At 71.1% G+C, this 51701-nt stretch carries 62 protein-coding genes, 1 tRNA gene and 2 pseudogenes (1 of these 65 cut by a window edge); 43 read left to right on the top strand and 22 right to left on the bottom strand.

Annotated features, from left to right (window positions below; genetic code table 11):
• The 9 genes from ACIBP6_RS39075 to ACIBP6_RS39035 form a co-directional block, all read left to right on the top strand.
• On the top strand, positions 1-123 hold the final stretch of the coding sequence (locus ACIBP6_RS39075) for a MoaD/ThiS family protein (protein WP_397059233.1). 129 nt of this gene lie to the left of the window's left edge; 123 of the gene's 252 nt are visible here — the last part of the coding sequence; the start codon falls outside the window, past its left edge; the stop codon is at positions 121-123.
• A gap of 104 nt (positions 124-227) precedes the next feature.
• Positions 228-893 carry a DUF2993 domain-containing protein gene (locus ACIBP6_RS39070; RefSeq protein WP_397059231.1) on the top strand — a complete coding sequence of 222 codons (666 nt, stop codon included), beginning with the start codon at positions 228-230 and terminating at the stop codon, positions 891-893.
• A 37-nt stretch (positions 894-930) separates the two neighbouring features.
• On the top strand, positions 931-1443 hold the full coding sequence (locus ACIBP6_RS39065; protein ID WP_111183095.1) for a sigma-70 family RNA polymerase sigma factor: 513 nt from the start codon (positions 931-933) through the stop codon (positions 1441-1443).
• Positions 1440-2300, top strand: a complete 861-nt coding sequence (locus ACIBP6_RS39060; protein WP_397059229.1) for an anti-sigma factor family protein — start codon at positions 1440-1442, stop codon at positions 2298-2300. The genes ACIBP6_RS39065 and ACIBP6_RS39060 overlap by 4 nt, the downstream gene beginning before the upstream one ends.
• Before the next feature lie 28 nt (positions 2301-2328).
• Complete coding sequence (locus tag ACIBP6_RS39055; RefSeq protein WP_397059227.1) at positions 2329-2745, top strand: thioredoxin family protein; 417 nt, start codon at positions 2329-2331, stop codon at positions 2743-2745.
• Complete coding sequence (locus tag ACIBP6_RS39050) at positions 2702-2902, top strand: putative leader peptide (protein WP_397059225.1); 201 nt, start codon at positions 2702-2704, stop codon at positions 2900-2902. Before ACIBP6_RS39055 ends, ACIBP6_RS39050 begins: the two co-directional genes overlap by 44 nt.
• 55 nt (positions 2903-2957) lie before the next feature.
• Entirely contained in the window at positions 2958-3371 is a 414-nt protein-coding gene (locus tag ACIBP6_RS39045; RefSeq protein WP_132619917.1) for a DUF4395 domain-containing protein, read from the top strand.
• Positions 3368-4207 (top strand): sulfurtransferase, encoded by an 840-nt coding sequence (locus ACIBP6_RS39040; protein WP_132619919.1) that lies wholly within the window; start codon positions 3368-3370, stop codon positions 4205-4207. The genes ACIBP6_RS39045 and ACIBP6_RS39040 overlap by 4 nt, the downstream gene beginning before the upstream one ends.
• Entirely contained in the window at positions 4204-4506 is a 303-nt protein-coding gene (locus ACIBP6_RS39035; RefSeq protein WP_397059223.1) for a DUF1416 domain-containing protein, read from the top strand. The genes ACIBP6_RS39040 and ACIBP6_RS39035 overlap by 4 nt, the downstream gene beginning before the upstream one ends.
• Positions 4507-4552: 46 nt before the next feature.
• Here ACIBP6_RS39035 and ACIBP6_RS39030 read toward each other — a convergent pair whose 3' ends face one another.
• The gene (locus ACIBP6_RS39030) at positions 4553-5101 is read right to left on the bottom strand and encodes a helix-turn-helix domain-containing protein (RefSeq protein WP_397059221.1); all 549 of its coding nucleotides are present in this window, start codon (positions 5099-5101) and stop codon (positions 4553-4555) included.
• 124 nt (positions 5102-5225) lie between these two features.
• Between ACIBP6_RS39030 and ACIBP6_RS39025 the strand changes: the two genes are divergently transcribed.
• On the top strand, positions 5226-6527 hold the full coding sequence (locus tag ACIBP6_RS39025) for a hypothetical protein (protein ID WP_397059219.1): 1302 nt from the start codon (positions 5226-5228) through the stop codon (positions 6525-6527).
• On the opposite strand, the gene ACIBP6_RS39020 is transcribed toward ACIBP6_RS39025, so the two are convergent.
• The 3 genes from ACIBP6_RS39020 to ACIBP6_RS39010 are packed head-to-tail and all read right to left on the bottom strand — an operon-like array spanning position 6514 to position 9156.
• Complete coding sequence (locus ACIBP6_RS39020) at positions 6514-7848, bottom strand: hypothetical protein (protein WP_397059218.1); 1335 nt, start codon at positions 7846-7848, stop codon at positions 6514-6516. The genes ACIBP6_RS39025 and ACIBP6_RS39020 overlap by 14 nt on opposite strands.
• 7 nt (positions 7849-7855) lie before the next feature.
• On the bottom strand, positions 7856-8497 hold the full coding sequence (locus tag ACIBP6_RS39015) for a hypothetical protein (RefSeq protein WP_397059216.1): 642 nt from the start codon (positions 8495-8497) through the stop codon (positions 7856-7858).
• Positions 8494-9156 carry a hypothetical protein gene (locus ACIBP6_RS39010; protein ID WP_397059214.1) on the bottom strand — a complete coding sequence of 221 codons (663 nt, stop codon included), beginning with the start codon at positions 9154-9156 and terminating at the stop codon, positions 8494-8496. The genes ACIBP6_RS39015 and ACIBP6_RS39010 overlap by 4 nt, the downstream gene beginning before the upstream one ends.
• Before the next feature lie 170 nt (positions 9157-9326).
• On the opposite strand from ACIBP6_RS39010, the gene ACIBP6_RS39005 reads away from it, so the two are divergent.
• From ACIBP6_RS39005 to ACIBP6_RS38990, 4 genes are all read left to right on the top strand, one after another.
• On the top strand, positions 9327-11267 hold the full coding sequence (locus ACIBP6_RS39005; protein WP_397059213.1) for a hypothetical protein: 1941 nt from the start codon (positions 9327-9329) through the stop codon (positions 11265-11267).
• A gap of 155 nt (positions 11268-11422) precedes the next feature.
• Positions 11423-14308 carry an ATP-binding protein gene (locus ACIBP6_RS39000; protein WP_397059211.1) on the top strand — a complete coding sequence of 962 codons (2886 nt, stop codon included), beginning with the start codon at positions 11423-11425 and terminating at the stop codon, positions 14306-14308.
• Positions 14309-14385: 77 nt separating this feature from the next.
• Positions 14386-15615, top strand: a complete 1230-nt coding sequence (locus ACIBP6_RS38995; RefSeq protein ID WP_397059209.1) for a MurT ligase domain-containing protein — start codon at positions 14386-14388, stop codon at positions 15613-15615.
• Positions 15605-16318, top strand: a complete 714-nt coding sequence (locus ACIBP6_RS38990; RefSeq protein ID WP_397059207.1) for a type 1 glutamine amidotransferase — start codon at positions 15605-15607, stop codon at positions 16316-16318. The genes ACIBP6_RS38995 and ACIBP6_RS38990 overlap by 11 nt, the downstream gene beginning before the upstream one ends.
• On the opposite strand, the gene ACIBP6_RS38985 is transcribed toward ACIBP6_RS38990, so the two are convergent.
• A complete protein-coding gene (locus tag ACIBP6_RS38985) occupies positions 16315-17073 on the bottom strand; it encodes an SDR family NAD(P)-dependent oxidoreductase (RefSeq protein WP_397059205.1) in 759 nt (252 codons plus the stop codon). The two genes, ACIBP6_RS38990 and ACIBP6_RS38985, sit on opposite strands and share 4 nt — an antisense overlap.
• A gap of 107 nt (positions 17074-17180) precedes the next feature.
• The gene (locus ACIBP6_RS38980; RefSeq protein WP_397059203.1) at positions 17181-18074 is read right to left on the bottom strand and encodes an AraC family transcriptional regulator; all 894 of its coding nucleotides are present in this window, start codon (positions 18072-18074) and stop codon (positions 17181-17183) included.
• A gap of 94 nt (positions 18075-18168) precedes the next feature.
• Here ACIBP6_RS38980 and ACIBP6_RS38975 point away from each other — a divergent pair, with 94 nt between their 5' ends.
• On the top strand, positions 18169-18948 hold the full coding sequence (locus tag ACIBP6_RS38975; protein WP_397059201.1) for an ArsR/SmtB family transcription factor: 780 nt from the start codon (positions 18169-18171) through the stop codon (positions 18946-18948).
• A 21-nt stretch (positions 18949-18969) separates the two neighbouring features.
• Here ACIBP6_RS38975 and ACIBP6_RS38970 read toward each other — a convergent pair whose 3' ends face one another.
• A complete protein-coding gene (locus tag ACIBP6_RS38970) occupies positions 18970-19332 on the bottom strand; it encodes a DsrE family protein (RefSeq protein ID WP_132622693.1) in 363 nt (120 codons plus the stop codon).
• Positions 19333-19394: 62 nt separating this feature from the next.
• Here ACIBP6_RS38970 and ACIBP6_RS38965 point away from each other — a divergent pair, with 62 nt between their 5' ends.
• From ACIBP6_RS38965 to ygfZ, 4 genes are all read left to right on the top strand, one after another.
• Positions 19395-19883, top strand: a complete 489-nt coding sequence (locus ACIBP6_RS38965; RefSeq protein ID WP_397059199.1) for an FABP family protein — start codon at positions 19395-19397, stop codon at positions 19881-19883.
• Positions 19880-20176: a DUF2470 domain-containing protein gene (locus ACIBP6_RS38960; protein ID WP_397059197.1), complete on the top strand. Its 297-nt coding sequence runs from the start codon at positions 19880-19882 to the stop codon at positions 20174-20176. The genes ACIBP6_RS38965 and ACIBP6_RS38960 overlap by 4 nt, the downstream gene beginning before the upstream one ends.
• Before the next feature lie 279 nt (positions 20177-20455).
• Complete coding sequence (locus tag ACIBP6_RS38955) at positions 20456-20881, top strand: Fur family transcriptional regulator (RefSeq protein ID WP_132622687.1); 426 nt, start codon at positions 20456-20458, stop codon at positions 20879-20881.
• Between the two features lie 68 nt (positions 20882-20949).
• Positions 20950-21888: a CAF17-like 4Fe-4S cluster assembly/insertion protein YgfZ gene (ygfZ, locus tag ACIBP6_RS38950; RefSeq protein WP_397059195.1), complete on the top strand. Its 939-nt coding sequence runs from the start codon at positions 20950-20952 to the stop codon at positions 21886-21888.
• An 84-nt stretch (positions 21889-21972) separates the two neighbouring features.
• Here ygfZ and ACIBP6_RS38945 read toward each other — a convergent pair whose 3' ends face one another.
• Positions 21973-22350 (bottom strand): MerR family transcriptional regulator, encoded by a 378-nt coding sequence (locus ACIBP6_RS38945; protein ID WP_397059193.1) that lies wholly within the window; start codon positions 22348-22350, stop codon positions 21973-21975.
• A gap of 134 nt (positions 22351-22484) precedes the next feature.
• Between ACIBP6_RS38945 and ACIBP6_RS38940 the strand changes: the two genes are divergently transcribed.
• Complete coding sequence (locus tag ACIBP6_RS38940; RefSeq protein WP_397059191.1) at positions 22485-23558, top strand: alkene reductase; 1074 nt, start codon at positions 22485-22487, stop codon at positions 23556-23558.
• Positions 23559-23609: 51 nt separating this feature from the next.
• Here the strand turns inward: ACIBP6_RS38940 and dtd are convergent, their stop codons facing one another.
• On the bottom strand, positions 23610-24035 hold the full coding sequence (gene dtd / locus ACIBP6_RS38935) for a D-aminoacyl-tRNA deacylase (protein ID WP_397059189.1): 426 nt from the start codon (positions 24033-24035) through the stop codon (positions 23610-23612).
• A 71-nt stretch (positions 24036-24106) separates the two neighbouring features.
• Here dtd and ACIBP6_RS38930 point away from each other — a divergent pair, with 71 nt between their 5' ends.
• The gene (locus tag ACIBP6_RS38930; protein WP_397059187.1) at positions 24107-25030 is read left to right on the top strand and encodes an asparaginase; all 924 of its coding nucleotides are present in this window, start codon (positions 24107-24109) and stop codon (positions 25028-25030) included.
• On the opposite strand, the gene ACIBP6_RS38925 is transcribed toward ACIBP6_RS38930, so the two are convergent.
• Both ACIBP6_RS38925 and ACIBP6_RS38920 read right to left on the bottom strand, forming a co-directional pair.
• The gene (locus tag ACIBP6_RS38925; protein ID WP_397059185.1) at positions 25027-26634 is read right to left on the bottom strand and encodes a DUF2207 domain-containing protein; all 1608 of its coding nucleotides are present in this window, start codon (positions 26632-26634) and stop codon (positions 25027-25029) included. The two genes, ACIBP6_RS38930 and ACIBP6_RS38925, sit on opposite strands and share 4 nt — an antisense overlap.
• A 27-nt stretch (positions 26635-26661) precedes the next feature.
• Complete coding sequence (locus ACIBP6_RS38920; protein ID WP_397059183.1) at positions 26662-27738, bottom strand: FAD-dependent monooxygenase; 1077 nt, start codon at positions 27736-27738, stop codon at positions 26662-26664.
• A gap of 109 nt (positions 27739-27847) precedes the next feature.
• Here ACIBP6_RS38920 and ACIBP6_RS38915 point away from each other — a divergent pair, with 109 nt between their 5' ends.
• Both ACIBP6_RS38915 and ACIBP6_RS38910 read left to right on the top strand, forming a co-directional pair.
• Positions 27848-28777 carry a TetR/AcrR family transcriptional regulator C-terminal domain-containing protein gene (locus ACIBP6_RS38915; RefSeq protein WP_397059181.1) on the top strand — a complete coding sequence of 310 codons (930 nt, stop codon included), beginning with the start codon at positions 27848-27850 and terminating at the stop codon, positions 28775-28777.
• A gap of 83 nt (positions 28778-28860) precedes the next feature.
• Positions 28861-29064: a hypothetical protein gene (locus tag ACIBP6_RS38910; RefSeq protein WP_397059179.1), complete on the top strand. Its 204-nt coding sequence runs from the start codon at positions 28861-28863 to the stop codon at positions 29062-29064.
• 550 nt (positions 29065-29614) lie between these two features.
• Here the strand turns inward: ACIBP6_RS38910 and ACIBP6_RS38905 are convergent.
• Entirely contained in the window at positions 29615-30349 is a 735-nt protein-coding gene (locus tag ACIBP6_RS38905; RefSeq protein ID WP_132618848.1) for an alanyl-tRNA editing protein, read from the bottom strand.
• Positions 30350-30454: 105 nt separating this feature from the next.
• On the opposite strand from ACIBP6_RS38905, the gene ACIBP6_RS38900 reads away from it, so the two are divergent.
• Positions 30455-31039 (top strand): SGNH/GDSL hydrolase family protein, encoded by a 585-nt coding sequence (locus ACIBP6_RS38900; RefSeq protein ID WP_397059177.1) that lies wholly within the window; start codon positions 30455-30457, stop codon positions 31037-31039.
• 4 nt (positions 31040-31043) lie between these two features.
• On the opposite strand, the gene ACIBP6_RS38895 is transcribed toward ACIBP6_RS38900, so the two are convergent.
• From ACIBP6_RS38895 to ACIBP6_RS38875, 5 genes are all read right to left on the bottom strand, one after another.
• Positions 31044-31409 carry a DUF2516 family protein gene (locus ACIBP6_RS38895; protein ID WP_111185025.1) on the bottom strand — a complete coding sequence of 122 codons (366 nt, stop codon included), beginning with the start codon at positions 31407-31409 and terminating at the stop codon, positions 31044-31046.
• A gap of 121 nt (positions 31410-31530) precedes the next feature.
• Positions 31531-31953, bottom strand: coding sequence for a hypothetical protein (locus ACIBP6_RS38890; protein ID WP_397059175.1), 423 nt, complete (start codon positions 31951-31953; stop codon positions 31531-31533).
• A 3-nt stretch (positions 31954-31956) separates the two neighbouring features.
• Complete coding sequence (locus tag ACIBP6_RS38885) at positions 31957-32448, bottom strand: helix-turn-helix transcriptional regulator (protein ID WP_132618854.1); 492 nt, start codon at positions 32446-32448, stop codon at positions 31957-31959.
• A 60-nt stretch (positions 32449-32508) separates the two neighbouring features.
• Positions 32509-33414 (bottom strand): M56 family metallopeptidase, encoded by a 906-nt coding sequence (locus ACIBP6_RS38880; protein WP_397059173.1) that lies wholly within the window; start codon positions 33412-33414, stop codon positions 32509-32511.
• Positions 33411-33767 (bottom strand): BlaI/MecI/CopY family transcriptional regulator, encoded by a 357-nt coding sequence (locus tag ACIBP6_RS38875; RefSeq protein ID WP_397059171.1) that lies wholly within the window; start codon positions 33765-33767, stop codon positions 33411-33413. Before ACIBP6_RS38875 ends, ACIBP6_RS38880 begins: the two co-directional genes overlap by 4 nt.
• 69 nt (positions 33768-33836) lie before the next feature.
• On the opposite strand from ACIBP6_RS38875, the gene ACIBP6_RS38870 reads away from it, so the two are divergent.
• The 3 genes and pseudogenes from ACIBP6_RS38870 (at position 33837) to ACIBP6_RS38860 (ending at position 35894) form a co-directional block, all read left to right on the top strand.
• Positions 33837-34346 carry a hypothetical protein gene (locus ACIBP6_RS38870; protein WP_397059170.1) on the top strand — a complete coding sequence of 170 codons (510 nt, stop codon included), beginning with the start codon at positions 33837-33839 and terminating at the stop codon, positions 34344-34346.
• Positions 34339-35376 (top strand): methyltransferase, encoded by a 1038-nt coding sequence (locus ACIBP6_RS38865; protein ID WP_397059168.1) that lies wholly within the window; start codon positions 34339-34341, stop codon positions 35374-35376. The genes ACIBP6_RS38870 and ACIBP6_RS38865 overlap by 8 nt, the downstream gene beginning before the upstream one ends.
• A 13-nt stretch (positions 35377-35389) precedes the next feature.
• Positions 35390-35894, top strand: a pseudogene (locus ACIBP6_RS38860) (O-acetyl-ADP-ribose deacetylase).
• Here ACIBP6_RS38860 and ACIBP6_RS38855 read toward each other — a convergent pair.
• Positions 35891-36682, bottom strand: coding sequence for a class I SAM-dependent methyltransferase (locus ACIBP6_RS38855; protein WP_397059166.1), 792 nt, complete (start codon positions 36680-36682; stop codon positions 35891-35893). The pseudogene ACIBP6_RS38860 and the gene ACIBP6_RS38855 overlap by 4 nt on opposite strands.
• Positions 36675-37418, bottom strand: a complete 744-nt coding sequence (locus ACIBP6_RS38850) for an SDR family NAD(P)-dependent oxidoreductase (RefSeq protein ID WP_397059164.1) — start codon at positions 37416-37418, stop codon at positions 36675-36677. Before ACIBP6_RS38850 ends, ACIBP6_RS38855 begins: the two co-directional genes overlap by 8 nt.
• Positions 37419-37591: 173 nt before the next feature.
• Here ACIBP6_RS38850 and mshA point away from each other — a divergent pair, with 173 nt between their 5' ends.
• Genes mshA through ACIBP6_RS38830 form a run of 4 tightly spaced genes read left to right on the top strand, consistent with a single transcriptional unit; the run spans position 37592 to position 40379 of the window.
• Positions 37592-38830 carry a D-inositol-3-phosphate glycosyltransferase gene (gene mshA, locus ACIBP6_RS38845; RefSeq protein ID WP_397060262.1) on the top strand — a complete coding sequence of 413 codons (1239 nt, stop codon included), beginning with the start codon at positions 37592-37594 and terminating at the stop codon, positions 38828-38830.
• Positions 38831-38847: 17 nt separating this feature from the next.
• Positions 38848-39327 carry a YbjN domain-containing protein gene (locus ACIBP6_RS38840; protein WP_397059163.1) on the top strand — a complete coding sequence of 160 codons (480 nt, stop codon included), beginning with the start codon at positions 38848-38850 and terminating at the stop codon, positions 39325-39327.
• A 29-nt stretch (positions 39328-39356) separates the two neighbouring features.
• The gene (locus ACIBP6_RS38835; RefSeq protein ID WP_397059161.1) at positions 39357-40100 is read left to right on the top strand and encodes a phosphoglyceromutase; all 744 of its coding nucleotides are present in this window, start codon (positions 39357-39359) and stop codon (positions 40098-40100) included.
• A gap of 3 nt (positions 40101-40103) precedes the next feature.
• Positions 40104-40379 carry a hypothetical protein gene (locus tag ACIBP6_RS38830; RefSeq protein ID WP_132618874.1) on the top strand — a complete coding sequence of 92 codons (276 nt, stop codon included), beginning with the start codon at positions 40104-40106 and terminating at the stop codon, positions 40377-40379.
• A 14-nt stretch (positions 40380-40393) separates the two neighbouring features.
• Here ACIBP6_RS38830 and phoU read toward each other — a convergent pair whose 3' ends face one another.
• Positions 40394-41038 carry a phosphate signaling complex protein PhoU gene (gene phoU, locus ACIBP6_RS38825; protein ID WP_397059159.1) on the bottom strand — a complete coding sequence of 215 codons (645 nt, stop codon included), beginning with the start codon at positions 41036-41038 and terminating at the stop codon, positions 40394-40396.
• 133 nt (positions 41039-41171) lie between these two features.
• Here phoU and ACIBP6_RS38820 point away from each other — a divergent pair, with 133 nt between their 5' ends.
• Complete coding sequence (locus tag ACIBP6_RS38820) at positions 41172-42344, top strand: sensor histidine kinase (protein ID WP_397060261.1); 1173 nt, start codon at positions 41172-41174, stop codon at positions 42342-42344.
• Positions 42345-42390: 46 nt separating this feature from the next.
• Complete coding sequence (locus ACIBP6_RS38815) at positions 42391-43083, top strand: response regulator transcription factor (RefSeq protein WP_111184628.1); 693 nt, start codon at positions 42391-42393, stop codon at positions 43081-43083.
• A 55-nt stretch (positions 43084-43138) separates the two neighbouring features.
• On the opposite strand, the gene ACIBP6_RS38810 is transcribed toward ACIBP6_RS38815, so the two are convergent.
• A complete protein-coding gene (locus ACIBP6_RS38810) occupies positions 43139-43717 on the bottom strand; it encodes a copper chaperone PCu(A)C (RefSeq protein ID WP_246075426.1) in 579 nt (192 codons plus the stop codon).
• A gap of 251 nt (positions 43718-43968) precedes the next feature.
• Between ACIBP6_RS38810 and ACIBP6_RS38805 the strand changes: the two genes are divergently transcribed.
• From ACIBP6_RS38805 to ACIBP6_RS38790, 4 genes are all read left to right on the top strand, one after another.
• Entirely contained in the window at positions 43969-44451 is a 483-nt protein-coding gene (locus tag ACIBP6_RS38805; RefSeq protein WP_043624891.1) for a CarD family transcriptional regulator, read from the top strand.
• Between the two features lie 17 nt (positions 44452-44468).
• Positions 44469-44939 carry a 2-C-methyl-D-erythritol 2,4-cyclodiphosphate synthase gene (ispF, locus tag ACIBP6_RS38800; protein ID WP_397059156.1) on the top strand — a complete coding sequence of 157 codons (471 nt, stop codon included), beginning with the start codon at positions 44469-44471 and terminating at the stop codon, positions 44937-44939.
• 185 nt (positions 44940-45124) lie between these two features.
• Entirely contained in the window at positions 45125-45409 is a 285-nt protein-coding gene (locus ACIBP6_RS38795) for a GlsB/YeaQ/YmgE family stress response membrane protein (RefSeq protein ID WP_397059154.1), read from the top strand.
• A 107-nt stretch (positions 45410-45516) separates the two neighbouring features.
• Positions 45517-45786, top strand: coding sequence for a GlsB/YeaQ/YmgE family stress response membrane protein (locus ACIBP6_RS38790; protein WP_397059152.1), 270 nt, complete (start codon positions 45517-45519; stop codon positions 45784-45786).
• 183 nt (positions 45787-45969) lie between these two features.
• Here the strand turns inward: ACIBP6_RS38790 and ACIBP6_RS38785 are convergent, their stop codons facing one another.
• Complete coding sequence (locus ACIBP6_RS38785) at positions 45970-47325, bottom strand: DUF2637 domain-containing protein (RefSeq protein WP_397059151.1); 1356 nt, start codon at positions 47323-47325, stop codon at positions 45970-45972.
• 54 nt (positions 47326-47379) lie between these two features.
• Between ACIBP6_RS38785 and ACIBP6_RS38780 the strand changes: the two genes are divergently transcribed.
• The 6 genes and pseudogenes from ACIBP6_RS38780 to ACIBP6_RS38755 all read left to right on the top strand — a co-directional run.
• Positions 47380-47766, top strand: coding sequence for a PPOX class F420-dependent oxidoreductase (locus ACIBP6_RS38780; RefSeq protein WP_397059149.1), 387 nt, complete (start codon positions 47380-47382; stop codon positions 47764-47766).
• Between the two features lie 42 nt (positions 47767-47808).
• Positions 47809-49200, top strand: a complete 1392-nt coding sequence (gene cysS, locus ACIBP6_RS38775) for a cysteine--tRNA ligase (RefSeq protein ID WP_397059147.1) — start codon at positions 47809-47811, stop codon at positions 49198-49200.
• Positions 49201-49250: 50 nt separating this feature from the next.
• The gene (gene rlmB / locus ACIBP6_RS38770; protein ID WP_132623098.1) at positions 49251-50216 is read left to right on the top strand and encodes a 23S rRNA (guanosine(2251)-2'-O)-methyltransferase RlmB; all 966 of its coding nucleotides are present in this window, start codon (positions 49251-49253) and stop codon (positions 50214-50216) included.
• A gap of 20 nt (positions 50217-50236) precedes the next feature.
• Positions 50237-50309: transfer RNA gene (locus tag ACIBP6_RS38765), tRNA-Thr, on the top strand.
• A gap of 425 nt (positions 50310-50734) precedes the next feature.
• The gene (locus tag ACIBP6_RS38760) at positions 50735-51508 is read left to right on the top strand and encodes a transposase family protein (RefSeq protein WP_397059145.1); all 774 of its coding nucleotides are present in this window, start codon (positions 50735-50737) and stop codon (positions 51506-51508) included.
• Between the two features lie 25 nt (positions 51509-51533).
• Positions 51534-51626: pseudogene (locus tag ACIBP6_RS38755) on the top strand (IS5/IS1182 family transposase); the annotation flags it as partial.
• Positions 51627-51701: the final 75 nt, after the last annotated feature.

The raw sequence follows: 51701 nt of genomic DNA, 5'->3' as shown, positions 1-51701 counted from the left end.
AGGGTCGTCCGGCGCTGCTCGTTCCTCGTGGACGGCACCCCGGTGGGCAAACGGCCCCATGACGAGGTGGTTCTCGCCGACGGCGTGACGGTCGAGGTGCTGCCGCCTTTCGCGGGAGGATGAGCGGGCGCGTACGCGACCCGTCAGACACCCGCGAACGGGGGTGAACGCGCGGCAGGCAGGGGAATGAGTGATCCAGCCACCCCCGGTTCGAGGCAGGGAGCCCCATGCGGAAGCTGATCGTTTTCCTGATCGTTCTCGTCGGACTTCTTGTCGTGGTCGACAGGGTCGCCGTGGCGGGGGTGGAGCGCGATCTGGCGAACAGGATCGCCGCGAGCGCCGATCTCGACGGCACTCCCACGGTGACCATCGAGGGCATACCCTTTCTCACCCAGGCGCTCTCCGGCCACTATCCGGAGGTGCGCTTCGATCTCGGCACGCTGACCTACGGCGGCGTGCCGGTGCGCGACCTGCGGGGCGCGGCCTACGACGTGACGGCGCCCCTGGCCGACATCCTGCAGAACCGCCCCGACATCCGCGCCCGGCGCGTGAGCGTCAGCGGCACGCTCACCCGGGAGACGATCGACGGGTTCGCCCCGGACGGCGTGAAGATCGGCGGCAACGGGCAGCGGATGACGGCGTCGGGCGAGCTCACGGTGGGGGGCAACAAGGTGCGGTTCAACGCGGAGATGCGCGTCGAGGTGGCCGACGGCGGCATCAGGGTGCAGGCGGAGCGGATCGAGGGCGTGCCCAGCGAGTTCGCGCGGCTGGTCTCCTACACGATCCCGTTCGGCGGCGACCTGCCCTTCGACGTGCGGATCACCCGGGTCCAGAACGTTCCCCAGGGCCTGAGGTTCACGGCCGAAGCGTCTGACGTGCCGATCCGTGGATGAGATTGAACCGCTTCGCCCCGCCGTACGTGATGGGGACGTGAGCGCAGCGGGCACCGCCGACGAGGAACTCGTGAGGACCCTCTTCGACGAGCACGCCGGGCCGCTCTACGGCTACGTCCTGCGACTGACCGGCGACTCCGGCCGGGCCGAGGACGTCGTCCAGGAGACGCTGTTGCGGGCCTGGCGGCATCCCGACGCCCTGGCCGGCCGGCCGATCCGGGCATGGCTGTTCACGGTGGCCCGTAACCTCGTCGTCGACCAGCATCGCGCCAGGAAGTCCCGGCCGCCCGAGACCGGGGACGAGGCGCTGGCCGTCGTCCCGGCCGAGGACGAGCTGGAGCGGGCCGTCGAGTCGTGGGCGGTGGCCGAGGCACTGGCCGCCCTGCGGCCTGAGCACCGCGACGTGCTGCTGGAGGTCTACTACCGGGGGCGATCGGTGAAGGAGGCGTCGGCGACGCTCGGCATTCCGCCGGGAACGGTCAAGTCGCGCACCTACTACGCGCTGCGCGCGCTCAAACTGGCGCTCGAGGAACGGGGGCTGGCGCCATGATGACGTGTGAGGAGGTCAGGATCGCGCTGGGCGCGCACGCGCTGGGCGCGCTCGACCCGGACGAGGCGGAGGAGATCGACCTCCACCTGGCCACCTGCGAGGCGTGCGGCGCCGAGCTGCTCGACCTCGAAGGCGTGGCAGGGTTCCTCGGCAAGGTGTCGGAGCGCGACGTCGAGCTGGTGGCCAGGCCGCCGCGGCGGGTGCTGGAGCGGCTGCTGAGCGACCGCGCCAGGCGCACCCGGCGGGGCCGCGTGCTGCTGGCCGCGGCGGCCTCGGCGGCCGTCCTGGTGGTGGGCGGCACGGTGTGGACGGCCGTCCACACCTCGCAGCAGGCCGGCACCACGGCGGCGGCCCCGGCGATGGCCGACTCCGCGCGGCCCGAGTCGGCCGCGGACGCGCAGCGGTACCAGACGGGGAATGACGCCGCGGAGTCGGCGAGCAAGGCCGTGCCGACCGTCCCCACTGAGGCGTCCCGGAGCCCCGAGAGGTCGGCGAGCGCCGCGCCGCGCGTGGACGCCCAGCCTGACCAGGAGTTGCGGGCGGTCGCCGGTCAGGCGTTCCAAGGCACGAACGACGCCAGGGGCTACACCGCCACGGTGACGGCCTTCCCCGCGTCGGCCGGCACGGAGGTGAGCGTCGAGGTCGCCGGCATGCCGTCCGGCACGAGCTGCAACCTCGTCGTCGTCGGCCGCGACGGCACGCGCGACACCACCGACAGCTGGGTCATCGACCCCGCGCGGTACCCGGACAAAGCCGTCTACCGGCTGGAGACGACCCTCGGCATGCGGGACATCGACAGGTTCGAGATCGTGGACAGTGCGGGCGCCCTGCTCGTCGAAGTCCCGGTGCGGAAGTAATCGTGCGTCCGCGCGGTTGCAACCGACGATGACGGGTTTGTGGGTGGCGCTGGCGACGCTGGCGCTCGCGACGACGATCGGGGTGATCCGCCTGCGCCGCGACGGACGCGTACGCGACGGTGACGGTGACCGGCTGTCGGCCGCCGACCTCGGCTCAGGGCTGGGGGAGCGGGCGACGCTGGTGCAGTTCTCGACCGCCTTCTGCCAGCCGTGCCGGGCGACCCGGCGCGTGCTGGCCGACGTGAGCGCCCTCGTGCCGGGCGTGGCCCACGTCGAGATCGACGCCGAGTCCCGGCTCGACCTCGTGCGCCGGCTCGGCATCATGCGCACGCCGACCGTCCTCGTCCTCGACCCCGCCGGGGCCGTGGTGAAGAAGGCCGCGGGCCAGCCGCGCAAGGCCGATGTCCTGGTGGCCCTGGCCGCCGCGATGCCGGAGGAACGATGACCGCCTCGCCCGCTTCATCTCATCAACCGGACGAGATGTGACAGAAGACGAGACGCCGAGTAATGTCGTGCCCGTGGACCCATCGACAGAGCTGCTGACGAAGCGGCGCGCGGTTGATTTCTGCCGCGTCGCCACGGCACTCTGTCGCGCTGCCTGAGGACGATCTTGCGGACATCCGTTCCGCTCCCGTCGAGCCTTCAGGAGCATCCGCGATGCGTGCCGACCCCAGAGCGCTGCGCTTCGGCGCGGCCATTACGTCCCTGATCCTCGCCGCCACGCTGGTGACGGGGAGCGTCTGGCTGCTCGCCTTCCAGGCGGTGGCCTTCGCGCTCGGAGTCGTATGGCGATCGCCGTACACGATGCTCTTCAAGGCATTTGTCAGGAGCGCCCCGAAACACACCGAGGACGCCCGTCCGCCCCGCTTCGCTCAGGGGGTGGGGCTGGTCTTCGCGGTCGCGGGCCTGGCCGGATACCTCGCCGGGATCACGCCGCTGGCCCTCGCGGCCACGGCCGCGGCTCTCCTCGCCGCCTTCCTCAACGCAGCCTTCGGATTCTGCCTCGGCTGCGAGACGTACCTGCTTATTCGCCGACTACTACCCGCTGCCACAACGGAGGTTTCCCAATGAGCCGCTCTGCCGCCCTGGTGGACGCCGAATGGGTCGAGGCCAACCTCGACAACCCGAAAGTCGTGCTCGTCGAGGTCGACGAGGACGTCAGCGCCTATGACAAGGGCCACATCCGTGGTGCCGTGAAGGTCGACTGGAGGACGGACCTCCAGGACCCGGTCCGCCGCGACTTCGTCGACAAGACCGGCTTCGAGGCCCTGCTCTCCGACCGGGGCATCGCCAACGACGACACCGTGGTGCTCTACGGCGGCAACAACAACTGGTTCGCCGCCTACGCCTACTGGTACTTCAAGCTCTACGGCCACGAGGACGTCAAGCTGCTCGACGGCGGGCGCAAGAAGTGGGAGCTCGACTCCCGCGAGCTGGTGCGCGACGTGCCCCAGCGCGCCAAGACGCAGTACGTCGCCAAGGAGCAGGACTCCGCCATCCGCGCCTTCCGCGACGACGTGGTCTCCGCGATCGGCAAGCTCAACCTGGTCGACGTGCGCTCGCCCGACGAGTTCACCGGCAAGCTGCTGGCCCCCGCCCACCTCCCGCAGGAGCAGGCCCAGCGCGGCGGCCACGTGCCGACGGCCCGCAACATCCCGTGGTCGAAGGCGGCCAACGACGACGGCACGTTCAAGTCCGACGACGACCTGCGCACCCTCTACCAGGAGGCCGGCGTCGACTTCGGCAAGGACACCATCGCCTACTGCCGCATCGGCGAGCGCTCGGCGCACACCTGGTTCGTCCTGCACGAGCTGCTCGGCCAGGACAACGTGAAGAACTACGACGGTTCGTGGACCGAATACGGCTCGCTCGTGGGCGTGCCGATCGAGCTCGGGGAGGCCCGATGACGATGGACGGATGCGGCGCGCCGGAGCAGACCGTGGCGCTGCCCGCCGGTATCGACCTGTCCAACCAGGCGGTCATCCAGGGCGTGGTGACCGGCGGCGCCGGCCCCGCCTACGCGCGGCTGCTCGACCACTCCGGTGAGTTCACCGGCGAGGTCGTGGTGTCCGACGAGGGCGTCTTCCGCTTCTTCGCGGCGCCCGGCGACTGGACCGTCCGCATCATCGCGGGCGGCGGTGTGAGCCGCGACGTCAAGGTCGAGGCCAAGCTCGGCGAGGTCGCCCAGCTCGCGGTCGCCGTCTGACGATCGCCCAGCCCGCAGAGGCCCGTGTCCTTCCCGGACGCGGGCCTCACTGCTTGGCCGGGTAACGCATCAGGAGCGTGGCGCGTACGGCGTCGGGGCCGTGCGCGCGGTAGCCGTGCGGCACGTCGGAGCGCCACGAGATGTGCTCGCCGGGGCCGGCCGTGAGCGGCTCGCCGAGCGGGCCCGCGCTGAGGGTGCCGGTGAAGACGGTGACGTGCTCGCTGACGCCCGCGTGGTGCGCGGGCGAGGTCTGGGTGGCGCCGGGCCTGATGCGTACGCGGTAGAGCTCGTAGGTGACGTGGTCGTCCTCGAACACCTCGAGCAGCTCCGACTCCATCGCGGTGCCGCGCATGGTCTGCGGCTCGGGCGGCGCGTCCAGCAGCGCCCCGATCGGCACCCCGAGCTGGGCGGTGATCGCCCACAGCGTCTCCAGCGTCGCGTGACAGGCGCCGCTCTCCAGCCCCGACAGTGCGTCCTTGCCGATGCCGGCGCGCCTGGCCAGCTCGGAGAGCGAGACGCCGCGCGCCTGGCGCAGCCGCCGGAGGCGGTCTCCGACCATCCGCGGATCGGCGTCGATTGCGGGCTGCGACTTCATATCGTCATAGTGACGCGATCCGCCCCGCCGGGGAACCGGCGACGATCGCTTTGTCACCGCCCGGCGAGAGGGCATTCCTCTGCTCCGGGTGCGCCAGAAGTGACAGACCGCTACGATTCCACAGATGTCCGGTTCGACAGGTGTGATGGCACCCCCAGAACCTGGGCCTACGCCGGCTCAGCGGCTGCCGTCGCCGTACTCACTGCCCCTCCACGCGTTGCGGCTGGCGGGCAGGTGCGCCCTGCCGTTGATCCTCTGGTTCGCCGCCGGGGAGCTCGTCCGCTTCGTGCTGCTCTACGGCGCCACCGAGGTCGCCTACGGCGACCATCGCCAGGTGCGGCTGGTGGCGGTCATGACGCTGCTGACGCTCATCGTGCTGGCCGCGATGACGGTCGTCACCGGCATGCTGCACAGCCTGCGCGGCGCCCTGTGGGAGATGCGCGCGCGGGCCGGCGAGGGCGTCGCGGAAGAGCCCTTCTTCCGTACGCTCGACCGGGTGGCCCCGGCCTTCGCCGTGCTCTACCTGGCGTGGGGCTTCCAGGTCGAGGATGCCCGCGACGTCTTCCAGATGGACCTGTTCCATCACTTCTTCGACCTGACGGACGCCGCCTGGTTCGGCGAGGAGAGCGTCGTCGGCCGGGGGCTCGTGGACCTCGACTGGCGGGTCTCGCTGGGCACCATGGTCGTGATGTTCGGGCTGAAGACGCTCTTCGCGAAGTTCGTCCAGAAGGGCAAGGGCAGCTTCTACGGCTTCCTCGCCGCCTTCTCCGAGTTCGCGTTCGTCTTCTACGGTCTGAACGCCACCGTCGCCTTCGCCGACGCCCGTGCGGAGTGGGTCGAGCACCGCAGGGTCGTCGCCGGGGCCGAGGGCGCCCTGGCCGAGGCGCAGAAGAGCGTGCCCGGCTGGGAGGCCGTCACCGGGTGGCTCGGCGAGTACTGGCCGCTGTTCCTCGACGCCGTCGCGGTCCCCTTGGCCTGGCTGGCCGTGGCGATGCTGGTCTTCGGCGCGTTCTCCGACGAGACCCGCGCCCTGGTCAAGGGCACCCGGCTGGAGAAGGGCGTGGACCGCCTCGAATCCAGCCACGACCTCACGCGGCGCTCGTTCGACGAGCTCACCGGCGGGTTCCGCGACCGCTGGGTGCCGCTGTTCAACGCGCTGCGGACGGTCGTCAGGGGTGGCGCGCCGCTGTTCGGGATGATGTGCCTGTGCTTCGTGGGCCTCAGCGTGGCCCTCGCGCACGCCGACCGCGGGATGCGGCTGCTCGTCGGCGCGCGCGACGAGTGGGTGTGGGTCTACCAGGGGCCGGCGCTGACGTTCGTCTGCCAACTGGTGCTGAACGTGCTCACGATGGCGCTGCTCGCGGCCACGTACGACATCGCCGCCACCAGGTCGCGGCTGCGGGGCGAGCCGCTCAGCGACGCCTGAACCGCAGCACGTCGACGTCCTCCTCCAGCTTGGCCACGCCTTCCCTGCTGAACAGGTCCTCCGTCGGGGTGTCGGAGCGATAGTTGCTCGGCCGGAACGTCAGCTCCACCTCGTCCTTCACCGGGGTCGGCACCACGGCCAGGCCCTGGATCCGGTACGGCCGGCCGACGACGAGCCGGTCGGTCGGGGTGTCGCCGACCTCCTGGGTCTCCACCGTCCACGTACGGCCCGCGCGGTCCTCCAGCCGGACATCGTTGGGGCCGGCGGTCTTGGTGGCGCTGCCCTCGTCGACGACCTTCTTCGTGATGTCCACCGTGAGCCAGGTGACCCCGGGGCGGGGCTTGCTGCCCTCGGGCGGATCGGTGGGGGTGACCTTGGCCGTCCACTCGATGCCCCTGACCCGGCCGGCCTGGCCGGCGGCGACGACCGTCTCCTTGGTCGCCTTCGTGGTCATCTTGTCGTAGAAGAGGTAGCCGTCGTACGTCTGCGCGGCGGTGGTCAGCAGCGACACGACGACAGCCCCGACGGCGACCAGCGCCGTACGCCGCTTCCCGGGCCGCGGCCGCTCCCCGGCAGGCTGGGGAGCTTCCACCACGTGCTCCTGCGTACCCGGCCGGCCGCCGGGCGGCAGCGCCCCCGAAGCGTGGACGGCGCCGGGCGGGGTGGCCGGCGGGGCTCCGGCGCCGGGTGCCACGGGCAGCGGGCCGCCGACGCCGGGCGGGGCGGGCTGCGGGCCTGCGGCACCGGGCGGGGCAGGCTGAGGCCCTGCGGCGGCGGGCCGTGGGCCGGGGGCGGGCGGGCCGCCGGCGGAGTGGCGGCCGCTGGGGGTGGTGGGCAGCATGCCCGCGGAAGGGTTGACGGCGGGCATGGGCTGGGTCTCGCCGCCGGCCGGCTCGCGCGGGGCGGGCGGCCAGACCTGCTGGTCGGGCCGGTTGTGCTGGGGCCGCGTCAACGGGATGTCCCGGCGCCGGGGCATCGGCTGCCCCCGGAAAGCCTGCCGCTGTTCGTGAGCCACCCGCCACTGCTCGTGCGTCATCGGCCGGCCGGGACCCTCAGGGCCGTCAGGGGGCTCGGGCGTCATGGGCCGCCCGGCGTGCTCCGGCGGCCTGGACCCGACGGGCCCGCGGGTCTCTGGTGGCATGGGCTGCCCGGCGTGCTCCGGCGGGTTGGGGCCGCTGGGGTGCTGCGGTGGCCGGGAGGCGTGGCGGGGGGAGGCGCCGAGGCCAGGGGGCGGGGTCGGGCTCGGGGGCGGCGGCGGGTAGTCCTCGGGACGCCGCTCGTGCTTCGGCGCGAACCAGTCACGCTCCTCGTTCGGGCTCATCGTGCGCTCACTTCTTCACCGAGTAGACGTCCTGCGCCGAGGCGGCCAGCTTGCGCGCGCCCTCCTCGTCGAGCCCGAGGTCGATCTCCGCCTCGGGCTGGTTCGGCTCCACCACGAGCGACGGCGGCAGCCCGATCACCACGCTCGCGCCCGGCAGCGCCGACGCCGGCACCTCGAACACGAACCGCCCGCTGACCCAGATGTCCGGCTGCACCCAGGTGTTGGGCAGTGTGACGGCGTTGTCCACCCGGTCGGTGGCGTCGAACTTCTTGCCGTCGGCCGTCAGCAGCACCGCCTGCGCCAGCTTGTACGGCTTGCGGCTCGACGTGGCCGAGGCGTTGACGACGAGGAAGAGGTGGTCCGTCCCGATGGTCGTGGAGTAGTTCTCGATCGACTTGGCGGCCACGACCGAGTCCACCCGCACGGTGAAGCGCCGGGCGTCCACGTCTTCGCCCTTGTCCCCGGTGTAGGTCAGCGGCAGGCTCAGCTCGCTCGCGTTCAGGTGCATGGTCTGCAGCCCCATCGCGCCTGCGACCAGCAGCAGCCCGGCGGCGAGGCCGAGCACCCGCGACTCGCCGGCCCGGCGCCGTCCCGACCCCCTGCCGCGCCGTTCGGGGACGGCCGCGGGGCGCTGCTCGGTGGTGGTCACGCGGCACCTCCCTTCTTGACCGGCAGCGTCACGCGCGCCTTGACCTCGGGCAGGTAGGAGTCGCCCGCCTCGGTGGCGATCATCTTCCAGCGCGGCAGCTCGTTGTTGAAGTCGGGTGCGAACTCGAAGGAGGCCATTTCGAACGAGATCTTCTCCGGCGGCCGCCGGCCCTCCTGCAGCCGGTAGCGCACGATCACCTGGCTGGTCACTCCCGGGTGGAGCTGCTGGGTGTCGCCGCCCTTGGCCCGTACGAACGTGAAGGGCCCCGCCTCCTTGCCGAAGGCCGGGTTGATCCTGAGCAGGGAACTGGCGAAGTTGTCCGACAGGTACGCCTGTTCCGGCTGCTGCGCGGGGATGCCGACCGATCGGGTCTCGTCGCCCTTGTTGGTGACGTCGAAGACCAGCTCCACGAAGTGCTTGTCCTCGTCGAACCGGGTCGCCGCCCGCTCGACCGTCGCTCGTGACTCGACGAGCCTGGTGGAGTACAGCCCTTGGTCGAGCACCGCGCCCTGGCCCAGCGGCTCCGGCTCCTCGGGAGCCTCGTTCAGACCGCCGAGGAGGGCGGTGACGCCGAAGGCCGTGAACGCCACGAGGGCGACTGCGGGCACCGCTACCGGGCGTCTGCGCTTTTCAGGGCTCTCGCCGGACGGTTCCGTCATGGGTAAGGATGGTAATAGGTAACGCTTATCCCATCTGCCGCATTGCTCCCATCGGAATGGTCGAATTGCCGAGAACCCTGCCGCTACCGGGGTAGTAACTCATACGCTGTCACGGAGCGGAATGGGTCTGACCCCTACCACTAATGACATATCGGCAGCCGGAGGGTCACGTGACGGACGTGCATCCCGAGCATGCCCAGCTCCAGGCGGACCGGATCTACCTGGGCTGGCAGTACATCCTGCTGCACCCCGACCCGGGCCCGCCACCGAAACGCCCCTCGCCCGCCGAGGAGCCGCCGCCGGAGCCCGACGCCGCCGAGCTGGAGCTGCTGCGCCGCGAACGCCTCCAGGAGGACATGCTCAACCGGCCCGTCCGCCTGGTCCGCCTGGCCATGCTCGTCCTGGCCGTGCTGATCCTGGCGGTGGCGCTGGCCGGCTACCTCGGCTGGCAGTTCGCCGCGGTCGCGCTGGTCGCCGCCGGCGGCGTCGCGGGGATCTGCAGCTACGCCCTGCTCCAGGGCGACCGGGCCGTCCGCTACAGAGTCCAGGAGCAACAGGCCAGGGACGAGCGCCAGCGCCGGGAACGTGACAAGGAGCTGTTCCGCGCCCAGGAGGAGCACGCCAGGCGCTACCGGGAGTGGCAGGAGGCCAAGGACCGCCACGACAGGCAGCTCACCTGGTACGCCGTGGCGGTCCCCGACGAGATCGACCGCGTCGACGTCGCGGGCGGCACGCTGCCCGGCTGGTCGGCGCTCGTCACCCTGATCGGCGCGACCCGCCTCTACAGCGGCGGCCACCTCACCGTGCTCGACCTGTCGGAGGGCGCGATCGCCAAGGACCTCATCGAGCTGGCCCGCAAGGGCGGCGACGACCCGCTGGTCTGGGTGTTACCCGTCGACCTGCCCAAGCTCGACCTCGGCGCCACGCTGAAGCCCGAGGCGTTCGCCGACGTGCTCGCCCACGTGGTCAGCGTCAGCGAGGAGCACCGCACCACCCGCGACCTCAGCTTCGACAACGCCATCCTGGAACGGGTGCTGGAGGTGCTCGGCGAGAACGCCACGATCAGGCAGGTGACCGCCGCCCTGCGGGCCCTGGCCCAGGTCGGCGACCCCCGCGACGACCTGCGGTACGGCCTGATCACGGCGACCCAGCTGGAGCGCATCGGCACGCTCTTCGGCCGCGGCGTCAGCGACCGGGTGGTGATCGAGCGCGCCTGGGCGCTGGAGTCGCAGCTGCGCAAGCTGGAGACCCTGGGCACCCAGGCCGTACGGCTGCCGCCCGCCCGGCTGCGCGTGGTGAGCATGGACCGCCAGGCCGGGGTGTTCGGCAACCGGGTGCTCGGCACGTACGTCGCCACCGCGCTGACCCACATCCTGCGCCAGTCGCCCGCCTCCGACCGGCCCTGGTACCACACGATCATCGTGGCGGGCGCCGACAAGCTCAGGGGCGACGTGCTCGACCGGCTGATGGACGCCTGCGAGACCTCGCGTACGGGGCTCGTGCTGACGTACCGGTCGCTGACCCCCACGGTGCGCGAGCGGCTCGGCAGGGGGCACGCGGCGGTGGCGTTCATGCGGCTCGGCAACGCCGAGGACGCCCGGGTCGCCAGCGAGCACGTCGGCACCGAGCACCGGCTGGAGCTGGCCCAGCTCACCGAGACGATCAGTGAGTCGCTGCCGGGCCTCGACGGCGGCTACACCTCCACGATCGCCCAGGTCGAGGACGGCACGGAGGACCGCGACGGCGACCACGCCGACCTGGCCGGCGACATCACCGAATCCACCGAGTGGGGCAGGACGGCCGACAAGATCTCGGAGAAGGAGCGGGTGCTGCAGCGCTCGCGCGAGTTCCTCGTCGAGCCGCACCAGCTCCAGCAGCTGCCCACGACGTCGGTGATCGTCACCGACGCCACCGCCCAGGGCCGGCGCGTCCGCCTCGCCGACGCGAACCCGGCCATCCTGACCTTCCCCAAGACCACCCTCGGCGAGCTGGAGGACGTCCGCGAGGCCGTGCTGGCGCTCGACCCCGGCGCCGACGACGGCGACGCGGACCCGCCCGCGAACCTCGGACCGCCGCCGCCACGCCTGGACTGGCGCAAGGGCAGGCAATGACATGGTCAATGTCAAGGTGACGAGCTGACGGTTGGCGGAATTTACTAAAGAACCGTCTGTGGGGGATAGAAATGCAGCTGAGCGGGCCCTGGTATCGGATCCAGTCGATCGCAGCACCCTCGCGAAGCTCGTCGGCGGAGTGGGATTTCGTCACCGTGCTTCCCGCAGTGCTGTCGGCGGCGCAGCGCGACCGGCCCTTCGTGATCGGGTGGTTGTCGCGCGGGTCCGGCGCGCCGCTCGAACTCATCACCAACGCGGGGCCGCTGTCGCCGCCCCGCCAGCCGCGCCGGGCGACCGACCTGCCCGGCCTGCCGAGCGGGCCGCAGCCGCTGCTGTTCCCCGGCGGGGCGCGCGGCGTGCAGCTCACCGAGGAGTACCTCGCCGACCTGGCCGACCTGGTGTGGACGCCGTGCCCCGGCCGGCAGGCGCCGCCGCTCGGCGGGCGGGGCCGCGAGTACTCCGAACACGACCCCGACGAGCTGAAGCGGCCCACGCTCTTCGAGTCGACGCTGATGACGCTGATGTCGCGGCCGTTCGGGTGGCTCGTCGTGGCCGAGCCGACCGACCTGCTGGACGCCGAGGTCGCTCATCTGCGTACGCAGCTCAACGTGCTGCGCCAGTACGGCGACGCCTCCGAGCGCTCGCGCTTCGACGCCGAGCGGGCCGAGCGCCGTATGCAGGAGCTGGACGCCTTCCGCGAGGCCGGCCTGTGGAACGTCCGCGTGCTGGCGGGCGGCGCCACCGCCGACGAGCTGCGGCAGATCGCGCCCGTGCTGGTCGGGTCCGTCGAGATGAGCCACCACCCGTACCGGCTGCGCAGCTCGCACGGCGCCGTCTACGCGCTGTCGGAGGCCCTGGCCATCACCATGCAGGACCCGGCCGACGGCGCCGCCGCGCCCTTCGCCGCCACCGCGGGGGCGCTGGCCGCGCTGGCCGGGCTGCCCCGGCGGGAGGTGCCGGGCGTGCGGGTGCTGGAGTCGGGCTTCTTCGACGTGACGTCCGAGGCCGACGGGGGCGAGCTGGAGCTCGGCGAGATCCTCGACGGGCAGGACCGCGGCGTCGGCTCGTTCCGGGTGCCGCTGGCCACGCTCAACCGGCACGCGTTCATCACCGGCGCGACCGGCTCCGGCAAGTCGCAGACCGTCCGGCACCTGCTGGAGCAGCTCAGCGGCGCGCGCATCCCGTGGCTCGCCATCGAGCCGGCCAAGTCCGAGTACGCCGCCATGGCCGGCCGCATCGACGGGCCGGTCACCGTGATCAACCCGTCGGCGCCCGACGGCGTGCCGTTCAGCGTCAACCCGCTCGAACCCGAGCCCGGTTACCCCGTCCAGGCCCACATCGACATGGTCAGGGCGTTGTTCATGGCGGCGTTCGACGCCGAGGAGCCTTTCCCGCAGATCATGTCGCTGGCCCTGCAGCGCGTCTACGAGGCCACCGGCTGGGACGTCGTGACCGGCGGCGCGGTGCCCGGCTCGAACGTCCCGCCCAGCGTCCCCACCCTGGAACAGCTCCAGCAGCACGCCATGGACGTCATCAAGGAGATCGGCTACGGCCGCGAGGTCCAGGCCGACGTCGAGGGCTTCATCTCGCTGCGGCTGCGCTCGCTGCGCGTCGGCTCGGCCGGGCGCTTCTTCGAGGGCGGCCACCCCGCCGACATCGGCGGCCTGCTCGAACGCGACGTCGTCCTCGCCATCGAGGACGTCGCCAACGACGAGGACAAGGCGTTCCTCATGGGCACGCTGATCATCCGCATCGTCGAGCACCTGCGCATGCGGGCCAGGAAGGAGAAGTCGCCCGGCCTGCGCCACGTCATCGTGATCGAGGAGGCCCACCGGCTGCTGCGCGACCGCGGCCAGGGGCGGGCCTCCACGCACGCCGTCGAGCTCCTCGCGGGGCTGCTCGCCGAGGTCAGGGCGTACGGCGAGGGCATCGTGGTGGCCGAGCAGATCCCGACGAAGCTCGTCTCCGACGTGGTCAAGAACACCGCGCTGAAGGTCGTGCACCGGCTGCCCGCCGAGGACGACAGGAAGCTCGTCGGCGCCGCCATGAACCTCAGCGACGAGCAGTCCCGGCACGTCGTGTCGTTGCAGCCCGGCTCGGCCGCCGTGTTCGCCGACGGCATGGACCGGCCGCTGCGGGTCCGCGTGCCGCTGGGCGAGTCTCGGGAGAAGGCGGTGCCGGGTCCGCCGCCGCCCATCCGGGGCCGCCGCTCGGCCGCCTGCGGCACCCAGTGCCGCAACGGCCTGGCCTGCACGCTGATGGAGCTGCGCGAGGCCGACGTGCTCGCCGACGCGCCCGACTGGGCATGGCTGCGCATCTGGTGCGACACGGTCGTGCTCGCCTTCGTCACCAACCGGCCGCTGCCGGGCGTTCCGCGCGCCCTGTCGGCCGCCTGGGGCGACCTTCCGGTACGCCGCCGCGAATGCCTGCTCGCCACCCTGATCGAGCGTTCGGTGCAGCGGCGCGCCTGGGCGCTGCGGAGCTGGTTCGACCCGGCGCTGCTGACGGAGAAGGCCGCCGAGACCGCGGGCCGCCTGCTCGGCGGCCTCGACAACGGCGGCGAACGGCCGGGCGCGTCGTGGGTCATCCCGCAGGTTCGCTGGCTGCACGAGGTCGACCGCCTCTTCCCGTACGGTCACCCCGCCCCGAACCTGCGCAGCCCCGCCCCGCCCATGGAGTACGCCCTGTTCCGCGCGCAGAACGGCAGCGGCGACCTCTCCCACGCCGAGCTGCTCGGCCACCGGGCCAAGGCGCTGCGGCACCACCCGCTGTCCATGGAGGTGGACCACAACCGGGCGCTGGCCTGGCGGGTGATCCTCGGCGACGACGAGCACGAGAGCGTGCACCGGGACATCACGACCGTGGCCATCGGCGTCGAGTCATCGGCCAGGATCCGGCACGTGGGGCAGACGATGGGAGCGGGCTGGCTGGAGGGGGTGCTGGCGTGGCCGCGCCGGTTCGTGCTGCCGTTCGACCACGGAGGCGCGCCGGAGCTCACCTTCACCGAACTCCCCGCCCCGACCCCCGTCCCGATGTCCTGACTCGGCGGTCGTCACGGCGGCTGGTTTTCGTGTGCGTCTCCCAGACTACGGGGCACTTCCGACTAGGATCCATGCACATGACCCAGCTTCCTCTGCGGGCACAGCTCGCCAGCGCCCTGGGCCGCAGTGCCGCCACACTGTCCCGGATGACCGGGCGCGGTGACGGCTCGGTGATCGGCGGGCGGGTCGGCCTGCTGCTCGAGCCCGATCTCCTGCGCAAGCTGGCACGCGACCGCAAGCTGTCCCTGGTCAGCGCGACCAACGGCAAGACCACCACGACGAGGCTGATCACCTCGGCGCTCCTGGAGCTCGGCGAGGTGGCCACCAACGCCTTCGGCGCCAACATGCCGGCCGGCCACGTCTCCGCCCTGTCCCAGCACAAGGGCGCCCCTTACGGGGTGCTGGAGGTCGACGAGAAATATCTGCCCGAGGTGCTCGACACCACCGGCGCGGGCGTCGTGTGCCTGATGAACCTCAGCCGCGACCAGATGGACCGCGCCGGTGAGATCTGGCTGCTCGCCCAGAAGTGGCGCAGGGCGCTGTCGGGCAAGCCCACCCACGTCATCGCCAACTGCGACGACCCGCTCGTCACCTGGGGCGCCTCCACGGCCGCCAAGGTCACCTGGGTGGCCGGCGGCCAGCGGTGGAAGGAAGACTCCTGGTGCTGCCCCGAGTGCGGCGGCCCGCTCGACCGCAAGGACGCCGACTGGGCGTGCCGCGAGTGCACCTTCCACCGGCCGGAGCCGCAGTGGGCGCTCGACGACGACGTGGCCGTCGACCCGCGCGGGCAGCGGTGGTTGCTCGACATCCAGCTTCCCGGCCTGGCCAACCGCTCCAACGCGGTGATGGCGCTGGCGGTGGCCGAGGCGTTCGGGCTGCCGGTCGACCGGGCGCTGCCCCGGCTGCGCGAGGTCCGCTCGGTCGCCGGCCGCTACACCACCGTCGAGCGCGACGGCAGGAACGCCCGGCTGCTGCTGGCGAAGAACCCGGCCGGCTGGCTGGAGGCGTTCGACGTGGCCGATCCGCAGCTGCCGATCATCCTGTCGGTCAACGCCCAGGGCCCCGACGGCCGCGACACCTCGTGGCTGTGGGACGTCGACTACCGCATCCTGCGCGGGCGTCCCGTCTTCGTCACCGGCGAACGCCGCCTCGACCTGGCGCTGCGGCTCGACGTGGCCGACGTGCCGTTCACGCTGTGCGACACGTTCTCGGAGGCGCTGGCCATGCAGCCGCCCGGCCGGGTCGACGTGATCGCCAACTACACCGCCTTCCAGCAGATCCGATCGGAGTTCGGACGTGCCGTCTGACAGCGCCCTCAGCATCGTCTGGATCTACCCCGACCTGCTGAGCACGTACGGGGACCAGGGCAACGTGCTCGTCCTGGAGCAGCGTGCGCGCCGCCGGGGCATCGAGACGGAGACGATCCACGTACGCTCGGCCGACCCCGTTCCCGAGACGGGCGACATCTACCTGATCGGCGGCGGCGAGGACCGCCCGCAGATCCTCGCGGCCGAGCGCCTGCGCCGCGACGGCGGCCTGCACCGCGCGATCGCGCGCGGGGCTGCGCTGCTCGCGGTGTGCGCCGGCTACCAGATCATGGGCAGCACGTTCGGCGGCGAGGAGGGCCAGCCGGTCGGCGGCATCGGCCTGCTCGACATCTCCAGCTCGCGCGGCCCCGCCAGGGCCGTGGGCGAGCTGGTCGCCGAGGTCGACGCCGCACTCGGCCTGCCCACGCTGACCGGCTTCGAGAACCACATGGGCGTCACCCACCTCGGGCCCGGCGTCCGGCCGCTGTCGAAGACGGTCAAGGGCGTCGGCAACGGCGACGGCTTCGAGGGCTGCTACGCGGGCCACGTCGTCGGCACCTACCTCCACGGCCCCGCCCTGGCCCGCAACCCGGCGCTGGCCGACCTCCTGCTGTCGTGGCGGGCCGGGCAGCTGACCCCGCTCGACGACTCCCCCTACGAGGCCCTCCGCCAGGAGCGTCTCAGCGCGGTCCTGCAGCCCTAGAGGTTGTAGCCGCCGGCCACCTCGATGTTCTGCGCGGTGATCCAGCGGCCCTCCTCGGAGACCAGCGCGGCGATCACCATGCCGATGTCGTCCGGCTCGCCCACCCGGCCCAGCGCGGTCTTCGCCGCGAGGGCCGGGATCACCTCGGGGAACCGCTCGAAGGCGTTGTCGGCGAGCCGGGTGCGGGTGGAGCCCGGCGAGACGGCGTTGACGCGGATGCCGCGTGTGCTGAACTCCTTGGCCATGTAGCGGGTCAGCACGATCAGCCCGCCCTTCATCGTCGCGTACGCCGAGTAGCCGGCCTCCAGGCCGGAGGCCATCGCGGAGTTGCTGGACACGTTGACGACGGCGCCGCCGTCGGTCATCAGCGGCAGCAACTTCTGCGTCAGGAAGTAGGGCCCCTTCAGCAGCACCCGCGAGAACCGGTCGAACAGCTCCTCGGTGGTGTCCTCGAACATCGACATCTGCGCGAAGCCGGCGTTGTTGACCAGGAAGTCGAAGGTGTCGCGCTGCCAGAGGCCGCTCAGCGCGTCGATCACCTGCTCGCGGAACGCCGGGAAGCCGCCGGTGTCGCCGAGGTCCAGCGGCAGGGCGGCGGCCGTGCCCCCTTCCTTCTCGATCGCGGCGACGGTCTCCAGGGCCCCCTGCCGGTTGGCGCCGTAGGTGAGGATCACCCCGGCGCCCCGCTTGGCGATCTGGACCGCCGCGCTCTGTCCGATGCCGGAGCTGCCGCCGGTGACGATGGCGACCTTCATGGTGTGCCTCCTGTGGGAGTCATCGAGAACCTGACTCCTTCATGGAAGCAGCCTGACCTGGGGTGACAGTAGAAAGATCCTCTTACGCCCTTGCACGATCGTGCCCGTCACGGCAGGGCGGGCGTGGGGGTGCGCAGGCGGGCGGCGTCCTGGCTGGGTGGCACGCCGAACTGGCGGCGGTACTCGCGGCTGAACTGTGACGGGCTGTCGTATCCGACGCGGTGGCCGACGCCGGTGATGTCATGGGGGCCGGTGGCCAGCAGCAGCCGGGCCTCCTGCAGCCGGATCTGCTTCTGGAACTGGATGGGGGTCATCGCGGTCACCGCCTGGAAGTTGCGGTGGAAGGCGGAGACGCTCATGCCGGACAGCCGCGCCACGTCCTCGACCCGGAACGCCTCGGCGTAGTGGTCGCGGATCCACCGCACCGCGCGCGCGACATGGCTGAGGTTGCTGTCGGCCAGGCCGAGCTGGCGTACGACGCCGCCCTGCGCGCCGGTGATCAGCCGCCACAGGATCTCGCGCTTGATCAGAGGGGCGAGCACCGCCCGGTCGCGGGGCTGGTCGAGCAGGCGCAGCAGCCGGACGACCGCGTCCAGCAACTCGTCGGGTGCGTCGCTGACGGCGATCCCCGGCGCCGCCCGGCCGTCCGCGCGCGGGACGTCGCCCGGCGCGGCCCGCAGCAGCAGCTCGGCGACGGCGGACGCCTCCAGCGTGAGCCCGAACCCCAGCGCCGGGCACTGCGGGCTCACCTCGATGAAGTGGCCGGTGACCGGCAGGTCGACCGAGGCGACGAGGTACTGCCCGGCGCGGTACTCGTACACCCGCTCGCCCAGCGCGAGCCGTTTCGCGCCCTGGGCGATGACGGCCAGCACCGTGCCGGACATCGACGGCGACGGCGGCTCCGGGCGCTCGACCTTCGAGATCAGCACGCCGTCGATGGCCGTGCTCCCGTCGGGCCGCACGTGCCGGGCCAGCAGGGCGCGAAGCTCGTCCAGGTCCATGCCCTCGATTGCAGCACACCGGTTGACATGCAGCCGTTCGGTTGCCTATCGTCCTTCATGCAGCCAGATGGTTGCACGTTCGGGATGGCGGTAGATGGACGAGGTGTTCAAGGCGCTGGCCGACCCCAGTCGCCGCAGGCTGCTCGACAGCCTCAACGCCCGTAACGGGCAGACGCTGCGCGAGCTGTGCTCAGGGCTCGAGATGACTCGGCAGTCGGTCAGCAAGCACCTGGCCGTGCTGGAGGGGGCCGATCTGGTGACCACCGCGTGGCGGGGCCGGGAGAAGCTGCACTACCTCAACGCCATGCCGATCAACGCCATCGCCGACCGCTGGATCAACCAGTACGACCGCCGGCGAGCCGGCGCCCTGGCCGACCTGAAAACGGCATTGGAGGACAGTCGCGTGTCCGATTTCGTGTACACCACCTACATCCACACCACCCCCGAACGCCTCTGGCGGGCGCTCACCGAGCCGGCCTTCACCCAGCGCTACTGGGGGATCGCCCTGGAGTCGGACTGGAAGGTCGGCTCCACGGTGACCTGGCGGATGAACGGCGCCACGATCGAGGACCCCGAGCAGGTGGTCCTGGAGTCCGACCCGCCCCGCCGCCTCGCCTACACCTGGCACTCCTTCACCCCCGAGTTCGCCGAGGCCATGGAGCAGGACGCCGAAGGCGTCGCCAGGGCGGCCGAGGAACCGAGGTCGAGGGTGACGTTCGACATCGAGCCGCGGGGCGGGACGGTCAAGCTGACCGTCGTGCACGGGGGGTTCGAGCCTGGCAGCGAGGTCAGGAAGTCGATCGGCGAGGGCTGGCCCGAGCTGCTGTCGGGCCTCAAGACGCTCCTGGAGACCGGCGAACCCCTGCCGGCATGACCACCTGACCGCCGTGGGCGGTCAGTAGACCAGGGCCTGAGCGCCCTCGCTCATCACTTCCTCGACGAACGCCGGCGCCCCCGCGATGCGCACACCCTCGATGACGTCGTCGACCGTGATGTCCCTGCGGGCCGCGCACTGGGTGCAGAGCGTCACCCGCCCGGCCGCCAGCACGGCGTCGAGCAGGTCGGTCAGGGGCGCCGCGTGCGACAGGCCGAACTCCTTGGCCCGCCCCGGCAGCGCGAACCACGCCGACTCGCCGGTCAGCCACAGAGAGACGGGTACGCCGCTCGCCAGCGCCGTGGCCGCGACCGTGAACGCCTGGTTGCAGCGCTCGGGGGCGTCGGCGCCGGCGGTCACCTTGATCACCAGTGATCGTGCCATATCCGTCACCCTACGCCTCCGGCCGACGCCGTACGCGCCGAGCGGCACTAGGCTTGGTGAGCATGGAAGAACCTGAGGTGCACCCCGACCTGGAGCCGATCGCGTTCCTGCTGGGGCGCTGGGAAGGCGCCGGCGTGGGCGGCTATCCCACGATCGAGAGCTTCAACTTCGGGCAGGAGATCGAGTTCACGCACAACGGCAAGCCGTTCCTCGAGTACGTGAGCCGCACCTGGCTGCTCGACGACGACGGCAACCGCGTCAAACCGCTGGCGACGGAGTCGGGCTACTGGCGTGCGCAGCCCGAACGGCAGATCGAGGTCGTGCTCTCCCACCCGACCGGCATCGTCGAGATCTACATCGGCGAGGTCGTCTTCCACAAGATCGAGCTGCGCACCGACGTCGTCGCCCGCACCGCCTCGGCCAAGGAGTACACCGCGGGCCACCGCCTGTACGGCCTGGTCAACGGCAACCTCATGTGGGCCTACGAGATGGCGGCCGGCGGCCACCCGCTCACCGACCACATGTCCGCGGAGCTGAAGAAGGTCGCATGAGCACGCCGTTCACCCCCCAAGCGGTCGAGGCGATCAAGCGCCACATGAACGACGACCACGCGGAAGACGCGCTGATCATCGTTCGGGGCCTCGCCGAGCGCCCTGAGGCGTCCACCGCCGTGACGAGCGGCGTCGACGCCGAGGGCATCGAGTTCACCATCGACGGCGGCGAGCGGGTGCGGGTGGGGTGGGGCGAGACGCTGACCGAGCGCGCCCAGGTGCGCGAGGCCGTCGTGCGCCTCTACCGCGAGGCGTGCGGCCGGCTCGGCATCCCCGCCAAGGGAGAGCATTGAAAAAGGGCCCCGGGCGACACTCCACCTGCCGCGCAGGTGGGCCGGATGGACCATGGTCGGGATGACGATCCCGCCCTCCGGCTGCCAGGGGCCCCGGTGGTTGCCTCGTATTCGCTGACGTCAACGAGACAACGAGTCCGCGACGTTAGCGGACAACCACCTCGCTAGCCCGACTATGAATCACCATTATTCGGACCACCTCCTTTCCGCGTACCCACGAAGCTATGCGGTCGCCCGCGAGAGGGGCAAGTGAATATCCCCGCGCCGTAGACTCGGGACATGACGGAGACGCAGTGGCACGAAGAACTCCGCGCAAAGGGCTACCGGGTCACTCCGCAGCGCCAGCTCGTCCTCGAAGCGGTCAAGGAGCTGGAGCACGCCACCCCGGAGGAGATCTGCGTCAAAGTCCGCGAGACCGCTCGCGGGGTGAACATCTCGACCGTCTACCGCACGCTTGAGCTGCTCGAAGAGCTCGGCATGGTCACCCACACCCACCTCGGCCACGGCGCGCCGACCTACCATCTGGCGGCCGAGGCCGACCACGTCCACCTGGTGTGCCGGAGCTGCGACGAGGTGTTCGAGGTGCGGCCCGAGCTGGCCGAGGGGCTGGTCAAGGGGCTCGACGAGGAGTTGGGGTTCGACGCCGACGTCCACCACCTGACGGTCTTCGGCCGCTGCCGCGACTGCCGCCGCGCCAAGGGATGACGCCGCAGGATGACGCTGTGGGCGTACCCCGCGCGGGTGTCCCGGCGGGTGCGGATAGCCTGGAGGGCATGCGTAGCCCTCTGCTCGATCTCCCCGGTGCCGTCCCGGCGGACGCTCCGGATTCCGACGTAGCGGCGCACTACGGCGATCTGTACGCCGAGCAGCGCGCGCTGGCCAAGGGAGAGGCGGTCGTCGACCGCAGCAACCGCGAGGTGATCCGCGTCACCGGCGCCGACCGGCTGAAATGGCTCAACGACCTCACCTCGCAGAAGCTCGACACGCTGCGGCCCGGCGAGTGGACCCAAACCCTCGACCTCGACCTGCAGGGGCGCGTTCAACACCACCTGACGCTGGTCGACGACGGCGAGAGCGTGCTCGCCCACGTCGAGCCGGGCACCGCGCAGAGCCTGATCGACTACCTCGACCGCATGCGGTTCATGCTGCGCGTGGAGGTGTCGCGGGCCGACGACCTCGCGGTGCTCTCCACGGCTTCCGAAGACTTCCTGGTGCCGCGCGCCGAGCTGCCCGATCATCTCGGCTGGCCGCTGGCGGGGCTGTGGGCGTACGAAGCGCTGCGCATCGAGGCGCACCGGCCGCGGCTCGGGTTCGAGACCGACCACAAGACGATCCCCCACGAGCTGGGCTGGATCGGCTCGGCCGTCCACCTCACCAAGGGCTGCTACCGCGGCCAGGAGACCGTGGCCCGGGTCCACAACCTCGGGCATCCGCCGCGCCGCCTGGTCTTCCTCCACCTCGACGGCAGCGTCGACACGCTGCCGCCGCACGGCGCTCCGGTGATGTTCGAGAGCCAGGAGGTCGGCGTGGTCGGCTCGGCCGCCCGCCACCACGAGCTCGGTCCCATCGCCCTGGCCGTCGTCAAACGCACGGTCCCGGTGGACGCCCCGCTGCTGGCCGGTGGCGTGGCCGCCTCCCAGGAGGTCGTCGTCCCGCCGGACGCCGGCCGCAACGTCTCCATCGACCCGACCCTCCGCCGCCGCCTGCGCTGACGGGGGTCCTCTCCGACGGGCAGGCCGCCCGTCCTGTCACCGGCCCGGGCGCGGACGCGCCCGGCTCGGCCGGGAGGCAGGGCTCTAGGCCGGCGAACCGCCGGCCAGCTGTGCGCGGTGTGCGCGGTTGGCGTCGATGAGCCGGTCAAGGGCCTCGCGGGTCTCGCACAGCTCTTCGATGTGCCGGTCGATGCGCTCCCGTTCCTGGGTCAGCCGCTCGAACGCCTCGTCGTCGTTCCGTTCACTCGGCGAGTCGACGCACGGCAACAGCTCGGCGATCGTACGGCTGGAGAGCCCGGCCGCGTACAGACGCTGGATGAACCGGACCCGCTCGACCTCGTCGTCCGTGTACCGGCGCTGCCCGCTGGCGCTGCGCGTGCTGCTGAGCAGACCCCGCTCCTCGTAGTAGCGCAGAGACCGGACACTCACCCCGGCCTGTGACGCCAGCTCCCCGATCCGCATCGCCTGCTCCCTTCCGCCGGAAAAATCTTCCGCCGAACGCTTGCCTCTGACGTCAATGTCAGGTTCTAGCTTAGTCGTCGCGGCCCCCTTGAGGGGCGTGACCGTCTACGGAGAATCCTGAAAGGCACGCGGAGATGACGACTCTGTTCGATCGCTACCACCTGGGCGCGCTGACCCTGCCCAACCGTGTGGTGATGGCCCCCATGACCCGGGTCCGTGCGGCCGCAGGAGGCCTGGCGACGCCGTCGATGGCGGCGTACTACACGCAACGCGCCACTGCCGGCCTCATCGTGACGGAAGGGATCCAGCCCAGCCTCGTCGGGCAGTCCAACCCGGGCACCCCGGGGCTGTACACCGACGCCCAGGTCGCAGCCTGGCGGCCGGTCACCGACGCGGTGCACACCAACGGCGGGCGCATCTTCGCGCAGATCATGCACGGCGGGCGCGTCTCCCACCCCGACACCACGGGCACGCAGCCGGTGGGCCCCTCGGCCGTCCCCGCCGTCGGCCGGGTGTTCACCCCGGCCGGGCCCCAGCCTGCCCCCGTCCCCCGGGAGCTGGACGCCGCCGAGGTGCCCGAGCAGGCGCGTTCGTACGCCGAGGCCGCCCTCCGGGCCGTCGACGCCGGCTTCGACGGCGTGGAACTGCACGGCGCGAACGGGTACCTCATCGCCCAGTTCCTCTCCAGCACCGCCAACCTTCGCACCGACGCGTACGGCGGATCGATCGCGGGCCGGATCCGGTTCGCGGTGGAGGCGGTTTCGACGACCGTCGAGGCGGTGGGCGGCCACCGGACAGGTCTGCGGCTCTCGCCCGGCGCGGGCATCTGGGGCGCCGAGGACACCGACGTTCCCGCCATGTACGGCGCGCTGCTCGCCGAGCTGGCCCCGCTCGACCTGGCCTACATCCACCTCGAGGCCACCACCGACGAGGACGTGCTGGTCGAGCTCCGCAAGGCCTGGCCCGGCACGCTCATCGTCAACCCCTCCGCCCCGGCGAGCCCGCGGCAGGCGGACAAGGCGGCCGCGGATCACTGGCTGGGGCTCGGCGCCGACCTGATCAGCTTCGGCCGCGCCTTCATCGCCAACCCCGACCTCGTGGAACGGCTGCGCCAGGGGCTGCCGATCGCGCCGCACGACGAGGCCACGTGGTACGAGGGCGGCGACGCCGGCTATCTCACCTACACCGCCTACCGGCACGCGGCCTGAGAACCACGCCCACCGCCTCCGCGGAGGACCGCGGCCGGAGTGCGACGGGGGTCATACGTCGAGGACCAGGGTGATGGGGCCGTCGTTGACCAGCGAGACCTTCATGTCGGCGCCGAAGACGCCGGTTTCCACGTGGGCGCCCAATGCACGCAGCTCCTCCACCACGGCGTCCACCAGCGGCTCGGCGACCGGGCCAGGGGCGGCGGCCTGCCAGGTGGGGCGCCGGCCCTTGCGGGCGTCGCCGTACAGGGTGAACTGGCTGATCACCAGAAGCGGCGCCGACACGTCCGAGCAGGACTTCTCGCCGTGCAGGACGCGCAGCCCCCACAGCTTGGCGGCGAGTTTGGCGGCCTCGGCGCGTGTGTCGGTGTGCGTGACGCCCACCAGGACGAGCAGGCCGGGCTCGGCGACGGCCCCGACCGTGCGCCCCTCGACCTCGACCGACGCCGAACTGACTCGTTGTACGACTGCCCGCATGGCATCTCATTCTGGACCACGCGAAACCCTGTGAGGACCGTCCGTAGACTCATGCCGAAAGGGGACGCGATATGTCGATGATTGTGGAAGTTGTCCGATCCGGGTTCGTGGAATCCACCCACCACGCCCGTGTGCTGACGGTTGACGCCCAGGGGCGCCCGGTGGAGACGAGGGGTGCGGTGCACGTGCCCGCCTCGCCGCGGTCGTCGATGAAACCGTTGCAGCTGCTCGGCATGTTGCGCAGCGGCCTGCGCCTGGAGGGCGAGCTGCTCGCGCTGGCCTGCGCCTCCCACTCCGGGGAGCCGTTCCACGTGGACGGGGTACGGAAGATCCTCGCGGGCGCCGGGCTGGACGAGTCGGCGTTGCAGTGTCCTGAGGACTACCCGTTCGACCGGGCGGTGACCGAACGCGGCCGCGTCTACATGAACTGCTCCGGCAAGCACGCCGCCATGGTGGCCACCTGTGCGCTGAACGACTGGCCGCTGACGACGTACCTGGAGCCGGCGCATCCGCTGCAGCGGGCCATCCGCGAGACGGTGGAGGAGCTCACCGGCGAGCGGGTCGCGGCCTCCGGCGTGGACGGCTGCGGCGCGCCGCTGGGCGGCGCGCCGCTGGTCTTCGTGTCGATGCTCGGGGTGACGAAGGCGTTCCGCGCGTTCCCGCTGTCGGCGGAGGACTCCTTCGAACGCCAGATCTTCGACGCGATGCGCACCTACCCCGAATGGACGTCAGGCACCGACCGCCCCGAGGCCAAGCTGATGCGGGCGATCCCGGGGCTCATGCTGAAGGCGGGGGCGGAGGCGTTCGACGCGTTCGCGTTCGAGGACGGGCGCGCGGGCACCGTCAAGATCGAGGACGGCTCCCCGCGCGCCCGCGTGCCCGTCACCGTGGCGGCGCTGCGCTCGCTCGGCCTGGACGCGCCGGAGCTCGCCGAGCTGGCCAACCCGCCCGTGCTCGGCGGCGGACGCCCCGTCGGCGAGCTGCGGTTGCGTTAAAGGGAGCGGAACTGCCGGGTGGCGGAGATGGCGCCCGACGTCGTCGTGGTGAACGTGCGCATCGACCCGGCGAACTTGGACAGGTCCCACTCCGCCGGCCCGTGGTACCAGTACAGGTTGTCGGCCTGGTGGCCGTTCCCGGTGACGGAGGCCACCACGCGCGACCAGTGCTCCACCCCGTCGAAGATCACCGCGTACGGCAGGTAGCGGGAGAACAGCTCCACCCGGTGCTGCTCGGGCACCTCGCCCAGCTCGCCGGAGAACAGGTACTGGCGGAAGGCGAGCGTGTGGGCCAGCGCCGCCGAGCCCTTGGCGGTCTTGGCCGGCATGTACTGGCCGCCGACCGCCAGCGCGCCGCCCGCGATCACCACGGCCAGGCCGAGCAGCCCGTACGTGGTGAACCAGGCCAGCGCCACGGTCGCCAGCAGCCCGGCGCCGATGAGCACCACGCCGATCGTCGTCCACCGGGTGCGCTCGGTGTCGGGACGGCGGGCGAACCAGCCCTGCCGCACCACGTCGGTGTAGAGCGCGTCGCGCACCTTGCCCAGGTGGGCCGCGAACGAGCCGGACAACTGCGACAGCGGCACCGCGTCGCGCCCGTCGAAGACCGCGTCGTAGAGCGCCCGTTCGTACGGCAGCAGCGCGTTGACCGGCGCGCTCGGCATCTTGACCAGCACCCAGTCGGGCGCGTCGTACGTCTCGCGCGGCTGCTCGTCGATGCGCAGGTAGCCGCGTACGGCGAGGTCGACGATCGTGGCGGTCACGTCGACGACGTCGGCCTGCTCGTCGACGAGTGTGCCGATCTGGCCGGGCCGCACCCCGTCGGGCGGCGAGAAGTGGCCGTTCTGCACCGGGGGGACTCCGTCGCTCTCGTGGCCGGCCACCCGCGCGTCGCGGCCGCGCGTCCAGTAGAGCAGGGCGACGCCACCGAGCAGCAGCACGAGCAGCCCGGCCAGCGCGCCGCCGGTGACGGCGTCGAGCGTGAACGCGGCGGCCAGCGAGAAGCGCTTGTCGAAGATCGGCTCGCCGTCGCTGGAGCCCTCCGGGTACCCGACGACGACGGTGAGGGCCTGGCCGGGCGCGAGGTTCTCCTGCTCGAAGTCGGCCCGGGTGGCCGAGTGGTCCATCGAGGCGGACGTGCAGCCGACGGCGGAGGTCAGCTCACCGGCGAAACACGACAGGTTCTGCACCTGGCCTGGGCCGTCGATCCGCACAGTGGCCTTGGTGACCGGCTGGTTCCAGCCGTTCACCGCGAACCAGCGCAGCTCCTCGACGCCGCCCGAGCTCGTGACCGCGCCCTTGACGTCGTATTCGACGGTCTGGCCTGCCACGGTGAGCACGTCGCCGTCGAGGGTGCCGCCCTTGACGTTCGCGATCTCGTAGACACGGTCGGTGGTGTCGTCGTAGCGGGTGCGCGTGATGAAGGTCCGCTTCAGCCCGCCCGACGCCCCGGTGATCTTCTCGACCACGTGGAGGGTGCCGTCCTTGCCGAGGGTCATCGTCACCTCGTCCGTGATCCCTGCCTGCGCCGCTGAGGCGGGGGCGGCGGTCACCGTCAGAGCGCCGGCCACCAAGGCGGCCAGAGTGAGTCTGATACCCGTCATGGCGGCACATGGTATCGGTTCGTCCCGTCAGTCCAGCGAGATCGCATTCGCCGCCCGCTGGACGCTCTCCTGCGACGCGCCCTGTCCGGGGTTCTCGAAGGCGAGCGCCTGGTTCGCCGTCACGAACGGGCGCATGCGCTCCTCGTAGCGGCCGAACCCCGGCTCAGAGTCACGGCCGAGCTCCTGCGCCAGCACGTATGCCCCCACCATGGCCAGGCTCGTGCCCTGACCCGACAGCGGCGAGGCGCAGTAGCCGGCGTCGGCCAGCAGCGCGACCCGGCCCTTCGTCCAGTGCTCCATGCGCACCTGGGCCATGGAGTCGAAGAAGAAGTCGTCGGCCTTCCGCATCGCCTCCAGCAGCCGGGAGGCCTCGTACACGCCCTGGCAGCGCTCCGCGACGAGCCGCTTCTGCTGGCCGACGTCGTTGTGGTCGTACACGATCGGCTCGGACCGGAATCCCAGGTTGACGCGCATCTGTGTGCTGTCGCGGTCGCTGAAGAGGGCTCCGCCCGCCTCGCCCTCGTTGAACCAGGTCTGCCAGTGGTCGAGGCCGAGGAAGTTGTCGGCGCTGAAGATCGAGAGGTACGTGCCGAGGTGGTGGACGAACTGTGACTCGTCGCCGAAAGCCAGCTGCCGGACGACGGAGTGCAGGCCGTCGGCGCCCACGATGTAGTCGTAGCGGTCGCGCCGCCCGCTCTCGAACGTCACGTCGCCGTCCTGCGTCAGCGTGGCGATCGAGTCGCCGTAGACGTGCTCGGCGTCGGAGACCTCGGTCAGGATGCCGGTGAGGTCGTCGCGCATGATCTCGAGGTCGGGGCTGTCGAAGCGGCCGGCGCTGAGCGTGCCCTCCTCGTCGCGCATGATCTCGTTGCCGTCGGTGTCGACCATGGACATGCCGCGCATGGTCGTGCGCAGCTCCCTGATCCGCTCCAGGATGCCCATCCTGGCGGCCACGGTGAGCGCGGCGCCTCTGACGTCGATGGCCTGGCCGCCGCTGCGGGGGGCCGGGGCCCGTTCCACGACCGTCACGTCGTGACCGTACCGCCGCAGCCAGTGGGCCAGGGTGGCCCCGCCGACGCCCGAACCGGAGATGAGGACCTTCATCGTTGTGCCCCTCGTTTGTTGACGTTGTACGCATATGTGAATGTACGCAGTACATACAGTGGGGAGCAAGAGTATCCTTGAGGGATCTGTACTAGTACAGGAGGTTCGCGTGAGTACCCCGCCCTATGCCCGCATCGTGGCCGACATCAAGCGGCGCATCAGTGAGGGCCGGCTGCGCCCGGGGGAGCGGGTGCCGTCCACCCGTCAGCTCGCCCGCGACTGGAACGTCGCCCTAGCCACGGCCGCCAAGGCCCTCGCCGTCCTGGCCAGGGAGGGCGTCGTGACCGCCGAGCCCCGCGTCGGCACGGTCGTCGCCGACCGGCCCGCCGCACCGGAGGCCCCTGCGCGTCAGAAGGCAGGCCAACGTGCCAGGATTTCCGGGAACGAGGACGTACGGGAGCGCATCGTCCGGGCGGCCGTCGCGATCGCCGACGCCGAAGGGCTCTCCGAGGTCACCATGCGCCGTGTCGCCGACCGGCTCGGCATGGCCACCATGTCCCTCTACCGTCACGTCACGGGCAAGGACGAGTTGTTCCTGCTGATGGTCGACGCGGTGATCGAGTCGTTCCCGCTGCCGCCCGAGCGGCCGGACGGCTGGCGCGCCTGCCTGGAGACCTCGGCGCGCGTGTTGTGGGCGGCCTACCACGAGCATCCGTGGATGGCCGGGGTCACCTCACTGCACCGCCCGCTGGCCTCACCCGCGCTGTTGCAGCACTCGGAGTGGATGATGAGCGCCCTGGCCGGCACCCGGCTCGACCCCGCGACCAAGATGTACGTCAACATCCTGCTCTACAGCTACGTGCTCGCCATCGCCGCCAACGTCGAGCAGGAACGCCAGGCCCACGCCGCCACCGGTCTCACGGACGAGGAGTGGATGAGCACGCAGGAGGAACGCATCCGGGCGATCAGCGAGTCGGGCACCTCCCCCGCCTTCGCCGCGTTCCTGCACGAACTGGGCGACTTCGACTTCGACCTCGACCACCTCTTCGAATTCGGCCTCACCCGCCTCCTGGACGGCCTGGCGGAAGTGATCGGGTAGCTCGGCCACCCGAATCGCGGCCGGGCGCCGGCACGCCCGCGGGTTGATCTCTCCCTCAGTGATCTGAACTGGGCGGTCGTGTGATGGCCCGGTACACCGAGGGCGACCTGCGTACCGCCGTGGAGGAGCGGCGGTGGCTCCTGCCTGACGTCGGGGAGATCGCCCGGCTGTGCGGCCGGAGCCGCCGCCGCAGGCGGGCCGCCACGGCCGTCGCGCCGGCCGGGGGTGCGCTGACCGCGCTCACGGCGGGCGCCGCCGTCCTGCCCCGGCCACGGCCGTCGGGCTGACCGCGCTCACGGCGGGCGCCGCCGTCCTGCTCGGCCTGTACGGCGAGGCGGCCGGCCCGACTTCGTCGGCGGGGGTGACGAGCGGGCTCGTATTGCTGCAGACGACGGAAGGGCTCCGCGAGGAGCGTCTGTCACTGATCCATGAGCTCCACCGGACGGTGGGGAAGGGCGTGCTCGTCACCTTCAGGCCGACCAGCGTCCAGACCGGTTGGGCCATCCGCTGCGGCGTGGCTGCCGGTGCGATCGGTGGCCGAGAGCCCGGCCAGTGGCGTGATTTCGCGCGGTGCGGCCCCCGGCAGGGCAACCGTCTCGACAGCCAGAGCTCCGCGCCGTCTCGTCCCCCCGGGGTGGCTGGAGCGGCCGCAGCGCATGGAGGTCTGGGCCTTCCCCACCGACGCGCCGATCGGCGCCGGCTGCGACTTGCGGACCTGGAGGAAGGGCGACGACGACGCGCCGTTCGACCAGGAGACGCTGACGGTCGCGCCTGAACTGCTGGCGGACCGGATCGGCCCCGGGAGGGCGCGTGGTGGGTCGGCGTCCGCGACGATGATCAGTCGGAGATCTGGATGCGCAGGCGGCGGAAGCCGCGGCCCTTGCTCTCGATCTTGGCGACCTTGATGCGCCCGATCTGCTTGGTGGAGGCCACGTGGGTGCCGCCGTCGGCCTGGGTGTCGAGGCCGACGATGTCGACGATGCGCACGTCCTGGACGGTCTCCGGCACGAGGTTGGTGGCCGTGCGGATGATGTCGGGGATCGCGAACGCCTCCGCGCGCGGCAGCACCCGCACGTCGATGCGCCGGTCGGCGACGATCTCTGCGTTGCAGGCGTCCTCGACGGCCTCCTTGAACCCCGGCGGCACCTCGGGCAGGTTGAAGTCCATCCGGGCGCTCATCTCGTCCATGTTGCCGCCGGTGACGAGGCAGCCGTAGTCGCGGAAGACCACACCGCACAGCACGTGCAGGCCGGAGTGGGTGCGCATGAGCGCCGAGCGCCGGGCGTCGGCCACCGCGGCCCTGACCACGGTGCCGACCGGCGGGACCGGGTCGCCCTCGGCCGGGATCAGCTCCAGGTCGTCGCCCTTGCGCACCCCCACGACGCGGGTCTCCACGCCCTGCCAGATCAACACGCCGTGATCCGCCGGCTGGCCACCTCCGCCCGGATAGAATGCCGACCTGCTCAGCACGATCCCTTCCGGCGTCGCGTCCAGGACGACGGCTTCGAAGTCGCGCAGGTTCTGGTCAGACAGTTCCAATCGCTGGGTGCGTCCGTGGAGGTCGTAGGTCATGTCGGCAGCCTAGTGCCCGGGGTGGTCATGCGTGGCTGGAGGATTGGTCCGCGAATCCCACCCGGCGCCGCCGTTCTGGCGCTGTTTCTGGCGCTGTTTCTGACGATGTCGGCATGTGGCCGGGCCGAACCACCGGCCGTCGAGCCCGCACCGCGGGTGATGATGTTCCTCGGCGACAGCTTCACCGTCGGCTCCGGGCCCGTGCCGCCGTCGCAGACGTACGCGTCCGAGACCGCCCGTCTGATGGGCGCCCGCCCGGTCATCGCGGGGGCGAGCGGCACCGGCTACGTCAGCAAGGGGCGGGTGGGCAGGACGTTCCAGCGGTCGTTCGAGGTCGAGCTGGCCTGGCGCCCCGCGCCCGACCTGCTGGTCATCTCCGGCGGTCACAACGACCGGCGCCGGAGCGCGGCCAGGGTGCGCGCCGCCGCCGACCGGCTGCTGGCGAAGGTGCGGGCCCACTGGCCCGGCACCGACGTCGTCGTGGTCGGGCCGTTGTTCATGGGCGAGCCGCCCAGGAAGGCGTACGCGGTGCGTGACGTGCTGGCGGAGGCGGCTCAGGACGCCGGCGTGCCGTTCGCCGACCCGATGACCCGGCACTGGCCGCCGGCGGCGGCGCTGCCCGACGGCGTGCACCCCACGCACGCCGGGCACGAGCTGATCGCCGCCTGGCTGGCCGCCGAGCTGGCCTGAGCCGTCACCAGGGCCCGTAGGGGCCGCTGTTGCCCCGGCCGCCCATGCCCTTGACCGCCGGCTTGACGTCGACGATGTAGACGGTGGCCGCGATGACGGCCAGGATCGAGAAGATGCCGATGCCGATGCCGAGGAAGGCCTGGCTGCCGACGACCAGGAACGCGTTGAAGTAGCCCCATGCGCCGCCGCCGGAGAAGAGCGTGGCGAGGGCGAGGATCAGCAGCCAGATGTTCTTCTGGAGCTTGCCCGCCGAGACGAACGCGGGCGTCGGCACCCGGAGGGCGTGCACGAGCGCGTAGATCGACATGCCGAAGATGACGACGGCGAGCACCAGGAACAGGAGGTTGAAGACACCGTTGATCAGATTCATGTTGTTGGCTCCGCCCAACGCCGCGATGAAGTCGGCTTCAGCCTAATGGGCGCCCCCGACAGGCGGGCACCCCCGAACGGAAAGGCCCGTCTCCCGGCGGGAGACGGGCCTCGTGCTCCGGTCAGGCCTTGGCGGCCTTCGTGGTGCGGGTGTTCTTCTTCGCCGGCTGGACGGGCTTGGCGACGGGCGGCTCGGCGGCCTCCGACACCTCTTCCAGCTCAAGGGCGGCCTCGCCGGTCGTCTTGCTCACGACCCGGCGGCCACGGGTCGCGAAGTCCTCGTAGACCTCGGTGGCCATCTGGGTGAGCTGGTCGGCGTACTCGCGAGCCTTGTCGGGGAACTCCCGGGCGATGCCCTCGGCCTTGTCGGCGTACTCGCGGGCCTTGCCTGGCAGCTCCTTGCTCAGCTCGAAGCGGCGCGACTGGAGCTTCTGCAGCTGCTCGGGCAGCTCACGCAGCTTCTCCACGGCGAAGTCGCCGGCGCCGGCGACGGCGTAGAACGGCTTTGAATCGGTCAGCTTCTTGACCTCGGTGGCGAGCGTCATGGGTTAACCTTCCTTGGTTTCCTGGGTGACGTTGCCGTTGCTCGAGGGCGCCGCATAGGGCTCAAGAGCGGCGAGATACTCCTCCGGCAGCGGCTCGTCGTCCGGATCGGAGGCGTGCCGGGGGCGAGCGTTCTGGGAGGTCTGCTCGTCTTCGGCGCGCGTCTCCTTACGGAACGACTCATAGATATCGATCAGCACCTGACGTTGCCGTTCGCTCAGATGTGCGTCGGCTCTGATCGCGGCGATCACGTCGCTCGGCGGCTCGCGGTCCTCGATGAGGCCCGCCTGCACATAGAGCACCTGTGACGAGATCCGCAGACCCTTGGCGATCTGGTTGAGAATCTCGGCGCTCGGCTTGCGCAGGCCGCGCTCGATCTGGCTGAGGTAGGGATTGGAGACCCCTGCCGCCTCTGCGAGCTGGCGCAGCGAGATCTTCGCCTGCTGCCGCTGCTCGCGGATGTATTCACCGATCGAGCCGACTTTGGGTAGTGCCATATGCCCAGTCTGCCGCGCTGTGCTTGCAATTGCAAACGCGGCGATTAACGGCAGCAAGCGCTAGAGCTGGATGACCCAGAGAAATGGGGCAGCCGTGACCAACGTCACAGAAAGCGCGATGAACCCGTAGCGCGTCGAGGCGGCGAGCTCGGGGAGGGGCTGGACCAGCCGTTCGACCCTGGCCATGACGTGCTGGGCGTGCACACCGAGGGTGCCGTGCGGGGTCGGCATCGCCCCGGCCGTGCCGAAGCGCAGCAGCGCCGTGGCGAGCCTGCGTGGCGAGCAGTAACGGCGGGCGCGGTCGTCGGCGGCCATCTCGATCAGCAGCTCCACCTGCGCCTGCGCGTCGGCCACCACCTTCGACCAGGGCAGCGCCCGGCGCAGCGCGGCGAACGGCAGCAGCACCAGGTCGTGGCGCTCGCGCACGTGGGCCGCCTCATGGGCCAGCACGGCCTTCAGCTCGCCCTCCGACAGCAGCTTGAGCGCGCCCTCGCTGACGACGACCTGCGAGCGCAGCCCCGGCACGCAGTACGCGGCGGCACCCGGGTGGGCCAGCACCCGCACGCCGGGAACGCCCGGATCGTCATGGGCGATGAGGCGCAGCAGCATGCGGTGGCGCCGCCGGGCCCGCAACGTCTGCACGCCCGCGGTGAGCAGCACCGCGACGAGCACCGCCAGCGCGGTCAGCCCCGCGATGAGGGCCAGCACGTGCAGTGGGTCCCACGCCCGCGCGGGAGCCTCCCCGCCGGCGAACGCGATCAGCCCGTGCAGCACCCCGGTGCCGTACGGCTGGACGGCGTAGGCGAGCATGGCGCCGGTCGTGGCCAGGCCCCAGGACACGCCCAGGGACTGCCAGAGGATGATGGCCAGCCGCGGGGCCCGGGAGGTCCAGTGAGCCGTGGTGAAACGCCAGGAGCCGAGCGCGCACGCCGTGGCGAGCGCTGCCAGCACCGCTGCCGTGATCACTCTTCCTCCAGCTCCGTAAGGGCTTGCCGCAGGATCTCCGCCTCCCTGCCCGAAACGGCCTGGGCGAAGCGGGTCAGGGCGGCCGAGCGGTCGCCCGTCAGGTCCAAGGCTTCCAGCATAAGCTCGGCGATGTATGCGTCGCGGCTTTCTGCCGGTTCGTACCGCCATGCACGGCCGTCGCGGGTGCGCTGGAGGAAACCCTTGCGGGTGAGGCGGTCGAGAACGGTCATGACCGTGGTGGGGGCAAGGTCGCGGTCGGCAATCAGCTTGCCGACCTCGCGGGCGGTCAGCGGGGTGTTCTCCGCCCAGAGGATGTCCATGATGCTGCGCTCAAGCTCGCCGAGACCCTTCACGCCATTCAGATTAGCTCTACAACGTGTCGAGCTGGCATCCGGGGCGCGAGACTCCTTAACGTGGCTCCGATGTCACCCATGGTAGTCAGGGGCCATCTGGACCCCGAGGACGCGCTCCGGCTCGACCGGCTGACACGCCGGTCGGTGACGTGGGAGATGGTCGCCCGCGGGCCGGGCGGCACGGGATCCGTCCTGGCCGCGCCGACGCGGCACTGCCGGATCGACCACGCGGCGATCATGCTCTCCCCGCGCCGGTTCGCCGGCCTGCGTACGGCGCTGAAGCGCGGCTTCGAGGCCGTGCGCACCTGCCCGAGCACGGTCGCACGCCGCAGGCTCGCCGACCGCCACGGCCTCGACCCGCCGGTGCTGATCGCACGCCGCAGGCTCGCCGACCACCAGGGCCTCGACCCGCCGGCGCTGATCGCGCGCGCCGAGCCCGCGGGCCCGGAGCCGGAGGTGTGCGTGCCGGCGCGCGAGGAGTGCCCGGGCGTCGAGCGGGCCGGTCGCAACGCGTACGAGGACGACGGCGGGCGTACCGTGCTCCGTCCCAGCCGGCTGGAGCTTGTGGCCGATGGCTGACGACTCCGTCCGGCGCGACGTGCTGGCCAAGCTCTCCGGCGCCTGGGCCACCCAGGCCGTGGCCGCCCTGGCCCAGCTGGGCCTCGCCGACCTGTTGTACGAGCGCCCGCTGACCTGCGCCGAGCTGGCGGAGAAGATCGGCGCGCACTCCGGCGCGCTGTCCCGCCTGCTGCGCCTGCTGGAGACCCACGACCTGGTGGAGACCACACCTGGCGGCGCGTACGCGCTCACGCCGGCGGGCGCGCTGCTGGCCCGCCGCCACCCCTGCTCCCTGGCCGACCTCGCGCTCTTCTACGCGGGCCCCTTCTCGGCGTCGTGGGGGGCGCTCGCGTACGCCGTCACCACGGGCCGGCCGGGCTTCGAGCAGGTGCACGGCAAGCCGTTCTTCGCCTGCACCGCCGAGCACCCCGCGTTTGGCGCGCGGTTCGACCGGGCCATGGCCCGCGGGTCGTCGTCCTTCGCCGAGGTGCCGCAGGTCTACGACTTCACCCGGCACGAGAGCGTCGTGGACGTCGGCGGCGGCGACGGCGCGCTGCTCGCCGCCGTGCTCGCGCAGGCGCCCGGCCTGCGCGGCACGCTGTTCGACGTTCCTGCCGCGGTCGAGCGCGCCCGCTCGGCGCTGGCGGAGGCGGGGCTGGCCGGGCGGTGCGCGTTCGCGGCGGGCGACTTCTTCGAGGCCGTCCCGGCGGGCGGCGACGTCTACCTGCTGTCGCGCATCCTGCATGACTGGGACGACGACCTGGCCGCGCGCGTGCTGGCCAACTGCCGGGCGGCCATGGCGGAGCACGGTCGCCTGCTGGTGATCGAGCGGCTGGTGCCCGACCCGCCGGCGTCCGACCCGGGCGCGCCGGCCCTCGCCTGGGACGTCCGCCTGCTGGTCAACAACGGCGCCGGCCGGGAGCGTACGCGCGCCGAGTACGCCCGCCTGCTGGAGTCGGCCGGGCTGGCGCTGGAGGACGTCAGGGAGCTTTCGCTCGACGTGAACGTGCTCGTGGCCGCGCCTGTCTTGCCAACCGGCGGCCATGGCTGACACGGTCGGTGGGATGGAGATCACGCTGGTTCCGGGCGACATCACCGAGCAGCAGGTCGACGCGGTGGTCAACGCCGCCAACTCCTCGCTCATGGGAGGCGGCGGCGTCGACGGGGCCATCCACCGGCGCGGCGGGCCCGAGATCCTGGAGGAGTGCAGGAAGCTGCGCGCCTCCCCCTACGGCAAGGGGCTGCCCACCGGTCAGGCGGTGGCCACGACGGCCGGGCGGCTGCCCGCGCGGTGGGTGATCCACACGGTCGGCCCGGTCTACTCCCGGTCGGAGGACCGCTCCGGGCTGCTGGCCTCGTGCTACCGCGAGTCGCTGCGGGTGGCCGACGAGCTCGGGGCGCGGTCGGTGGCGTTCCCGGCGATCTCCACCGGCGTGTACGGCTGGCCGATGGACGACGCCGCCAGGATCGCCCTGGAGGCGGTGCGCCAGGCGCACACGCAGGTTGGAGGACCTGCGGTTCGTCCTGTTCGACGCGGCGGCGTACGCGGTGTTCGAGGCCCGGCTCTAAACCGGCGCCACGGCCGACCACGGCAGGGTGAGCTCGCCGAGCCGCCACCTGGCGTCCCCGCCGAACGGCGGGCGCGGCGGCACCGGCCACGACACCGACAGGAACCGCACGGCGGCCAGCCACCGCTGTCGCCGCCCATGAGCCTCGTACGCGGCGCTGACCGCCCAGGCGTGGTCGAAGTCGCTCAGGAACGCATGGATCCGCTCACCCGGGACGTTCCGGTGGATGAGCGTCTTCGGCAGCCGGTCGGCCAGGTCGGACGGCCGCTCGAAGGCGTCGAACCGCGCCGCGAACGTGATCGTCCGCGGCCCCTCCGGTGACAGGCCCACCCAGACAGCCCGCCGCCCGTTCTCCGACGAGGTGCCCTCGACCAGCAGGCCGCCGGGGGCCAGCCGGCCCGTGAGCACGTCCCAGTACCGCCACGCGTCGGCCTCGGCGTACTGACGCAGTACGTTGAAGGCCCGCACCAGCGTCGGCGGACGCGAGACCGGCAGCTCGAACCCGCCCAGCCGGAAGCTCAGCCCCTCCCGCTCGTACGGCTTGGCCGCCGCGACCCGCACCGGGTCGATCTCGATGCCGACCACCTCCACGCCGGGCGCCACCCGGCGCAGCCGCGTGAACAGCTCCAGCGTCGTGGCCGGCGAGGCGCCGTAGCCGAGGTCCACCACGAGCGGCCGCGCCGCCGAGCGCAGCAGCGGGGCGTGCACGGCCGCGATCCAGCGGTCGGCGCGCCGCAGCCGGTTGTGCCCGGTCGTCCCGCGCGTGATGGCGCCGACCGGTTTAGTCACGTACGCGGTGCACCCTGTGCTGGGCGGCCTGGGCGCGGGGCCTGATGACCATGCGGTCGATGTTGACGTGGGCCGGCCGCGTCACCGCCCAGACGATCGCGTCGGCCACGTCGTCGGAGCTCAGCGGCCCCGGCACGCCGTCGTACACCTGGGCCGCCCGCTCCTCGTCGCCCCGGAACCGGGTGACCGCGAAGCCCTCGGTCTTCACCATGCCGGGCGCGATCTCGACCACCCGCACCGGCTCGCCGACCAGCTCCAGGCGGAGCGTCTCGGTCATCGAACGCTGGGCGTGCTTGGCCGCGACGTAGCCGCCCCCGCCCTCGTACGCCGACAGCCCGGCCGTCGAGGTCAGCATCACCAGCACGCCGTCGCCGGACGCGACGAGCCCGGGGAGCAGCGCCCGGGTCATGCGCAAGGAGCCGAGCACGTTCGTGTCGTACATCTGCTGCCAGTCGCCGACGTCGCCGCGCGCCACCGGCTCCATGCCGAGCGCGCCGCCGGCGTTGTTGACCAGCACGTCACAGCGTTCGAGAGACGAGGCCAGCGCGTCCACCGACTCCTGGGAGGTCACGTCGAGCGTCACGGGCCTGATCGCGGGCACCTCCGAGGCCAGCTTGTCGAGCCGGTCGCGGCGCCGCGCGCCTGCCACCACCTCGAAACCCTCGGCGGCGAGCCGACGCGCGGTCGCCTCCCCGATCCCGCTGCTCGCACCGGTCACCACAGCCGTCTTCCGCATGCCGTCCATCCTGCCAGCCCCGGGCGGGCGGCCGGAGAGGGGACATAGCAATGCCCTCTACCCTCCATGAGGACTACTTGTCGGGAATGCCGAATAAATCGGAATAGTTGTCAATTGTCCGGAGGTGGTGTCGAGTGAGGCGACGACGGGTCAGCCGGGTCGCGACCATCAGCATGCACACATCGCCGCTGGACCAGCCGGGCACGGGCGACGCCGGCGGCATGAACGTGTACATCGTGGAGTCCGCCAGACGGCTGGCTCAGCTCGGTGTGGAGGTGGAGATCTTCACCCGGGCCACCGCCCGCGACCTGCCGCCCGTGGCCGAGCTCGCCCCAGGAGTCCTCGTCCGCCACCTCACGGCGGGGCCGTACGAGGAGCTGGACCGCGGCGAGCTGCCCGCCCAGCTCTGCGCGTTCCTGTCGGGCGTGCTGCGCACCGAGGCGATGTACGACCCCGGCCGCTACGACGTCATCCACTCCCACTACTGGCTCTCGGGGCAGGTCGGCTGGCTGGCCAAGGAACGCTGGGGCGTGCCGCTCGTGCACACCATGCACACCATGGCCAAGGTCAAGAACCTGCTGCTCGCCCGGGACGACAAGCCGGAGCCGAGGGCCCGCGTGGTCGGCGAGGAACAGGTCGTCGCCGTCGCCGACCGCCTGGTGGCCAACACCGCCGACGAGGCCCGCGAGCTGATCGACCTGTACGGCGCGCCCAAGGACCGCGTCGCCGTCGTCAATCCCGGCGTCAACCTCTCCGTCTTCCGCCCCGGCTCCCAGCTCGCCGCCCGGCGCCGCCTCGGCCTGCCACGGGACGCGCACCTGCTGCTGTTCGTCGGCCGCATCCAGCCGCTCAAGGCCCCCGACGTGCTGCTGCGCGCCGCCGCGAGGATGCTCGCCGACGACCCGTCCCTGCGCGGCCGCCTCGTGGTCGCCTGCGTCGGCGGGCCGTCGGGCAACGGCCTGGCCAGGCCGGCCCTGCTCACCGAACTCGCCGCCGAGCTCGGCATCTCCGACGTCTTCCGGCTCGTGCCGCCCGCTCCGCAGCGGGAGCTGGCCGACTGGTACCGGGCCGCGTCGGTCACCGTCGTCCCGTCCCACAGCGAGTCGTTCGGCCTGGTCGCGCTGGAGTCGCAGGCGTGCGGCACGCCGGTGGCCGCCGCCGCGGTGGGCGGGCTGCGCACCGCCGTACGCGACGGGGTGTCCGGGATCCTCGTGGACGGCCACGACCCCGCCGTGTGGGCCCGTGTGCTGCGCCGCTTCGTCGTCGCGCCGCGCTGGCGCGACGAGCTCTCACGGGGCGCCCGTGAGCACGCCGCCGCCTTCGGCTGGCAGGCCACCGCCGCGCGCCTCGTGGACGTGTACGCCGGCGCCGTCGCGAACCTCCACAAAGTGCCCGTGGCCATCAACGTGTGACCTCCTATCCTGTCGGCATGCGCGAAGTCGTCGAAGCGGCGCTCAAGGCGGCGGAGGTCTCCTACGAGGAGCCACGGCCCGGGGCGTTCCTGGCCAAACTGCCCGGGCAGCACAAGCTCGCCACCATGACCTGGCTGATCGTGGGGGAGCGGGTGCTGCACGTCGAGGCGTTCTTCTGCCGCCAGCCCGACGAGAACCACGCCGAGTTCTACCGATGGCTGCTCGGCAAGAACGGCTCGATGTACGGCGTGCACTTCTCCCTCGACTCCGTCGGCGACGTCTACCTCGTGGGCCGCGTGCCACTGGCCGCCGTCACCGAGGAGGAGATCGACCGGCTGCTGGGCTGCGTGCTGACGTACAGCGACGAATGGTTCGACCGGGCGCTGGAGCTGGGCTTCGCGTCGTCGATCCGGCGCGAGTGGGCCTGGCGCGCCAAGCGCGGCGAGTCGCTCGCCAACCTGCGGGCCTTCGCCCGCTTCGCCGACCCCGACCGGTGAGCCGCACCCCGAACCATAGGATTGGCGACATGGCGACTTTGGTGCTGCTTAGGCATGGCGAGAGCGACTGGAACGCGAAGGGCCTGTTCACCGGCTGGGTTGACGTCAGCCTGTCGGTCAAGGGCGAGGACGAGGCACGCCGCGGCGGCAAGCTCCTCCAGGAGGCCGGGGTGCGCCCGGACGTCGTCCACACGAGCCTGCTCACCCGGGCCATCCAGACGGCCCAGCTGGCGCTGCAGGAGACCGACCTGCTGTGGCTGCCGGTCAAGCGCAGCTGGCGGCTGAACGAGCGCCACTACGGCGCCCTCCAGGGCAAGAACAAGGCGCAGACCCGCGAGGAGTTCGGCGACGAGCAATTCATGCTCTGGCGCCGCTCCTACGACGTGCCCCCGCCCCCGATCGCCGACGACGACGAGTACTCCCAGGCCGGAGACCGGCGCTACGCCCTGCTGCCGCCGGAGCTCATGCCGCGCACGGAGTGCCTGAAGGACGTCGTCGAGCGCATGCTGCCGTACTGGTACGACGAGATCGTCCCCGACCTCGCGGCCGGGCGCACGGTGCTGGTGGCCGCCCACGGCAACTCCCTGCGGGCGCTCGTCAAGCACCTCGACGGCATCGGCGACGAGGAGATCGCCGGCCTGAACATCCCCACGGGCATCCCGCTCGTGTACGACCTCGACGAGCACTACCGGCCCACCGTCCGCGGCGGGAAATACCTCGACCCGGACGCCGCCAAGGCCGCCATCGAGGCCGTCGCCAACCAGGGCCGCTGACCGATGCCGGACGAGCGGGCCGAGGCGACGGGCAGCTGCTACGCGTGCAAGCGCGTCTTCGGCTACGACCCGGAAGAGGTCGTGACCTTCCTGGTCGATCCCGAGACCGGCTTCCCGCCGGGTCTCACGCCCCTCGGCTCGCTGCGGCCGGCCACGCCCGAGGCCGTCGCCAGGTCCGTCGACCTGCCGGTCTGTCCCGACTGCGTGGACAAGGCCGAACGCTTCGGCACGAACCCCTGGGACGGCCCCGGCACGTCAGGCCCGCCGTCCCCCAACTGACGCCAGGCGAGCCGTCAGCTGGGGCGGGCGCCCGTGACGAGGTACACCACGTCGTGGGCGACGCGTACGGCATGGTCGGCGTAGCGCTCGTAGTAGCGGCCCACCAGCGTGATGTCGATCGCGGGCTCGACGCCGTGCTCCCACTCCTTGCTCAGGATCCTCCTGAACAGCCTGCGGTGCAGGCGGTCCATCGCGTCGTCGTCCTGCTCCAGCTCCAAGGCGGACTCGACGTCGCGCGAGGCCACGCAGCTGCCGGCCTTGGTGACCAGGTTCTCGGCGATCTGGCCCATCTCCAGGATGGTCGAGCGCAGCTCCGGCGGGATCGCCGAGACGGGGTGACGCAGCCGCGCCACCTTGGCCACGTGCACCGCGAGGTCGCCCATGCGCTCCAGGTCGGTGCCCATGCGCAGCGCCGTGATCACCATGCGCAGGTCCACCGCCACCGGCTGCTGCCTGGCCATCAGGTCGAAGATGGACGCCTCGACGTCGGTGAACGTCGCGTTCACCTCCTCGTCCCGCGAGATGACGCTCTCGGCGAGCTGCAGGTCGGCGTCGAGGAGCGCCGTGGTGGCGCGGGAGATGGCCGACCGGACCAGCCGGGTCATCTCCACCAGCTTGTCCGTCAGCGAATCAAGTTCTTCATGGTACGCGTCGCGCATGCCGTCACCGTACGGGCCGATCGATGAACGAACTCCAACCGCCAGATGAACTTTCCACGAAAGCGGTGTTCATCCCTTGATGAGGGGGTCTGTCCCTGGGGGAACGCCGCCTACCATCGAAGGCATGAATGAGATGGCCATGAGCTTCGCGGCCCTGGCCGGGTTCGTGGTGGGCGCGCTGGCGGTCCTGTTCTACCGCAACCAGATCGAGGCCCCGAGCCGCATGGCGACGGACGACGGCGTCGAGACGGGCGCCGCGCTGCCGCAGGGCGTCGCCTCCGTGCTGGCCGTCCTCCCCTCCTCGGCCGTGGTGCTCGACGCTCACGACCGCGTGCTGCGCGCCAGCTCGGCCGCGCGGGCGTTCGGGCTCGTCAAGGGCGACCGGCTGATGGCCGCCGAGCTCCTCGCCCTGGCCCGGCAGGTACGCCGCGACGGCGAGATCCGCGAGAGCGAGATCGACGTCGCCGGCCACAAGTTCGGCCAGGAGACCACCAACTTCGCCGTCCGCGTGGCCCCCCTCGGCTCGTACGGCCAGGTGCTCGTGCTCGCCGAGGACCAGACCGAGCGCCGCCGCGTCGAGGCCGTACGCCGCGACTTCGTCGCCAACGTCAGCCACGAGCTGAAGACCCCCGTGGGCGCCATGAGCCTGCTGGCCGAGACGATCCAGGACGCCGCCGACGACCCCGAGGCCGTCAGCCGCTTCGCCGGCCGCATGCAGCTCGAGGCCGCCCGGCTCAACTACCTCATCCAGGACCTCATCACCCTCAGCCGGATCCAGGGCGCCGAGCCCATCCCCACCCCCGGCCAGGTCTCGATCGACGAGGCCATCCAGGACGCCATCGACCACTGCAACACCAAGGCCGCCGCCAAGGACATCACGCTCGTCACCGGCGGCGCCGAGAGCCTGCGCATCTGGGGCGACGACGAGCTGCTCGTCACCGCCCTCCGCAATCTGATCGACAACGCGGTCGCGTACAGTCCTGAGCACACCCGCGTGGTCGTCAGCGTGCGACCGGCCGGCGACTCGGTGGAGATCAGCGTCAGCGACCAGGGGATCGGCATCCCGGAGGAGGCGCTGGAGCGCATCTTCGAGCGCTTCTTCCGCGTCGACGCCGCCCGCTCGCGGGCCACCGGCGGCACCGGGCTCGGGCTCGCCATCGTCAAACACGTCGCCGCCGCCCACGCGGGCGAGGTGTCCGTCTGGAGCAAGGAAGGTTCCGGCTCCACCTTCACGCTCCGCCTGCCCGCCTTCGCCGGGACGGCGGTGCCCGTACAACCTTCGATTCCCCTGGAGACAGCTCCGTGATCGATGATTCAACCCGCCCCCTCTGGAGTGCGGCCAAGGAGGACTCATGACCCGCGTGCTGGTCGTGGAGGACGAGGAGTCCTTCTCCGACGCGCTGTCGTACATGCTGCGCAAAGAGGGCTTCGAGGTGTCGGTCGCGGCGACCGGCCCGGAGGCGCTGGAGACGTTCGACCGCAACGGCGCCGACCTGGTGCTGCTCGACCTGATGCTGCCGGGCCTGCCCGGCACCGAGGTGTGCCGCTCGCTGCGGCAGCGCTCCAAGGTCCCGGTCATCATGCTGACGGCCAAGGACAGCGAGATCGACAAGGTCGTGGGCCTCGAACTCGGCGCCGACGACTACGTCACCAAGCCGTTCTCCTCGCGTGAGCTGGTCGCCCGCATCCGCGCCGTCCTGCGCCGCCAGGGCGACGTGCCCGAGGAGCTGGAGACGGCCGTGCTCGCGGTCGGCCCCGTGCGCATGGACGTCGACCGCCACGTCGTCGCCGTGCGCGGCGAGCAGGTGCAGCTGCCGCTGAAGGAGTTCGAGCTGCTGGAGGTGCTGCTGCGCAACGCCGGGCGCGTGCTCACCCGCGGGCAGCTGATCGACCGCGTCTGGGGCGCCGACTACGTGGGCGACACCAAGACGCTCGACGTCCACGTCAAGCGCCTGCGCGCCAAGATCGAGTCAGACCCGTCCAACCCGCGCTGCATCCTCACCGTGCGCGGCCTGGGCTACAAGTTCGACGCCGTAGAAGAGTGAAAAACCCTTGTTCCGGTACGCGCCAGGCGTACCGGGACAAGGGTTTTCGCATGCGTCAGTGACTCTCCTCGGCCGGGGCCGAGGGCGTCGCGGTGGGCGAGGGCGCCGGGGTGGCGCCGGGAGCGGCCGGGTAGGCCGCGAACTCACGGCTGCGCGTCACCACGGGCACGTTCATGGAGATCGTGCCGGCGTTGGCGAACTGGAGATCCAGCTTGACGCTCTCGCCGCCCCTGAAGCTCTTGGGGATGGCCTCCAGCATGATCTGGGGCGTCGGCTTGCCGGTGTTGACCAGCTGGTTGCTCGGGAGCTGGATCGGGCTCGCGAGCTTGACCGTGCCCATGCCGGGCGCGGTGACGGCCTGGAGGCTGTCGGGGGCTCCGGCGGTGTTGAGGATGTTCAGGTAGATCGGGGCCGAGCCGCGCCAGGGAAGCTGCGCCCCGGAGTCGGGGCCGAGGACGAACGCCTGAGGGATGTGAATGTCGCCCTTGCCGTATGCGCCGCTGTCGATCAGGACCCCGGCTTCATTGGGTGCGTACGGCTTGTTGGTGGTGGCGTCGAATCCAGCCCCGCAGCCCGCGAGCACGGGGGCTGCCAAGAACGCGGCGGCTACGACAATCCAGCGACGGCTGGTCACGGGCGGGTTCTCCTTGGTCTTGCGCAGGTGTCGCGCGTGCGTGATGTGCAGCGCCCACCATATCCACCCCAATCCAAGGTCATATCCACACCCCCGCAGGTCATTCGCTATGTCCGCAAATGCGATTCATAGAGTTGAGAGCTTGTCAAGCCCCAATATGCGCCCTTGACCTGCAGTTATGAGGATTTCACTGTTCCGGGAGGCTGTGGATGCGTGGTACTCTGGAGTACAGCGGAAGGGGTACTTGTCACATGACTTTCCAGGTCGGCGACACTGTCGTCTACCCCCACCATGGGGCTGCTCGGATCGAAGCAATCACGAAGCGATCCATCAAGGGTGAGGAAAAGACCTACCTGGTGCTCAAGGTCGACAAGGGCGACCTTACCGTCCAGGTGCCAGCCGAAAACGCAGAACTCGTCGGCGTGCGCGATGTTGTCGGCCAGGAAGGCCTTGAACGGGTTTTCGATGTCCTTCGCATGCCGCACACCGAGGAGCCGACCAACTGGTCTCGTCGCTACAAGGCCAATCTCGAGAAGCTCGCCTCGGGCGATGTGAACAAGGTCGCCGAGGTGGTTCGCGACCTGTGGCGGCGTGACCGTGAGCGTGGCCTGTCCGCCGGCGAGAAGCGCATGCTCGCCAAGGCGCGCCAGATCCTCGTCAGCGAGCTCGCGCTCGCCGAGAAGACCAACGAGGACAAGGCTGAGGCCCTGCTCGACGAGGTTCTCAACTCCTGAACACGAATCTTCCCCGGGTGGGCGTCGGTGTCGACGTCCACCCGTTCGCTTCGGACGCCTCCGGGCGTGAGCTCCACCTCGCCGGCCTGCACTGGCCGGGCGAGGGCGGGCTCGACGGTCACTCTGACGGCGACGCCGCCGCCCACGCGGCCTGCGACGCGCTGTTGTCCGCGGCCGGGCTCGGCGACCTCGGCGGGCTGTTCGGCACCGCCGACCCGCGCTGGGCCGGCGCGTCCGGGGCCGTGCTGCTGGAGGAGACCGCGCGCCAGGTGCGCGCCGCCGGCTACGAGATCGGCAACGTGGCCATCCAGGTGATCGGCAACCGGCCCAAGCTGGCGCCGCGCCGTACGGAGGCCGAGAAGGCGCTCAGCGCCGCTGTGGGGGCGCCGGTGAGCGTCTCCGCCACCACGACCGACGGGCTGGGACTGACCGGCCGCGGTGAGGGAATCGCGGCGATCGCGACCGCCCTCGTGGTCAACCTTTCCTGAGAGCCGGGCGTCCTACGTCGGGATACGTGAGGGTGTCCTGGCGGGTCGTCGCCCGAAGCCCGCCTAGTCGGAGGCGGCGGTTCGTCACTGGCGCGGTACGGACCGCCGCCTTCCCTTTTGGGTAGTTTGTCGTCTCGCAGGGTAGTTATCCCCAAGACATGTGAACGTCTCGGGGGGAGCTGCACATGATCGGCGCGATTGTTTCCGCGATAGTCATCGGCGCCATCGTCGGTGCGCTGGCGCGACTGCTGGTGCCCGGCAGGCAGAACATGTCCATCGGTCTGACCCTCATCGTCGGCATCGTGGCCGCCCTCATCGGCACACTGATCGCGCACGCGGTGGGCTGGGCCGACACGAGGGGGATCGACTGGATCGAGCACATCCTCCAGCTGGCGCTGGCGGTCATCGGTGTGCTCCTCGTGACGCGCATGGGCATGGGGCGAGGCCGTACCGGGAGAACGCAGGTTTGACCTGCGGTGACCTGGCCGTTCGTCAAAACCGCGCATAATCCGCGTAGATCGGGTAGCGACCTCCCCGTGAGAGTGAACCGCTCACCCTCACGGGGAGGTTTCATGTCATGACCATCGAATCCATCCTTGGCGCCATCGTGATTGGCGCCGTGATTGGCGCAATCGGTCGTCTGCTGCTTCCCGGCAGGCAGGCCATCGGGTGGATCCTCACCGTCGTCGTCGGCATCGTCGCCGCCATCATCGGCACGATGATCGCGCAGGTGATGGGGGTGCAGACGACGCCCGGCATCGACTGGATCGAGCTCGTGATGCAGGCAGTTCTCGCCGTCGTCGGCGTGGGCCTGGTCGCGGGGCTCAAGCGCGGCAGCAGGGTCTAGGCGGGATAAAAGGCCCGTCCGGGGTCCGCTTCCGATGTGCGCGGTCCGAGGGCCGCAGGGGAGCCGTTCCTGGAGGGTAAAGCGAAGGCCCGCCCGGGGTTTACCCGGGCGGGCCTCTCACCTGTCTTCTTCCGGTCAGTCTTCCGGTCGGTCTTCCGGTCAGTCTTCCGGTCGGTCTTCCGGTCAGTCTTCCGGTCGGTCTTCCGGTCGGTCTTCCGGCGGGCGCGGGGTGCTGCGCAGGCGTCCGGCGGGGGCCGGGGTGTCGTCGTCGACCACCGGGTGGGGGGCCGTGTCGTTCAGCCGGGGGCGCGGGCGGGGCTCGGCCGCGTCGGCGGACTCGGGGCCGTGCAGGGGGTCGGGGGTGTTGTCCTCGATGATCGGGTGAGGCTGGGTGTCGGCGTCCCTGTCGGGGTCTTCCGCAGGTGGGCGGGGGTGGACGAGGACGTCGGCGGGCCTGACCCGGTCGCCCCAGCGGACAGGGCGCGTCTCGGGCTCCGGGGACGGTTCTGGCGCCTGTTCGGGGGCCGGTTCGGGTCCCGGCTCCGGCGTCCGGTCGGGTGTGAGGTTCGGGTCCGGTTCCGGCGTCCGGTCGGGTGTGAGGTACGGGTCCGGTTCCGGCGCCCGCTCGGGGGCGGGGTCGACGACGTCCGGCTGCGGTTGTGGCGCTTGTACGGGGGTGGGCTCGGCTTCCGGCTCCGGTTCCTGCACGGGCTCGCGCGCGGTTGGGAAGTCGCGCGTCGTTTCTTGTTCGCCTGCCGGCTCGGGGTCGGTTTCGGGCCCGGGGTCGGTTTCGGGCTCCGTCACAGGGGCGCGGCTGGTCGCGGGCTCGGGGGTGCGGTGGAGTTCGGCGTCCAGTACGGGCTCCGGGGCGCGGCGCGGTTCGGGGACGCGCGCCGGTTCGGGGGCCTGATCGGGGTCGCGTTCGGCTTGGGCGGGCCACTCGGTGACACGGGTGGAGACCGGCGGGGTCTCCGGGGCCGGAGTGGGGCCGACCACCGGGGTGGCCTCCAGGGCGGGGGCGGGAGACCGCGTGTCCAGCGGGGGCGGCGTCTGACCGCCGTCGAAGGGCACGATGTCGCGTTCGGCCGTGGCCTCGTCGTCGGCGCCGCGCGCGACCCGACCGGCCTGTACGTGCTTGATCAGCAGCAGCCACAACCACAGCGCCACGGCCACCATCACCCAGGGCGCCACGGCCACGCCTATGGCCGCTTGCCGTACGTCGAACGCGAACCGCACCGCCGACGCCACATCGACCGCCGCGGCCGCCGCGATGAGCAGGATGAGCACGAACGCCGCCTGGAGGCGTACCAGAAGCCTGGCCTGGCGCAGCAGCAGCACGCCGAGCAGCGCCACCACCAGGAGCGCGTCGAAGGCGGCCGGATAGAGGAAGGCCAGGTCCTGGCGCGCCTCACCCGTGATGGCGAGCGCGCGCAGATCGTCGAAGGAGAGCGCGCAGGCGGCCCCCGTGAGGGCGGCGACCGAGAGCCCGGCCAGGGCGATGCCCAGGCGGCGGAGCGTAGAGGGGGGATTCACGTCCATGGCGGTTCGAGCCTACAGAACAATGGGGGTCTCGGCCGATCAAGGGAGGACCGCATGGTCAAGCTGTCGGAAGATGTCCGCAAACTCTTGGACGCCCCGAACTATGCCACCGTGACCAGTCTGAACCCCGACGGAGGCCCTCAGTCGACGGTCGTGTGGGTGCGTACGGACGGCGACGAGGTGCTGTTCTCCACGGTGAAGGGGCGGCGGAAGCCGCGGAACTTCGCGCGCGACCCGCGGGTGAGCCTGCTCGTCATCGACCCCGACGACCCCTACCGGTACGTCGAGGTGCGCGGCCGGGTCACCATGGCGCCCGACCCCGAGGGCGCGCTCATCGACGAACTGTCACAGAAGTACCGAGGCATCCCATGGGAGGACAAGCCGGGCACCGAACGTTTGATCGTACGGATTTCTCCTGAGCGAGTCACTTTGCGGAGCTGATTAATCGACGTGGTGGCGGCCGTGAGGCGTTAGCCTTGCGCTGTGAGCCTGCACATCTACGACACCAGCACGCGCGCCATCCGTGAATTCGTTCCGGTCGAAGCCGGCCGGGCGTCGATTTACCTGTGTGGGGCGACCGTGCAGGCTCCTCCGCACATCGGCCACATCCGCTCGGGCGTGAACTTCGACGTGCTGCGGCGCTGGCTCATGCGGTCCGGCTACGACGTGACGTTCTGCCGCAACGTCACCGACATCGACGACAAGATCATCAGGGTGTCGGCCGAGGAGGGCGTGCCCTGGTTCGTCGTCGCCGAGCGCAACCAGCGCGCCTTCACGTGGGCGTACGACACGCTGGGGTGCCTGCCGCCGACGGTCGAGCCGCGGGCCACCGGCCACGTGCCCGAGATGATCACCCTGATGGAGCAGCTGATCGCCCGCGGTCACGCGTACGCGTCAGGAGGCGACGTCTACTTCGACGTCCAGTCGTACGCCGACCGCTACGGCTCGCTGTCCAACCAGCGGCTGGAGAACATGCGGCCGGCGGCCGACACCGACGACGAGTCCTGCAAGCGCGACCCGCGCGACTTCGCCCTGTGGAAGGGCGAGAAGCCGGGCGAGCCGATCTGGCCGACGCCGTGGGGCCCGGGGCGTCCCGGCTGGCACCTGGAGTGCTCGGCCATGGCGACGAAGTACCTCGGATCGACGTTCGACATCCACGGCGGCGGGATCGACCTGGTCTTCCCGCACCATGAGAACGAGATCGCCCAGTCGCAGGCGGCCGGCGACGGCTTCGCCCGCAATTGGATGCACAACGGCCTGGTCAAGATCGGCGCGGAGAAGATGAGCAAGTCGCTCGGAAACTCCCTGTTGATCCCCGAGATGGTGCAGAAGGTCCGGCCCGTGGAGCTGCGCTACTACCTGGCGGCGCCGCACTACCGTTCCTCGATCGAATACTCCGAGGAGGCGCTGCAGGAGGCCGCGGCCGCGTACCAGCGGATCGAGGGCTTCGTGACGCGGGCCGCCGAGGTCATCCACGACGTCGACGCCGACGCGCCGCTGCCGCAGGCGTTCGTCGACGCGCTCGACGACGACCTCGGCACGCCGCAGGCGCTGGCGGTCGTCCACGAGGTGGTGCGCGAGGGCAACGTCGCGCTGTCGCGGGGCGACAAGGAGGCCGTCGCGCGACTGCTCGCCGAGACCCAGAACATGCTCGACGTGCTCGGCCTCGACCCGCGCTCGCCGCAGTGGCGCGGCACCGGGTCCGACCTGTCGCCGGTGGTCGACGCGCTCGTGGCGGTGGCGCTGGAGCAGCGCAGGGCGGCCCGCGAGCGTAAGGACTACGCCGCCGCCGACGCGATCAGAGACCAGCTGTCCGCCGCCGGCATCACGGTGGAGGACACCCCGCACGGGCCCCGCTGGGAGCTCAGCCGCTAGAACGGTTCTCTGCGGCCCGAGGTGTGCGGAGGCGCCAGTACCCTTGAGGCATGGCAGCAGGGGGTAAGGCTTCGGGCAGGCCCGCGAAGAAGAAGGGCCCGTCCAAGGGCACCGGAGGGCAGAAACGCCGGTCGCTCGAGGGCAGGGGCGCTACTCCGCCTGCCGAGATGCGTCATTGGTACAAGGACAAGGCCCGCACCGAGCGGATCTCACGCGAGGAGCGCGGCGGCGCCCGGCGCGCCGGCCCCGCGCGCCCGCAGCGGCGCTCCGAAGACGCCCCCGAATACATCGGCGGGCGCAACCCGGTGCTGGAGGCTCTGCAGGCGGGCGTGCCGTCCAACGCCCTCTACGTGGCCCAGCGCGTCGACAACGACGACCGCGTACGCGACGCCATCAAGATCGCGGTGGAGCGCGGGATCGCGTTGCTGGAGGTCAGCCGCGACAAGCTCGACCGCCTGACGGAGGGCGGCGTCCACCAGGGCATCGCCCTGCAGATCCCGGCATACGACTACGCCCACCCGTCCGAGTTGGTGGACATCGCGGAGGAGGCCGGCGAGGCGCCGCTGATCGTGGCCCTCGACTCGGTCACCGACCCGCGCAACTTGGGCGCCATCGCCCGTTCCGCCACGGCGTTCGGCGCGCACGGCCTGCTCGTCCCGTCCCGCCGCTCGGCCGGGGTCACGGGAGGCGCGTGGAAGACCTCCGCCGGCACACTGGCGACCCTCCGGGTGGCCCGCGCCTCCAACCTGACGGCGGCGCTGCGCGAATACCGCGACGCGGGTCTGTTCGTGGTCGGCCTCGACGGCTCGGGCGACGCCGACATCGCCGACGTGGAGCTGCTGACGGAGCCGCTGGTGGTGGTCGTGGGCTCGGAGGGCAAGGGGCTCTCCCGGCTGGTGCGCGAGCATTGCGACGTGGTGGCCCGCATCCCGATGCGCGCCGCCGCCGAGTCGCTGAACGCGGGGGTGGCGGCGGGCGTGGCCTTGTACGAAGCCGCTCGTCACAGGCGTTCCTAGCGTCTACACTGGTAGGCCGTGCCGACGTAGCTCAATCGGCAGAGCATCTGTCTTGTAAACAGAAGGTCAGGGGTTCGATTCCCCTCGTCGGCTCGCAGCTAGAAGGCCCCTTCCGGGACTCGGGAGGGGCCTTTTTGATCTCTGTACAGCAGCGCCGTACAGCAACACGGGCAGTGGACTCCTGCACATGGCTTCTCTTCACTTCACGCCTAGTTCCTTGCGCATGAGTTTCAGATACTCGTTGAACGCAGACGTGATCGATTCCTGATCGCCCTTTCGGTTTGCCCGGAAGAACCCCATGAGTTCCTGGGTAGCCTTGTCGGCGCGCTGCAGGCGGGGGCAGACGAGAAGATCTGGACCGCTAAGAGCCGGTTGTACAGTGAGCCCTTTTCATCCCCGTGCGGCGAGCTGCTGATCACAGCATGATCGCGAGGTGGGCGTTTGCCTGATCGCATGGCGAAACCCCTGGTAGACGGGTCGATCACCACAATCACGTCCGCCACAACCAGGGGCCTCGGATGCTGTTCTATCGCGCTGCCGTCGATTTGTCGCGCTCAACCCTGAACTACGTCGCCGGCCTCATCCGCCGGCGCCGCAAGGCCATCGGATCGACATGGCGGCTGCTCAACCCGGGACAGCAGGCCCTGCTGGTACTGGTCTACCTGCGCAAGGGTGAGACGTTCCCCGAGCTCGGAACCGGATTCGGGATCTCGACGACGACGGCTTGGCGGTATGTGGAGGAGACCGTGATGCTGCTGTCGGCGCGCTCGCCCAAGCTCGGGCAGGCGCTGCGCCGGGCGCGCAAGGCAGGCCTGCACTACCTGGTGCTGGACGGCACCCTGATCCACATCGACCGGATCGCCGCCGATCGGTCGTACTTCTCCGGCAAGCATCGTGTGCACGGCATGAACATCCAGGTCATCGCTGCACCGGACGGGACGATCCTGTGGACCTCGGGCGCACTGCCGGGCAAGACCCACGACCTGAGCGCCGCCCGCATCTGGGGCATCCTGCGCGCACTCGAGCAGGCCGGGATCATCATCCTGGCGGACAAGGCTTACCAGGGAGCCGAAGGCCCGATCCGCACCCCGTACAAGGGCAAGAACAAGCCCGAGTCCCAGAAGCGGGCCAACCGCTCCCACGCCAGGCTCCGCGGCCCCGTTGAGCGCGCGAACGCCCAACTGAAGAGCTGGAAGATCCTCCGGAAGCTACGCTGCAGCCCGTCCAAGGCAGGCCACCTGTGCAAGGCCATCGCCGCCCTGCAGGGTCACCGAGTTGCGCAGGCGGCGTGAGGATGAAAAACATTCACTGTCCGCCAGTTTCCAAGCCATGATCCACATCGTTTCGATCAACAACCTGACAAAGCGTATAACGGACGAGACCACCCCAACCTGGCGAGGCACCTACTAGGACATAAGCCGCGATCTACTCAAATCAAATGCCCTCTGAGATCGAACGGAATCCGGCGCGAGCCACATCTGAACG

Origin of the sequence: Nonomuraea terrae (assembly GCF_044465245.1) — a bacterium.
GTDB lineage: Bacteria > Actinomycetota > Actinomycetes > Streptosporangiales > Streptosporangiaceae > Nonomuraea > Nonomuraea terrae.
The sequence above is the reverse complement of the archived record's forward strand: the minus strand, read 5'-3'. Positions and strand labels throughout refer to the sequence as shown.

Excerpts from the sequence above, each read along its gene's own strand:
- ACIBP6_RS38850 (WP_397059164.1), bottom strand. The coding sequence starts at position 37,418 with ATGCGGAAGACGGCTGTGGTGACCGGTGCGAGCAGCGGGATCGGGGAG.
- ACIBP6_RS38830 (WP_132618874.1), top strand. The coding sequence starts at position 40,104 with ATGCCGGACGAGCGGGCCGAGGCGACGGGCAGCTGCTACGCGTGCAAG.
- ACIBP6_RS38995 (WP_397059209.1), top strand. The coding sequence starts at position 14,386 with ATGACCCAGCTTCCTCTGCGGGCACAGCTCGCCAGCGCCCTGGGCCGC.
- ACIBP6_RS38785 (WP_397059151.1), bottom strand. The coding sequence starts at position 47,325 with ATGGACGTGAATCCCCCCTCTACGCTCCGCCGCCTGGGCATCGCCCTG.
- ACIBP6_RS38930 (WP_397059187.1), top strand. The coding sequence starts at position 24,107 with ATGTCGATGATTGTGGAAGTTGTCCGATCCGGGTTCGTGGAATCCACC.
- ACIBP6_RS38805 (WP_043624891.1), top strand. The coding sequence starts at position 43,969 with ATGACTTTCCAGGTCGGCGACACTGTCGTCTACCCCCACCATGGGGCT.
- ACIBP6_RS38980 (WP_397059203.1), bottom strand. The coding sequence starts at position 18,074 with ATGGACCTGGACGAGCTTCGCGCCCTGCTGGCCCGGCACGTGCGGCCC.
- ACIBP6_RS38900 (WP_397059177.1), top strand. The coding sequence starts at position 30,455 with ATGTCGGCATGTGGCCGGGCCGAACCACCGGCCGTCGAGCCCGCACCG.
- ACIBP6_RS38885 (WP_132618854.1), bottom strand. The coding sequence starts at position 32,448 with ATGGCACTACCCAAAGTCGGCTCGATCGGTGAATACATCCGCGAGCAG.
- ACIBP6_RS39020 (WP_397059218.1), bottom strand. The coding sequence starts at position 7,848 with ATGAGCCCGAACGAGGAGCGTGACTGGTTCGCGCCGAAGCACGAGCGG.
- mshA (WP_397060262.1), top strand. The coding sequence starts at position 37,592 with ATGCACACATCGCCGCTGGACCAGCCGGGCACGGGCGACGCCGGCGGC.
- ygfZ (WP_397059195.1), top strand. The coding sequence starts at position 20,950 with ATGCGTAGCCCTCTGCTCGATCTCCCCGGTGCCGTCCCGGCGGACGCT.
- ACIBP6_RS38945 (WP_397059193.1), bottom strand. The coding sequence starts at position 22,350 with ATGCGGATCGGGGAGCTGGCGTCACAGGCCGGGGTGAGTGTCCGGTCT.
- ACIBP6_RS39010 (WP_397059214.1), bottom strand. The coding sequence starts at position 9,156 with ATGACGGAACCGTCCGGCGAGAGCCCTGAAAAGCGCAGACGCCCGGTA.
- ACIBP6_RS38910 (WP_397059179.1), top strand. The coding sequence starts at position 28,861 with ATGGCCCGGTACACCGAGGGCGACCTGCGTACCGCCGTGGAGGAGCGG.
- ACIBP6_RS39040 (WP_132619919.1), top strand. The coding sequence starts at position 3,368 with ATGAGCCGCTCTGCCGCCCTGGTGGACGCCGAATGGGTCGAGGCCAAC.
- ACIBP6_RS38870 (WP_397059170.1), top strand. The coding sequence starts at position 33,837 with ATGTCACCCATGGTAGTCAGGGGCCATCTGGACCCCGAGGACGCGCTC.
- ACIBP6_RS39050 (WP_397059225.1), top strand. The coding sequence starts at position 2,702 with ATGTCCTGGTGGCCCTGGCCGCCGCGATGCCGGAGGAACGATGACCGC.
- ACIBP6_RS38975 (WP_397059201.1), top strand. The coding sequence starts at position 18,169 with ATGGACGAGGTGTTCAAGGCGCTGGCCGACCCCAGTCGCCGCAGGCTG.
- ACIBP6_RS38790 (WP_397059152.1), top strand. The coding sequence starts at position 45,517 with ATGACCATCGAATCCATCCTTGGCGCCATCGTGATTGGCGCCGTGATT.
- ACIBP6_RS38760 (WP_397059145.1), top strand. The coding sequence starts at position 50,735 with ATGCTGTTCTATCGCGCTGCCGTCGATTTGTCGCGCTCAACCCTGAAC.
- ACIBP6_RS39035 (WP_397059223.1), top strand. The coding sequence starts at position 4,204 with ATGACGATGGACGGATGCGGCGCGCCGGAGCAGACCGTGGCGCTGCCC.
- ACIBP6_RS38780 (WP_397059149.1), top strand. The coding sequence starts at position 47,380 with ATGGTCAAGCTGTCGGAAGATGTCCGCAAACTCTTGGACGCCCCGAAC.
- ACIBP6_RS38925 (WP_397059185.1), bottom strand. The coding sequence starts at position 26,634 with ATGACGGGTATCAGACTCACTCTGGCCGCCTTGGTGGCCGGCGCTCTG.
- ACIBP6_RS38955 (WP_132622687.1), top strand. The coding sequence starts at position 20,456 with ATGACGGAGACGCAGTGGCACGAAGAACTCCGCGCAAAGGGCTACCGG.
- ACIBP6_RS38905 (WP_132618848.1), bottom strand. The coding sequence starts at position 30,349 with ATGACCTACGACCTCCACGGACGCACCCAGCGATTGGAACTGTCTGAC.
- ACIBP6_RS38965 (WP_397059199.1), top strand. The coding sequence starts at position 19,395 with ATGGAAGAACCTGAGGTGCACCCCGACCTGGAGCCGATCGCGTTCCTG.
- ACIBP6_RS38835 (WP_397059161.1), top strand. The coding sequence starts at position 39,357 with ATGGCGACTTTGGTGCTGCTTAGGCATGGCGAGAGCGACTGGAACGCG.
- ACIBP6_RS38920 (WP_397059183.1), bottom strand. The coding sequence starts at position 27,738 with ATGAAGGTCCTCATCTCCGGTTCGGGCGTCGGCGGGGCCACCCTGGCC.
- ACIBP6_RS38815 (WP_111184628.1), top strand. The coding sequence starts at position 42,391 with ATGACCCGCGTGCTGGTCGTGGAGGACGAGGAGTCCTTCTCCGACGCG.
- ACIBP6_RS39060 (WP_397059229.1), top strand. The coding sequence starts at position 1,440 with ATGATGACGTGTGAGGAGGTCAGGATCGCGCTGGGCGCGCACGCGCTG.
- ACIBP6_RS39070 (WP_397059231.1), top strand. The coding sequence starts at position 228 with ATGCGGAAGCTGATCGTTTTCCTGATCGTTCTCGTCGGACTTCTTGTC.
- ACIBP6_RS38840 (WP_397059163.1), top strand. The coding sequence starts at position 38,848 with ATGCGCGAAGTCGTCGAAGCGGCGCTCAAGGCGGCGGAGGTCTCCTAC.
- ACIBP6_RS38865 (WP_397059168.1), top strand. The coding sequence starts at position 34,339 with ATGGCTGACGACTCCGTCCGGCGCGACGTGCTGGCCAAGCTCTCCGGC.
- dtd (WP_397059189.1), bottom strand. The coding sequence starts at position 24,035 with ATGCGGGCAGTCGTACAACGAGTCAGTTCGGCGTCGGTCGAGGTCGAG.
- ACIBP6_RS38940 (WP_397059191.1), top strand. The coding sequence starts at position 22,485 with ATGACGACTCTGTTCGATCGCTACCACCTGGGCGCGCTGACCCTGCCC.
- ACIBP6_RS38795 (WP_397059154.1), top strand. The coding sequence starts at position 45,125 with ATGATCGGCGCGATTGTTTCCGCGATAGTCATCGGCGCCATCGTCGGT.
- ACIBP6_RS39045 (WP_132619917.1), top strand. The coding sequence starts at position 2,958 with ATGCGTGCCGACCCCAGAGCGCTGCGCTTCGGCGCGGCCATTACGTCC.
- rlmB (WP_132623098.1), top strand. The coding sequence starts at position 49,251 with ATGGCAGCAGGGGGTAAGGCTTCGGGCAGGCCCGCGAAGAAGAAGGGC.
- ACIBP6_RS39055 (WP_397059227.1), top strand. The coding sequence starts at position 2,329 with ATGACGGGTTTGTGGGTGGCGCTGGCGACGCTGGCGCTCGCGACGACG.
- ACIBP6_RS38985 (WP_397059205.1), bottom strand. The coding sequence starts at position 17,073 with ATGAAGGTCGCCATCGTCACCGGCGGCAGCTCCGGCATCGGACAGAGC.
- ACIBP6_RS38820 (WP_397060261.1), top strand. The coding sequence starts at position 41,172 with ATGGCCATGAGCTTCGCGGCCCTGGCCGGGTTCGTGGTGGGCGCGCTG.
- ACIBP6_RS38960 (WP_397059197.1), top strand. The coding sequence starts at position 19,880 with ATGAGCACGCCGTTCACCCCCCAAGCGGTCGAGGCGATCAAGCGCCAC.
- ACIBP6_RS38890 (WP_397059175.1), bottom strand. The coding sequence starts at position 31,953 with ATGACGCTCGCCACCGAGGTCAAGAAGCTGACCGATTCAAAGCCGTTC.
- ACIBP6_RS39025 (WP_397059219.1), top strand. The coding sequence starts at position 5,226 with ATGTCCGGTTCGACAGGTGTGATGGCACCCCCAGAACCTGGGCCTACG.
- ACIBP6_RS39030 (WP_397059221.1), bottom strand. The coding sequence starts at position 5,101 with ATGAAGTCGCAGCCCGCAATCGACGCCGATCCGCGGATGGTCGGAGAC.
- phoU (WP_397059159.1), bottom strand. The coding sequence starts at position 41,038 with ATGCGCGACGCGTACCATGAAGAACTTGATTCGCTGACGGACAAGCTG.
- ACIBP6_RS38970 (WP_132622693.1), bottom strand. The coding sequence starts at position 19,332 with ATGGCACGATCACTGGTGATCAAGGTGACCGCCGGCGCCGACGCCCCC.
- ACIBP6_RS38895 (WP_111185025.1), bottom strand. The coding sequence starts at position 31,409 with ATGAATCTGATCAACGGTGTCTTCAACCTCCTGTTCCTGGTGCTCGCC.